The organism is Kitasatospora sp. NPDC088391 (genome assembly GCF_044753345.1).
Taxonomy (GTDB): Bacteria; Actinomycetota; Actinomycetes; order Streptomycetales; family Streptomycetaceae; genus Kitasatospora.
This window is the reverse complement of sequence record NZ_JBIVNB010000001.1, coordinates 344,426-399,389: the sequence shown is the minus strand read 5'-3', so window position 1 is coordinate 399,389 and position 54,964 is coordinate 344,426. Positions and strand designations below refer to the sequence as shown.

Sequence of the window (54,964 nt, the reverse complement as noted above, 5' to 3'; positions counted from 1 at the left end):
GGGCCGCGGGGGAGGGTGAGGTCAGCCGGTGGCCTTGGTGGTGAATTCGGTGGTGTAGGTCTTGGCGAGGTCGATGGTGGATTCCTTGCCCTGGACGTCGGGGTGGAAGGCGGCGAGGACGGCGAGGACGGTCTTCGGGCCGTCGGGGGGCATCACGCCGTCGGTGGTGAACATCGGGAGGGTGGCCTTGATGGCGGCGGCGTAGTCGGCGGCGCTGCCCTGCGAGTAGTCGGCGGGCATCTGGGCGGCGATCTCCTCGGGGGTGTGGGTGTTCATCCACTTGAGGGTCTTCACGAAGGCGTTGGTGAGCTTCTGGACGGTGTCCTTGTTGCCGTTCACCCAGGCCGTGTTCATGTAGAGCGAGGAGGAGGGGTAGAGGCCGCCGAGCGCGGCCCGGGAGCCCTCGGGGGTGCGCATGTCGTAGAGGACGGTGCCGAGTTGCTTGGAGAGCAGGGTCGCCACCGTGGGGTCGGTGGTCATGCCGGCGTCGATCGAGCCCTGCTGCATCGCGGCGATGAAGGTCTGGCCGGCGCCGACCGCGACCGGGCTGAACTCGTTGACGGCGACGCCGTTCTTGACGGCCAGGTACTTGGTGAGGAAGTCGGTGGAGGAGCCGATGCTGGTGACGCCCAGCTTGCGGCCCTTGAAGTCCGCGCCGGACCTGATCGCGTCGGCCTGCTTGGCGGAGACCACCTCGACCTCGCCGGGGGCCTGCGAGAACTGGACGACCGACTCGACGCTCTTGCCCTTGGCCTGCAGGTCGATGGTGTGGTCGTAGAAGCCGACGGCGCCCTGCACGTCGCCCGCCAGCAGCGCGGTGGTGGCGTTGACGCCCGCCGGTTCGCTGAGCAGTTCGACGTTGACCCCGGCGTCGGCGAAGTGGCCGAGCCGCTGGGTCAGCATCGCGGGCAGGTAGATGACCTTGTCCAGGCCGCCGACCATGATCTTGACGGTGGGCCCGTCGACCTTCTTCCCGGCGGGGGCCGCGCCGGTGCGGGCGGAGGAGGCGGCGTCGTTGGCACAGGCGGCCAGCGGCAGCAGGAGGACGGCGGCGAGGGCGGCGGCAGCGGTTCTGCGCATGGTGGGGGAGCCTCTCAACGGGCGGGTGGGGGAGGGGGGTTCAGCGGCCGTCGCCGGCGTCGGCCGGCTTCCAGCGGAACAGGCGCTTCTCGGCGAAGGTCAGCAGGCCCTCGGTGAGCAGCGCGACCACCGCCAGGATGGCCATCGCGGCGTACACGCCCGCCGCGTTGAAGGTGCCCTGGGCGGCGGCGACCAGCAGGCCCAGGCCCTTGGTGGCGCCGATGTACTCGCCGACGATCGCGCCGATCAGCGCGAAGCCGAAGCTGACGTGCAGGCTGGTGAAGATCCAGGTGGTGGCGGCGGGCACCACCACCTGCAGGGTGACCTTCCGGCCGTCCGCGCCCAGGATGCGGGCGTTGGCGACCAGGTTGCGGTCCACCTCGCGGGCGCCCTGGAAGGCGTTGAAGAACACCGGGAAGAACACCAGCACCACCGCGGAGGCGACCTTCGACGCCGGGCCGAGGCCGAACCAGATCAGGAAGATCGGGGCCAGCACGATCCGCGGGATCGCGTTCAGCACCTTGACGTACGGGCCGAACACGTCGGCCAGGAAGCGGACCCGGCCCAGCGCGATGCCCAGCAGCACGCCGCCGACCACGCCGATCACCCAGCCGGTCAGCGCCTCGTACAGGGTGTAGCCGATCTGCTCGCCGAGCGAGCCCTGCGCGGTGCCGTGGGTGACCCACTGCCAGATCTGCGCCCAGATCTTCGAGGGCCGGGAGAAGTTGAACGGGTCGATCACCCCGGTCGCGGCAGCGGCCTCCCACAGGCCGAGCACCCCGGTCAGCACCGCGGCCCGGGCCGTGTACACGCCCAACTTCCGCTGGCGGGCCGCCCGTTCGCGCACCTCGGTGCGGGAGGCGGCGGGGGCGGCAGGGGCAGGGGCGGCGGTCTCAAGCGGCACGGTCCGCTCCTCTCTCACGGGTGATGCGGACCTCTTCGCCGAGCGAGGCCCAGATCTCTCGGTACAGCTCCACGAAGCGCGGCTGCAGGCGCACCGCCTCGACGGTGCGCGGGCGCGGCAGGTCGACCGGGAAGACCTCCTTCACGGTGGCCGGGCCGGCCGTCATCACCACCACCCGGTCGGCCAGCGCGATCGCCTCGTCCAGGTCGTGCGTCACGAAGACGACCGAGGAGCCGGTGTCGGCCCACAGGTCGAGCAGCTGGTCCGACATCAGCGCCCGGGTCTGCACGTCCAGCGCCGAGAACGGCTCGTCCATCAGCAGGATGCGCGGGTCGTTGACGAAGGTCTGCGCCAGCGCGACCCGCTTGCGCATGCCGCCGGACAGCTGGTGCGGGTAGCGGTCCTCGAACGCCGACAGGCCGACCCGGGCCAGCCAGTCGCGGGCCTTCGCCCGGGCCTCGTCCGCCGGGACGCCCCGGAACCGCGGCCCCGCCATCACGTTCGACAGCACGGTGCGCCACGGGAACACCGCGTCCTGCTGGAAGACGAAGCCGACGTGCCGGTTGATGCCGGACACCGGCTCCCCGTACACCCGCACCTCGCCCTCGGTCGGCTCCTCCAGCCCGCTGACCAGCGTCAGCGTGGTGGACTTGCCGCAGCCCGTCGGGCCGACCACGGCGACGAACTCGCCCGGCGCGACCGTCAGGTCCAGCTCCCGGACGGCGGTGTGCAGGGCCCCCGACGGGGTCCGGAAGCGTTTGGTCGCCCCGGTCAACTCGATCGCCGGGACGGCCCCGGCCTTGTGCGGGTCCACGTGAACCACCTACCTCCTCGGCCGGCTCCCTCGCCGGCCCGCTGCTGTGGACCGGGACGCTACGAGGCCGACCGGCCGCCGCGGGAGCCTTCCGGGCGTAACGCGGGTTTGCGGCACAGAGGGCTGTTCTGCTCGTTTTGCTTCCGCTACAACAAACCGGACGGGGGCTGACAGAAACACCGCGGAAACATAGGGTGGCCCCCGCCCGGACCCCCGCTGAGCTGGAAGGAGACACCGATGGGACGGCTGCACTGGCCCCGCCGGGTCTTCGCCCAACTGCTGCTCGGCCAGACCGTGGTGACCGTCGGCGTCACCGCCGTCACCGCCGGACTGTTCCTCGCCCCCGTCAGCCGCGAACTCGACCGCGACGCCATGCAGCGCGCCCTCGCCATCGCCCAGGTCACCGCCACCGACCCGGACGTCGCCCGGGCCGCCGCCGACCGCGACCCCGACGCCGCGCAGACCATCGCCGAACGCGTCCGGCTCGCCAGCCGCGCCGAATTCGTCGTCATCACCGACGACACCGGCATCCGGCTCTCGCACACCGACCCCGCCCGGATCGGCCTGCGGGTCTCCACCGACCCCGAACCCGCGCTGCGCGGCGAGAGCGTCACCGCCATCCAGGACGGCACCCTCGGCCGCACCGCCCGCGGCAAGGTCCCGCTCCGCACCGCCGACGGCCGGATCGTCGGCGAGGTCTCGGTCGGCCTCAGCGACGACTCGATCCGCCGCCGACTGGTCTCGATGGCCGGCGGCATCCTGCTCTGCGCCGGCGCGGGCCTCGCCGCCGGGACCGCCGCCACCCTGCTGCTCGCCCGCCGCCTCAAGCGCCGCACCCACAACATCGCCGTCGCCGACATCGCCGCCCTGCTGATCGAGCGCGAGGCCATGCTGCACGGCATCCGCGAAGGCATGGTCGCCCTCGACCCGGCCGGACGGATCAGGCTCGCCAACGACGAGGCGCTGCGCCTGCTCGCCCTCCCCGACGACTGCGCCGGCCGCACCGTCGACCAGCTGCTGCCGCCCGGCCGGCTCGCCGACGTCCTCACCGGCCGGGTCGAGGGCGCCGACCTGCCCGCCGTCCGGGACGACCGGGTCCTGGTCGTCAACCGGATGGCCACCGCCGACGGCGGCGCCGTCACCACCCTCCGCGATCGCACCGAACTGGAGTCCCTGGTAAGGGAGTTGGACCACACCCGGGGCCTCACCGAGGCACTCCGGGCCCAGGACCACGAGCACGCCAACCGGATGCACACCCTGCTCGGCCTGCTCGAACTCGGCCGCCACGACCAGGCCGCCGACTTCCTCGCCGAACAGTCCGGCACCCAGGCCGCCCGCGCCGCCCGGATCGGCCACCACGTCCAGGACCCGCACACCGCCGCCCTGCTCACCGGCAAGGCCGCCGTCGCCGAGGAACGCGGCATCCGCCTCACCGTCACCCCCGACAGCCACCTGCCCGACGCCCTGCACGACCCCCGCGCCCTGCTCACCGTGGTCGGCAACCTGGTCGACAACGCGATGGACGCCGCCTCCGCACCCGCGGCCGGCACCGTCGAGGTCAGGTTCCGCACCGCCGGCACCACCCTGCTGGTCGAGGTCGCCGACAGCGGCCCCGGCATCCCCGCCGACCTGCGCGAACGCGTCTTCGAGGAGGGCTGGAGCAGCAAGACCGCCCCCGCCCACCGCCCGCGCGGCCTCGGCCTCGCCCTGGTCCGCCGCCTGGTCGAACGCGGCGGCGGCCGGCTCGCCGTCGGCACCGGCCCGCTCGGCGGCGCCCGCTTCACCGTCGAACTCCCCGAGGCCCTGCGCGCCACCGACCCCCTCCTGGAGCACGCATGATCGACGTCCTCGTGGTCGACGACGACTTCCGGGTCGCCGACGTGCACGCCGCGTACGTCGCCAAGGTCCCCGGCTTCCGGGTCACCGGCACCGCGCACAGCGCCGCCCAGGCGTACGCCGCCCTCGAACGCGCCCCCGTCCACCTCGTCCTGCTCGACCACCACCTGCCCGACGAGACCGGACTCGTCCTGGTCCGGCGGCTGCGCGAGGCCGGCATCCGCACCGACGTCATGATGGTCACCGCCGCCCGCGACGTCTCCACCGTCCACGAGGCCATGCAGCACGGCGCCCTGCAGTACCTGGTCAAACCGTTCAGCTACGCCGGGCTGCGCGACAAGCTCACCGCCTACGCCGACCTCCGGCACGCCCTCGCCGGACCGGCCGCCCGCGAGACCTCCCAGGACGAGGTCGACCGGATGTTCGCCGCGCTGCGCACCGCGAGCGCCCCCACCGCGACCCTCCCCAAGGGCCACAGCGCCCCCACCACCGACCTCGTCCTCGCCGCCCTGCGCCGGGCCGGCCACGCCCTCTCCGCCCAGGAGGTCGCCGACGCCACCGGCCTCTCCCGCTCCACCGCCCAGCGCTACCTGCGCCAACTCGCCCAGGACCACCGCCTGCGCCTGACGCTCCGCTACGGGGACACAGGACGGCCGGAACACCGGTACGGGCCCGCCGAGCGCTGAGCGCTGCGCGGGCGAGCAGAGGGAAAAGGGGAGGGGGAGGACGGCAGTACGGGGCGGCCGGAACACCGGTACGGGCCCGCGGAACGCCGAGCGCTGCGCGCCGGCGGGCGGGCAGGGGAGAAGAGGGAGAGGGCGGCGACACGGGGCGGCCGGAGCATCGGTACGGGTCGGCGGAACGCCGAGCGCTGCACGAACGCTGCGGGTGGTGCCCCCGGCGGGGGAGCGCCGACAGTAGTGGGCCGGGTGGGTCGGGAGGTGCGGCACGGTGACGGACCGTCGGGAAACGGTGGCGGAATGGGTGTTCGGGGACCAGCTCGGACCGCACTTCGTCGGGGCGGACGGGCCCGTGGTGATGGTCGAGGCCGCTTCGGTGCTCCGGCGGCGGCGCTTCCACCGGGCCAAGGCGCACCTGGTGCTCTCCGCGATGCGGCACCGGGCCGCCGAGCTCGGCGACCGGGTCCGGTACGTGCGGGCCGACACCTACCGGGAGGGGCTGCGGCGGGCCGTCGGCTCCGCCCCCGTCGCGGTCCGCCATCCCACATCCCGGGCCGCGCTCGCCCTGGTCCGGAGCCTGCCGCAGGTGGAGGTGCGCGAGCCGCGCGGGTTCCTGGTCCCGTTCGCGGACTTCCGCCGCTGGGCCGGCGGCCGCGGCGGCCGCCGTCTGCTGCTGGAGGACTTCTACCACCGGGTCCGGCGCGCCGAGCACCTGCTGCTGGAACCCGACGGCGAACCCGTCGGCGGCCGCTGGAACCTCGACCACGACAACCGCGAACCCCCGCCGCGCGGCGCCCGGAAGCTCCCGGTGCCCGAGCCGTGGTGGCCCGAGGAGGACGAGATCGACCAGCAGGTCCGCGCGGACCTGGACCGCTGGGAGCGTACGGGCGAGGTGCGCTTCCTCGGCCGGGACGGCCCGCGCCGCTTCGCCGCCACCCGCACCGAGGCGCTCGCCGCCCTGGAGCACTTCGTCACCGCCCGGCTGCCGCACTTCGGCCGCTGGGAGGACGCCATGCTGCACGACGACCCGTGGATGGCGCACAGCCTGCTCTCCGTCCCGCTCAACCTCGGGCTGCTCGACCCCGGCGAGTGCGTCCGCCGCGCCGAGCGCGCCCACCGCGAGGGCGCGGCCCCGCTCAACGCCGTCGAGGGCTTCGTCCGGCAGGTCGCCGGCTGGCGCGAGTACGTGTGGCAGCTCTACTGGCACCTCGGCGAGCCCCACCGGCACCGCAACGCGCTGCGCCACCACGCGCCGCTGCCGGACTGGTTCGCCGAACTGGACGCCGACGCGGTGGAGGCCCGCTGCCTGTCCCGGACGCTCGCCCAGGTGCGGGACACCGGATGGGTCCACCACATCCCGCGCCTGATGGTGCTAGGCAACTGGGCCCTGCAGCGCGGCTACCACCCGGCCGCCGTCACCGACTGGTTCCACCGGGCCTTCGTGGACGGCTACGACTGGGTGATGGTGCCCAACGTGGTCGGCATGTCGCAGTACGCCGACGGCGGCACCGTCACCACCAAGCCCTACGCGGCCGGCGGGGCCTACCTGCACCGGATGGGCGACTTCTGCGGGCTCTGCCGCTACCGCCCGACCGCCCGGACGGGGGAGGACGCCTGCCCCTTCACCACCGGCTACTGGGCGTTCGTGCACCGCCACCGCGACCTGCTCGCGGCCAACCACCGGACGGCGCGGGCCGCGGCCGGCCTCGGACGGCTGGGCGACCTGGCGGAGGTGCTGGCGCTCGACGCCGGGCGCGGGGCGGACCCGCCGTGAGCCGGACCGGGCGGGCCGGGCGCGCCGCGTTCCCGGGCGCCCGGCGGCGTGGCACGGTGGGGCCGACAGTCCGTCGTCCCGGGAAGCAGGAAGCAGTCATGATCTTCATCGCGGTCAAGTTCACCGTCCGGCCCGAGCGCAGCGACACCTGGCTCGACCTGGTCGCGGACTTCACGGCGGCGACCAGGGCCGAGCCGGGCAACCTGTTCTTCGAGTGGTCGCGCAGCGTCGACGACCCGCACTGCTTCGTGCTGCTGGAGGCCTTCGCCGACGGCGCGGCGGGCGCCCGGCACGTGGAGTCGGCGCACTTCGGCGCGGCGATGGAGGCCATGGCGGGCGCGATCGCCACCGTCCCGGAGATCGTCAACGTCGAGGCCCCCGGCACCGGCTGGTCCGCGATGGCCGAGCTGCGCCCCGCTCCCTGAGCGGCCGCGGCCCGGCCCCGTTCCGTCGGGTCTACTTGGTGACGACGGCGGCGGCGAGCTTGGAGAGGGGTTCGCCGAGGGAGTTGACGGCGTCGGAGAAGGTCTTGCGCTGGTCCTCGGTGATCTTGTCGTAGGGGGTGAAGGTGCCGTCGGCGGTGCGGTACTTGGCGAGGAGGGCGGTGATCTTCTCGAACTCGGTGTCGAGGGTCTTGGACAGGGCGGGGTCGTTGTCGGCGGCGACGGGCTTGAGGAGTTCGTAGGCCTGGCGGGCGCCCTCGACGTTGGCGGCGAAGTCGGACAGGTCGGTGTGGCTGTAGCGGTCCTCCTCGCCGGTGATCTTGTTCTTGGCGACCTCGTCGAGGAGTTCCTTGGCGCCGTTGGCCATGCCGGTGGGGGTGATCTCGGCGCTCGGGATGCGCTTCTGCCAGTCCTTGAGGTCGGTGACGAGCTGGGCGGCGAGGGCCTTGTCCTCGTCGGTGATCCTCCCGTCGGCCCAGAGGGACTTCTCGATGCGGTGCCAGCCGGTCCACTGCTGGCCGTCCTCGAGGGCGTCCTCGCGGGTGTCGGTCTTGGGGTCGATGTCGCCGAAGCTCTCCGCGACGGGCTCGGTGCGCTCCCAGCCGGTGCGGGAGGGGGCGAACAGGGCCTTGGCCTTCTCGAGGTCGCCGGCACCGACGGCGGCGGCGAACTGCTCGGCGACGGGGATCGTGGCGTCGGCCTGTTCCTGGGCGTAGGCGCGGTAGTCGGCCACGGCGCGGGTCAGGCGCTCGTCGGCCGCGGGGGCGGTGGCGCCGGCGGCGGTGACGGTGATCTTCCGGCGGATGCCGTCGCCGGTCATGCCGGGCTTGCAGGCGACCTCGTAGCTGCCGGCCTTGATCTCGGCGTTGACGGTGACCTTGGTGCCGGGGCCGATGTTCTCCCGCTCGGTGACGATCCTGTCGCCCTCGCCGTAGACGTAGACCTCGGTGGTCTTGCCGCCCTTGTTGGCGACCGCGAACTCGACGTGCCCGGCGGGGAACGAGGTCCGCGACAGCTCGCACTTGTCGTCGGTCGCGGTGACCTGCACCGGCCCGGACGCCGCGTCCGCCGAGCCCTTGCCGTCGTCCTTCTTCGAACAGCCCACCAGCCCCGCCCCCGCCACGGCGAGGACCAGGAACGCGGCAGCGACAGAACGACGACGGGCAGACATGGGAACTCCGGGGGTGCAGAGGGGAAGTGACGCGCGGTCGAGCGGTCGGACGGTCCGGTCGCGCGCCAAGGCGAGGCATACCTTATTAAGGTTTGCCTAACCTGTCTACTTGCCTTGTAGTCCCGGCCCCGGCCGCGGCACCCCCGGCCGGGGCGCCCCCACCAGCAGTGCTCCCAGCGCCAGCCAGCCCGCGGCCAGCAGCCACCCGCCCAGCACATCCAGCGGCCAGTGCACGCCCAGGTAGATCCGGCTCAGCCCGATCGCCCCCGCGAACAGCACCGCCCCGACCCGCGCGCCGACCCGGACCGCCCGCCGCCCCGCCCCCGCCAGGGCCAGCGCGACCAGCCCCGCCGACACCGCCGAGGTGAAGGAGTGCCCGGACGGGAACGAGAACCCGGACGCGTCGAACGCCCACCCCGAGGCCGGGGGACGGGGCCGCCCGAAGCCGTGCATCAGCGCCTGCCGCAGCAGCTGACCCGCGATCAGCCACCCCACCGGGAGCAGCAGCCACCGCACCCCGGCGGCCGTCCGGTACCCGTACGGGCGGGCCGCGCACGCCCCGGCGGCCAGCGCCAGCAGGTACGGGAACACGTCCGTGCCCAGCGAGGTCAGCCACTCGGCGGCCGTCTCCGCCCCGGCCGGACGGTGCGTCACCGACCAGTCCACCGCCGCCCGTTCGAAGCCGAACGGCCGCCACCCGTGCCCGGCCAGCACCACCGCCAGCACCGCGAACAGCGCCCAGCACACCGCCAGGACGGTGCGCGGCCGGGGCGCGCTCACGCCGCCGCCAGCCAGGGCCGCAGCCGGCCCGCCCGGGCCCGCTCCACCAGCGGCGCCCCGGACCGGGCGAGCAGGCCCAGCAGGTACCCGGCCGCCGTGCCGACCAGCGCGCCCAGCAGCACGTCGTGCGGGTAGTGCACCCCGACCAGCACCCGGGACAGCCCCATCGCCACGGCCAGCAGCCCGGCCAGCGCGCCCAGCCGCCGGTCCGCGTGCCACAGCACCGCCGCGCCCGCGAACACGATCACCGTGTGGTTGCTCGGCAGCGACCAGTCCCCGACGCCCGGGCAGGTCTCCAGGGTCCGCCCCGCGTCCAGCACCCGGCAGGGCCGCGGCTCGCGCAGCACCGACTTCAGCGCGGTGTCCGCCGCGAACGCCAGCACCACCGCGAACGGGGCGGCCAGCACCCGCGCCATCACCACCCCGTCCGTCCGGCGGGCCCGCCACCAGGCCACCAGCATCAGCACCGCGAGCAGCCCCAGGCCGTACGCGGAGAACCAGGCGACCAGGTGCTGCACCGGCCCCGGCAGCTGCTGGGCCCAGTGGTCCACCCGCAGGTACAGGCCGCCGTCGATCGGCCGGCCGTCCAGGGCGAGCGGCGCACCGCCCGGCGCGGCGCTCACCGAGCCCCGGCCCGGCGCGAGCGCAGCAGCTCCAGCCCGATCGGCAGCAGCGACAGCGCCACCACCAGGGCGACGATCGGCAGCAGGTAGCGGTCCACGTTCGGCACCGACGACCCCAGCCCGTACCCGGCCAGCACCAGCCCCACCGTCCACACCAGGCCGCCCGCCACCTGCCAGAGCGTGAAGGTGCGGGCGCCCACGCCCAGCGCCCCCGCCAGCGGGTTCAGCACCGTCCGGACGATCGGGACGAAGCGCGCCAGCACCACCGCACGGCCGTGCCCGTACCGGGACAGGAACTCCTCGGCCCGCAGCGCGCCCTCGTGCAGCCGCCTGTTCCGGGACTTCGCCAGCAGCGCCCGGCCGCCGCGCCGCCCCAGCAGGAAACCGACCTGCGCGCCCGCCAGCGCGCCCGCCACGGCCGCCGCCAGCACCTGCCACAGCACCAGGTGCGGCCCGCCGTGCGCACCGGTGGTGCACAGCAGTCCCGCCGTGAACAGCAGCGAGTCGCCCGGCAGGAAGAACCCGACCAGCAGGCCGGTCTCGGCGAACAGGACCGCGGCGATGCCCAGCGCGCCGAACGCGCCGAGCAGCGAGCCCGCGTCCAGCGGGTTGACGGCCAGCTGGGCCGAGAGGGCGTGCAGAGCGGACATCGCGGGGGCGCCTTTCCGATTTCCGGCTTCCGGTTTTCAGGTTTCCGGGTTCCGGGTTCCGTGGGCGGCAGCGGCCGGAGCCGTCCGCCGCCCTGTGATCAGCATCGCCGATCGGGACTGAAGGGTTGCTGAAGACCTGAAGGCGTCCTCAGGAAGCGCGGCCCGACCGGGCCCGCCGCTCCACGAGCACCGCCCGCAGCACGGCGCCGGCCACCACCGCACCCAGCACCAGGCTCACCGGGCCGGTCCCCAGCCCGAGGCCGCCGCGGGCCGGACCGACCCCGGCCCAGTCCGCGAACGAGGCGCCCAGCGGGCGGGTCAGCACGTACGCCCACCAGAAGGCGGGCACCGGCGGCAGCCCGAAGGCCCGGTGGCCCAGCGCGGGCACCGCGATCAGCGCCGCGAACAGCCCGCCCGAGGCCAGGTAGCCCCAGCCCAGGGTGGCCGCCGTCAGGTCGCCCACCGCCGTGCCGAGCGCGAAGGTCGTCAGCACCGCCGCCCAGTACCAGACCTCCCGGCGCCCGCCGCGCACCTCCGCGACGGCGAGCGTCCCCCCGGTGCGCCGCCAGAGCGCGAACACGGCGGCCAGGACCAGCGCGAACACGGCGGCCGAGACGGCGTACGGCACGCCCAGCGCGACGTGCGCGACATCGGCGGCCATCGTGCCGAACACGCTGACCAGCACCACCGCCGTCCAGTACACGGCCGGCCGGTAGCGGTCGGCCCGGGCCTGCGCCAGCAGCGCCGCCGCCAGCAGCACGGCCGCGCCCGCCACCGCCGGGACCGGCCCGAGCGTGCGGGCCAGCCAGTCCGAGGCGGTCTCGCCCAGACCGGTGGTGAGGACCTTGACCGTCCAGAACCCGGCGGTCACCTCCGGCACCTTGCTCCACGGCCGGACCGGCGCCCCGTCAGGACGCCGTTCGGTGACGGTCGTTGTGGTGGCGCTCACGGCGCAGCGGCTCCTCTCCCGGTCCGCACCGCGCGGACGACCGGCCCAGCATGGCCGGGGCGCGCTGAAGAGTTGCTGAAGACCTGAAGGCTTCTTCAGGATTCCGGCCCGGCGGCCTGCGACCCTGGGGGCATGCGCGTACTGGTGGTGGAGGACGAACGGCGGCTGGCCCTGGCCATCAAGCACGGGCTGGAGGCCGAGGGGTTCGTCGTCGACATCGTCCACGACGGCCTGTCCGGCCTGGCCCGGGCCACCGACCACGCCTACGACGTGGTCGTCCTCGACATCATGCTGCCCGGGCTGAACGGCTACCGGGTCTGCTCCCGGCTGCGGGCCGCCGGGAGCGACGCCGGCATCCTGATGCTGACCGCCAAGGACGGCGAGTGGGACGAGGCCGAGGCGCTGGACACCGGCGCCGACGACTACCTGTCCAAGCCGTTCTCGTTCGTGGTGCTGGTGGCCCGGCTCAGGGCGCTGGCCCGGCGGATCGGCTCCCGCGCGCCCCGCCGCACCGTGCTGGGCGACCTGGTGGTCGACTCCGCCGCCCGCACCTGCACCCGGGCCGGGGAGCCCGTCGCCCTGACGCCCCGCGAGTTCGCCGTCCTCGACCACCTGGCCCGGCGGGCCGGGGAGGCCGTCTCCAAGCGGGAGATCCTGGAGGAGGTCTGGGACAGCGGGCCCGACAGCGACCCCAACACCGTCGAGGTCCACATCAGCGCGCTCCGCCGCAAGATCGACACCCCGTTCGGGCGGGCCGCCGTGCAGACCGTGCGCGGCGCCGGGTACCGGCTGGCGGCCGACGGTGGCTGAGCGCGAGCCTGCGGCGGCCGGGCGGGCGGCGCGGGCCCGGGCGGCGTTGCGGGGGTTCCTGGCCCGGCCCCGGGTCGCCGCCGCCGTCGACCGGCTCGCGCCGCGCTCGGTCCGCACCCGTACCACGCTCGCCGCCTGCGCCAGCGTCGCCGTCGTGCTGCTGGCCGCCTCCGCCGCCGTCCTGCTGCTGCTCCGGGTCAACCTGCAGCGCACCGTCGAGGACGGGGCCCGCGAGCAGGCCCGGGTGGTGGCCCGGCTCGCCGCCGACGACCGGCTGCCCGACCCGATCCCGCTCGACCACGGCACCGACTTCGTCCAGGTCACCGACCGGAACGGGGCGGTCCTCGCCGCCAGCCAGAACCTGGCCGGCCGCCCCGCGCTGACCCCCGCCGGCACCGACGACGGCCACGACACCTTCGACCTGGGCGTCCTCGGCGACCAGCACCACCAGCGCGTCAGCACCCTCACCGCCGACACCCCCGCCGGGCCCGTCACCGTCCGGGTCGGCGCCTCCCTGCACACCGCCGACACCGCCGAGGACCTCACCACCGCCGCGCTCGCCGCACTCAGCGCCCTGCTGGTCGCCACCGTCGGCGTCCTCACCTGGCGCACCACCGGTCGGGCGCTGCGCCCGGTCGAGGCGATCCGCTCCCGGGTGGCGGCCATCGGCGACCGCGAACTCGACCGCCGCGTCCCCGAACCCGCCGGCGACGACGAGATCGCCCGCCTCGCCCGCACCATGAACGCGATGCTGGACCGGCTGGAGGCCGCCGGGGTCCGCCAGCGCCGCTTCATCGCCGACGCCTCGCACGAACTGCGCAGCCCGCTCGCCGTGCTGCGCACCCAGCTCGACGTCGCCCACACCCACCCCGACCCGGAGGTCCGCGCCGCCATGGTCGAGGGCGCCCGGCAGGACACCGAGCGCCTCCAGTCGCTGGCCGCCGACCTGCTCCTGCTGGTCCGGCTCGACGTCACCGGCGACGACGGGCCGCGCACCGCCGTCGACCTGGCCGAACTGGCCCGCACCGCCGCCGGGGCCCGCGGCCCGCTGCCGGTGGCCGTGACCGGTCCGGCCGCGCTCACCGTCACCGGCAACCCGCTCCGGCTGGGCCGGCTGCTCACCAACCTGCTCGACAACGCCCGCCGGCACGCCCGCTCCCGGATCGAGGTCCGGTTCGCCGCCGAGGACGGCCGGGCCGTCCTGGAGGTCGCCGACGACGGCCCCGGCATCGCCCCCGCCGACCGCGAGCGGATCTTCGAACGGTTCACCCGGCTCGACGACGCCCGCAGCCGCGACGACGGCGGCACCGGGCTCGGCCTCCCGATCGCCCGCGACATCGCCGCCCTGCACGGCGGCACCCTCACCGTCGAGGACGTCCCCGGCGGGCCGGGCGGCGCGACCTTCCGGCTGGTGCTGCCGCTCGCTGCCCCCGAAGGGCCGTCGGGCGGTGGTCAGTCCTCCGGGCGGTAGTCGGCCATGTCGCCGGTCGCCGGGACGCCGTCGGCGATCGCGTAGCGCAGGAAGACCGCCCCGCGCGGGCCGGCGGCGGGCGGCTCCAGCAGCCGGAGGTTGGTGGGGACGGCCCCCTCCGCGAACACCTTCTTGCCGGTGCCGAGCACGATCGGGTGCACCAGCAGGTCCAGCCGGTCGAACAGCTTCTCGCGCAGCAGGGTCTGCACCAGGTCCAGGCTGCCGACCACCTTCACGTGCTCGTGCTTCTCCCGGATCTCCCGCACCGCCGCGGGCAGGTCCGGCCCCAGCTGCACCGAGCCGGCCCAGGGCAGCTCGATCCGGCTGCGCGACGCCACGTACTTCGGCACCCGGTTGAACAGCTCCGCGAACGGGTTGTCCCCGGCCTGCGGCCAGTAGGCGGCGAAGATGTCGTACGTCCGCCGCCCCAGCAGCAGGGCGTCCGTCCCCACGTACGACTCGTCGATCTGCGCCCCGGCGACCTCGTCCATCAGCGGGACCTGCCAGCCGCCGAACGCGAAGCCCTCCGGGTCCTCGTCCGGCCCGCCCGGCGCCTGGCCGACCAGGTCCAGGGTGGTGAACAGCTCGATGTGGATCAGGCCCATGGTGTGCTCCCAGCGCGTCGGATCGTCCGACCGGTCACTCCGGTCCCCTGTGCGGACGGACCGGGGCGCGCGAACTCATCGGTCCGCGACGGACCGGTCCGTCCCGGCCCCGTGCAGGCGGGTCAGCAGGGAGAGCAGCTGCTCGCGCTCGGCCGGGGAGAGCGGGGCGAGCAGTTCGGCGTTGGCGGCCTCGGCGAGGGCCGCGCAGCGGGCCAGCACGGCGGCGCCCTCGGGGGTGACGGTGACGGCGTTCTTGCGGCGGTCGGAGGGGTGCGGGCTGCGCAGGACCAGACCGGCCCGCTGAAGGTGGTTGAGCAGCCCGACCACGTCCTTCGGGTCGACGGCCAGCCGACGGCCCAGCTCGGCCTGGGTGACCGGCCCGTACTCGGCGGTGGCGGCCAGCACCGCGTGCTGCATCAGCTTCAGGCCCTCGGCGGCGATCGCGTCGGCGACCAGGCTCCGGCCCCGGGCCGCGACCCGGCCGACGAGCCACGAGGGCAGGCTCTGGATGTGCTGGAGGTCCGAGGTCATGCGGGCAGTCTAGCGAAAGTCGTTGGACTTCCCCACGACTTCGCCCTATCGTTGGGACATCCAATGAATTTCGACCGGGGGAGGTCCCTGTGCTGCGCATCCGTCACCAGGCCGACGGCGGGGCCGGGTTGCTGCGCGCCGAGCGGGTCCGGCGGCCCGAGCCGGGCGCCGGGGAACTGCTGGTCCGGGTCCGGGCGATCGGGGTCACGCTGCCCGTCGTGCGCCGACTGCGCGGCAGCGCCGGGCCGGTGCCGCTCGGCGGCGAGGTCGCGGGCGAGGTCGCCGCGCTCGGCCCCGGCGTCACCGGCTTCGCCGTCGGGGAGCGCGTCACCGGGCTCTGCTTCGCCGACGCCTACGCCGAGTACGCCGTCCTGGGCGCCACCATGGCCTCCCGGATTCCCGACCGCGCCACCGAGGTCGAGGCCGTCGCCCTGGTCCGCAGCGGCCTGGTCGCGGGCGGCGCCCACGCGGCGGCCCGCCCCGAGCCGCACGAATCGGTCCTGGTCACGGCGGCGGCCGGCGGCGTGGGCACGCTGGCCCTCCAGTACGCCCGGGCCGCCGGGGCGTCGCGCGTGGTCGCGGCCGTCGGCAGCGCCGACAAGGCCGGTTTCGTCCGGGCCCTGGGCGCCGACGCGGTCGTCCACTACGGGGACGCCGACTGGGGCGGCCCGTACGACGTGATCCTCGACGGCGTCGGCGGCGACCTGCTCACCCCCGCCGTCCGCGCCCTCGCCCCCGGCGGCCGACTGGTCGCCTTCAGCTCCGGCGGCGGCACCGTCGAGGCGTACGAACTCCTGCTCCGCGGCGCCTCGGTGATCGGCTTCCAGATCCGCGCCCTCGTCACCGGCCACCCCGAACTCCACGCCCGCCGGCTCCGCGAACTCTGGCACCTGCACGCCACGGGAGCCCTCCGCCCCGCCGTCCACGCCGAGATCCCGCTCACCGGTGCGGCCCGCGCGCACGCCCTCCTCGAAGAGCGCCGCAACCTCGGCAAGGTCGTCCTCGTCCCCTGACCCGGAGTTCCGCCGACCCCCGCGGTCGGCCCGTGCCCGCCTTCCGGTCCGGCGCCGATTCCCGGCAGTCCCCGGGAGTTTCCCGCCGGGCTCTCCCGGCAGTTCGGGGGCGGGGCCTGACGGGGCGTCGGGAAGCGGCGGAAATGCGAATGCGGGGGGTGGGCGGGGCTTCCGGAATTCGTCGGAAATGCGTGCGGGCGGAAATGGCGGGACACATCCGCGGAGGGGAAGTCAACATTTACTTTCCCGGGGGCGCTCTGCATAGTGGTGGGTCGAATCGAGAGGGGGGCTCTTCCTTGTCGGAGATCCACGGCGACGCCGGGCAGCAGGTGGAGCTGGAGCGGGTGCAGGTGGCCGCGATCGGCGAGCTGTTCGACGAGCGGCTGGTCGGGGCGCGGGCGCGGTTGCGGGAGGTGCTCGCGGCGACGGCGGACGGCGCGGGCGCGGTGTACGAGCGGGAGGTGGCGGCCGGGCGGCTGGCGGGGGAGGTGCGGCGGCTGGAGGGGGCCGAGGGCGGGCTGGTGTTCGGCCGGATCGACCTCGCGGACGGGACGGCGCTGCGGATCGGGCGGCTCGGCCTGCAGCGCGACGGGGACGAACTGCCGGTCCTGGTGGACTGGCGGGCGGAGGCGGCCCGCTCCTTCTACGAGGCGACCCCGGTGCACCCGATGGGGCTGCGCCGCCGCCGCCACCTGAGCGTGGCGGGCCGCACCGTGGTCGGGGTGAGCGACGAACTGCTCGACGGCTCGGCCCCGGAGGACGGGGACGTCCTCGGCGACGGCCCGCTCGCGGCGGCGCTGCAGGCCCGCCGCACCGGCCGGATGGGTACGGCGGTCGCCACCCTCCAGGTCGAGCAGGACGCGATCGTCCGCTCCCCGCACCGCGGGGTGACGGTCGTGCAGGGCGGCCCGGGCACCGGCAAGACCGTGGTGGCGCTGCACCGCGCCGCGTACGTGCTGTACGCGTTCCCGAAGGCCGCCGAGCGCGGCGTGCTGGTGCTGGGGCCGAACGCCCGCTTCCTGGACTACGTCTCCCAGGTGCTGCCCTCGCTCGGCGAGAACGACGTCGTCCTGGCGACCTGCGAGGAACTGGCCGGGGTCCGGCCCGGCGCCGCCGACGGGCCCGCGGCGGCCCGCCTCAAGGGCGGCGCCGGACTGGCGGAGGCGCTGGCCGCCGTCGTCCGGGCCCGGCAGGCGCCCGACGGGAGGTTCGCGGTCCGGATCGGGCAGGAGTGGGTCCGGCTGGACGCGACGGAGGTCGCCGGCGCGCGCGAGGCGGCCCGGATCGGCGGGGCCGCCCACAACCGGGCGCGCGGACTGTTCCTGGAACTGCTGGTCGACGCCCTGGTCGACACACTGGCCCGCGACACGGCCCGGACGCTGGAGCGGCTGGACGCCGAGGTCGCCCAACTCACCGGGATCGACCTGGACAAGATGGCCGCCCGGGACCTGCACCACCTCGGCCTGGACCCCGAACCCGCCGGCGGCGGCGAGGAGTTCGACGCCGACGCGGTCCGGGACGCGCTGCTGGACGACGCCCACCTCGACCGGGCCGTCGAGGAGCTCTGGCCCCGGCTGACCCCCGGCGGGGTGGTCGACGCGCTGCTCGCCGACCCCGCCGCACTCGCCGCCCACCTGCCCGGACTCACCGACGCCGAACGGGAGTCGCTGCTGCGCACCCCCGGCGCGCCGTGGACCGGGGCGGACGTGGCGCTGCTCGACGAGGCGGCGGCCCTGGTCGACGGCCCGCCCGCCCGGGACTACGGGCACGTCGTCGTCGACGAGGCCCAGGAACTGACGGCCATGCAGTGGCGGACGGTGGTGCGCCGCTGCCCGTCCCGGTCGATGACGCTGGTCGGCGACTTCGCCCAGGCGGGCCCGGCGGCGACCGCCCGGGACTGGGACGAGGCGCTCGCCCCGCACCTCGGCCGGCGCTACGACCTGCGCACCCTGACCGTCAGCTACCGCACCACGCGGCAGATCCTGGCCACCACCGCGGAACTGCTCCGCCGGATCGCCCCCGGGCAGCCGCCGGTCCGGTCGATCCGGCAGGGCGACGAGCCGCGGACCGTCGCGGCGGACCGGGAGCGGCTGGTCGACGTGCTCCTCGACGAGCTCCGGGCCCAGGCCGCCGCCCACCCGGGCGACCTGCTCGGCGTGGTCTGCGCCGACGACCGGGTGCCGGAACTGGCCGCCGCCGGCGTCGAACGGCACGCCCGCCTGGTCCCGGCCTCCGAGGCGCGCGGCCTGGAGTTCGACGAGGCCGTGGTCGTCGACCCGGACGGCATCGCCACGGCCCGCCCGGCCGGCGAACGCGACCTCTACGTCGCCCTGACCCGCGCCACCAAGCGCCTGTGCACCCTCCGCCCGGACGCGAACGCCTAGTCGGCGGGCCCCGGTCGGGCGGGGCGGGCGGTGGGGCGGGCGGCCGGGGCGCGGCCGCGGACCTTGCGGGAGACGGAGGCGGAGCTGCCGAAGTTGCCGTCCTGGCCGAGCGAGGCGTGCATCCGGCGCAGCAGGGAGCCGAGTTGGGCGCGTTCGCCGCGGCTGAGCGCGACCATCAGGCCGTCCTGCACGGCCTCGGCGTCGGTGTGCAGCGCGGCCAGCGCGGCCTCCCCGGCCGGGGCCAGCAGCAGCACTTCCTGGCGCCCGCCCCCCAGCTGCACGGCCATCGTCCGGACCAGCCCCAGGGCGAGCAGGTCGTCCAGCACCGCGGCCGGGGCGGCCAGGTCGGCCCGGCCGTGCGGGCCCGCCCGGTGGAGCACCGTCAGCACCTCGCGGTGCGCCCGGCTGCTGCCGCGGGCGGCCAGCCGCTCGTCCATCCGGGCCTCGGCCTCCCGGGCCAGCGCGGAGAGCAGGTGGACGGGCTGCTCGAAGGGATCGGACGACTCTCTCCTGCTGTCGAACAAGCCGGGTCCAATCGCGGGAACGGGGCGGCGCGCTCCCGGCGCTGACGGCCGGACAGGGCACGGCGGCAGGCCGGAACCGCGGCGGGGCGGGGCCGGTGAGGTGAAGGTGCCCTCACTCTAGTGAGCGGGAGGGCCGCCGGTCTACATCGATGTCGTCCGACCGCCGCCGGGCCCGCCGGGGCGCGGGGCCGTCAGGAGGCCCGGTCCGCCTCGTCGAGCAGGGCGCGCAGGGCGCGCTCGTCCTCGGCGGAGAGGGCGGAGACGAAGCGGCGCAGCACCAGGCCGCGGTCCTGCTCCTTCTCCAGTTCGCGGCGCATCCGGCCGGCCGCCAGGCCCGCCGCGTCGGCGACCGGGGCGTAGGCGAAGGAGCGGCCGGGGCGGGTGCGGGTGAGCCGCCCGCTGTCGTGCAGGCGGGCCAGCGTGGTGGCGACGGTGGTGCGGGCCAGCGGCCGGCCGAGCGCGGCCTTCACCTCCTGGGCGGTGAGCGGGCGCCCCGCCGCCCACAGCGCCGCCAGCACGTCGGCGACCAGTTCGCCGTGCGGCCGCCTGCCGTCCAGGCCGTCGATCGACATGCTTCTCCCGTCCCGCGTCCCGCTCCCCGACAGGTACCGGAGCCCCATGATACTTAGGTTTGCCTCATCTAACCTCATGCTCCGTCGGAAGCGCTGCGGCGGCGGCCAGTTCGGCGGCGGTCGGCGGATTGGCCCCCGCCCGGGACACCGTGACCGCGGCCGCCGCCGCGGCCGTCCGCAGTGCCGCCGCCAGCTCCGCCGGGCCGGGGCGGCCCGGGGCGAGCGAGGCCAGCAGCGCCGACATGAAGGAGTCCCCGGCGCCGACGGTGTCCACCACGGTGGTCGGCGGGGCCGCCACCCGGACCTCCCCGTCGGCGCTCAGCGCGAACGCCCCCGCGCCGCCCAGCGTCACCACCACCGCGGCCGGGCCGAGCGCCAGCCAGCGGGCCGCGCTCTCCCGCACCGGCACGCCCGGGTACAGCCAGGCCAGGTCCTCGTCACTGGCCTTCACCAGGTCGCTCAGCGCCACGCACTCCTCCACCGCCGCGACGCCCGCCGCGTGTTCGCCGAACAGCGCGGGCCGCACGTTCGGGTCGTAGGAGGTGCCGGCCCCGCCCGCCCGCGCCGTCCGCAGCAGTTGCCGCGCCACCGCCGCGCCGGGCGCCCGCACCGAGGCCAGCGACCCCAGGTGCACGTGCCGGGCCGCCGGCACCGCCACCGGGGCCAGGCTCCACTCCACCGCGAACGCGTACGCGGCCCGCCCCTCGCCGTCCAGCGTGACGACCGCCGTCGGCGTCGCCACCTGCTGCCCGTCCGTCCGCACCACGACCCCGCCCGCCGCCAGGTGACGGCGGATCAGCTCGCCGTACGGGTCCGCACCGAGCTGGGTCAGCAGGGTCACCGACCGGCCCAGCCGGGCCAGCCCGTAGGCGACGTTGGCCGGGCTGCCGCCCGGGTACGGGTGGTCGGGACGGCCGGGGACGCGGACGATGTCGGCGACGCACTCGCCGATGACGAGGAACTCGGTCTCCGTCGGGGTGGGCTCTGCCATGGCGCTCGGCTGCTCCTGGATCGCTGGTGGAAGGTGAGTGTCGAGAATGGGGGGCGGGCGGCGGGTCCGGCAACCGGACGCGCCGCCCGGGGTGCTGACCGGCCGTCAGTCGCTCAGCACCACCTGGTCGACCATCAGGTGCCCCCACCCGCCGGTCGCGTCGTCCCGGACCTGCAACTGCGCGGTGCGCCCCCGCAGGTCCGTCAGGTCCCAGTCGACGGGGCGCAGCGCCCCGCCGTCGGCGCCGGTGGCGGTGCGCACGGGCTGCCCGTCGACCAGCAGGCTGACGGCGGTCGCGCCGGGCCCGCCCAGCGGATGGTTCCCGCCGGCCACCAGCAGGTGCAGGTGGTCGCGGTCGAGGGTGAACGGCGGCGAGGTCAGGGTGCCGGTGGCGGCGTCCCGGCCGGCGAAGGTGTCCAGGACGGCCGCGCCGACCGAGCCGGGCAGCCGCTCGGCGGTGGGGGCGGTCCCGGCCAGGTCGCCGGTGCCGGTCCAGCCGGGGGCGTACCCGCCGCCCTCGAAGTCGGCGAGCAGCCGGGCCGGGCGCTGGGCGAGGTCCTGGTACTCGGTGACGGTGAGGTGCGCGAAGGTGGCGGGGCCGCCGGCGGTGAACAGCTTCAGCCCGTCGTCGGCGGGGTCGGCGAACACCTCGTCGGAGTGGACGTAGCGGCCGTCGTCGACGAAGTACTCGACGCTGGTGCGGTCGACCAGCACCGTCAGGTGCGCGGTGGTGCGGGCCGGGTCCCACGGGGCGTGCGACTCCAGGTGCGCGCCGTCCGGCGACGGGTTGCCGGTCCCGCCCCGGTTCAGGTAGCTGACGTCGTGGTAGATCCCGGCGTCGGCGTGCCGGGCGCCGTCGGCGGAGACCCGCAGCTGGACGCCGAGGTTGTCCAGGGCGCTCCAGCTGACGTCGGCGTCCAGCCGGTACGCGGTGCCCCGGTAGGGCAGCGTGCTGAGGCCGTTCACCTGCACGGTGCCCAGGTCGAGGGTCCGGGCGGCGTGCCCGGCGAGGGCCGGGACCGGGCGGGAGGCCAGCGCGTAGCCGTCGGGGTAGTGCTTCAGGTCGAGCTGCCGGGTGATCGCGTCGGTGCCGTTGAAGCCGTCGGCGGCCCAGGTCGGAGTGGTGTACGGGTAGGTCCAGTTGTTCAGCCAGGCGGTGGCGTACCGGTGGTCGAGCGGGGCGGCCGGGTCCTCCCAGGTGACGCCCGCGTACCAGTCGAAGCCGTGGTCGAGCCACTGCGGGGCGGCGGTGTCGGGGGTGAAGGAGGTGCCGTCGAAGCCGCCGGTCCAGTAGGCGTAGGTGTTGGGGGCGCCGGTCAGGTAGCCGTTGGCGCTGGCGCCCAGCACCCAGTGCGTGGTGCCGTCGTCGGCCCGCATCCGGAACAGGTCGGGGCACTCCAGGGTGCCGAGGCCGGGGTGGACGGAGTCGGAGGCCCAGGTCCAGTTCTTCAGGTCGGGCGAGGTCCAGAGGCCGATCCGGTCGCCCTCGGCGAGCAGCGCGACCCAGCGCTGGCGGTCGCCGTCCCAGACCAGCTTGGGGTCGCGGAAGTCCTTGCGGCCGCCGTTGGGCAGCACCGGGGCGTCGCCGTAGGGGCGGAAGTTCCGGCCGCCGTCGGTGGAGTACCAGAGGAACTGGGCCTGCGGGCCGGAGGCGTCGGCGATCTGCGCCGGGGTGGGGTGGTCCATCTGGGTGACCAGCATGACCACCGCCCCGGCGCCGAACCCGGCGGTGTTGCCGGTGTCGACGACCGCGGAGCCGGACCACAGGTCGTAGTTGGCGTTGGTCTGCTTCGGCGCGGCCACGCCCTGGTCGTGGAAGGCCACGCCGTCGGTGCTGGTGGCCTGCCGCCAGGCGGTGCCGATCGCCCGCCCGTAGTCGGCGTTGTAGAGGTAGTAGGAGTGGAAGGCGCCGTCGAACCAGACCGGCCGCTGCGGGTCGTTCTTCCAGTGGTCGGGGACGGTGAAGTGGTAGACGGACCGGTAGCTGTCCGCGGCCCGGGCCGGAGTGGGGGCGGCCCGGCCCGGGGCGGCCACGGCGGCGGCCGTCAGCAGCAGTCCGCACAGGGCGGCGAGGCCGGGCCGCAGGGCGCGGCGGGGCCGGTGGAGCGAGGAGCGCGGGGTCATGCTCGACTCCTGGGTGGGGGAGGAGTGGTGACGGATCGTCAGTTGGCGTGCGAGGAAGCGGGGTTCAGGGTTTCGGCGGTCAGGTGGCGCCCGTCCCAGGACACCGGCATCGGGTCGCTCACCCCGCCGGCGAAGCCGCCGTCGGGGCCGGTGTGGTGGAAGGCCAGCAGGGCCCAGGACCCGTCGCGGCGGCGGACCAGCTTGCCGCTGTAGTAGCGGTCGTCGGTGACCTGCCGGGCGGCGTCGAGGTCGAACGGGCCGAGCAGGCTCTCCGCGGGGGCGGCCCAGACGCCGCCGCGGGTGCCGGTGGCGCGGCGGCGGTCGGAGGCGTGCTCGGCCAGGCAGGAGAACAGCAGCAGCGGCCGGCCGTCGACGATCTCGGTCTGGGTGACCTCCAGTTGGCCGAAACCGTGCGCGGTGGGCGCGGACAGCGGCGGCCGCAGCTCCCAGTGCCGCAGGTCGGGCGAGACGGCGTGGCCGACGACGCCGCGTTCGAAGGCCGGGCCGGCGGTGGCCCGGGCGGTGATCAGCATGTGCCAGCCGTCGCCGTCCGGGTCGGGGAAGACCCACGGGTCGCGGAACGCCTCGTCGTGCCACTGGCCGCTGTCGAGGGTCTCGTAGTGGGCGGGGTCGGCGCTCAGCACCGGGTTGGCGCCGTACTTGTGCCAGGTCGTCAGGTCGTCGGAGGTGGCGTAGCCGATCCGCTGGACGTTCTTCCCGCCGGGCGCGCGGGTCGAGCCGGTGTAGAACAGGAACCAGGTCCCGTCCGGGTGCCGGACCACCGAGCCGGTCCAGGTGGCGAGGTCGTCGAAGGCGGGGGCGTCGGCGCGGACCAGCGCGTCCGGGACGCGGGTCCAGTGCGTCAGGTCGGTGGAGACGGCGTGCCCGATCGAGGCCCGGTAGTGCCGGGCCTCCGGGTCGTGCAGGGCGCGCGAGGCGTACAGGAAGAACAGGTGGTGCCGCTCGCCGTCGTCGGCGAACCAGAAGTCCCAGACCCAGGAGTCGGGCAGCGAGAACATGGGGGCCTTTCGGGCAGGCCGCGCGGACCCTCGGCCGCGGCGGGGCGGCGGGGCGACGGGGCGGCGGGGTCGGCGCGGGGGAGAGGGAGAGGGGAAGGAGGGCGTCAGCCCTTGACACCGCTCGCGGCGACGCTGCTGACGAAGGCCCGCTGGAAGGCCAGGAAGACCACCAGCACCGGCAGCGTGATCATCGACGTGTACGCCATGACCTCGCCCCAGGCCGGGTTGTCCTGGAAGAAGTACTGCATGCCTACCATGACGGGGCGCAGCTTCTCGTCCTGGACCACCATGGTCGGCCACAGGTACTGGTTCCAGGCGGGCAGGAAGGTCAGGATCGCCACGGTGGCGAAGGCCGGGCCGGACAGCGGCACGACGATCCGCCGGTAGACGGTGAACCAGCCGGCGCCGTCGATCCGGGCCGCCTCGTCCAGCGAGGTCGGGATGGTCGAGAAGTACTGGCTGAACAGGAAGACGGAGAAGGAGTTCGCCACGAACGGCAGGATCTGCACCTGGTAGCCGTCCAGCCAGCCGATGTCCCAGACCACCGCGCCGTCCTGGAGGAACACGATCGGCAGGTGCGCGACCCAGTACACCAGCGGCACCGCGATGGTCTCGAACGGGACGATCAGGGTGGCGATGACGACGGCCGTCACCAGGCCCCGGCCGCGCCAGCGCAGCCGGGACAGCGCGAAGCCCGCCATCGAGTTGACGACCAGTCCGAGGCCGACGATCGCCACCGTCACGAACAGCGAGTTCAGCAGGAACCGGCCCACCGGCACCCGGTCGAAGACCGCCCGGTAGTTGTCGACGCCGATGTCGCCGACCGGCAGGAAGGCCCGCCAGCCGCCGATGTCGGACAGCAGCTGCCCGTCCGGCTTGAGGCTGGAGACGAACATGAACACCAGTGGGAACAGGAAGAACACCGCCAGCCCGACCAGCACCAGGTAGGACCACACCCGGCGCCGGCGGCGCAGCTGCCGCTCGGTCGCCCCGGTGCGCGCCCGCGGCGCGCGTGCGTTCTCGGCCATGGGTCAGTCCTTGTCGCGGGTGAGGTGGCGCTGGATCAGCGCGACGGCGAGCACGATCACGAAGAAGACCAGGGACAGCGCGGAGCCGTACCCGATCTGCTGCTGGCGGTAGCCGGTCAGCACCGCGTGGTGGACCAGCGTGGTGGTGGAGTCGACCGGGCCGCCCTGGGTCATCACGTCGATCTGCACGAACAGGCCGAGCGCGGCGATGGTGATGGTGATCAGGACGAAGATCCTGGTCGGGCGCAGGCACGGCCAGGTCACGTCCCGGAACTGCCGCCAGGTCCCGGCCCCGTCCATCCGGGCCGCCTCGTACAGCTCGGCCGGGACGGTCTGCAGGCCGGACAGCCAGATCAGCATGTGGAAGCCGACGGCCTGCCAGATCGACAGCACGATGATCGCGAACAGCGCGGTGTCCGGGTTGTTCAGCCACGCGGTGCCCTGCCAGGCGCCGAAGGTGACCGAGTCGATGAAGGAGTTCACCACGCCGTTCGGCTGGTACATGAACTTCCACAGGATCGACACCACGACGATCGAGGTCACCACCGGGACGAAGAAGATCACCCGGAACGCGGTGACGCCGCGGATCTTCTGGTTGACCAGCAGCGCCAGCAGCAGGCCGAACCCGGCCTGCACCGGCACCACCACCGCCGCGAAGGCGAAGGTGTTGAACAGCGAGCGGAAGAACGCCGGGTCGACGGTGAACGCCCGGACGAAGTTGTCCAGGCCGACGAAGCGCAGCGGCTCCGGGGAGACCAGCCGGGCGTTGGTGAAGGACAGGGCGAAGCCCAGCAGCACCGGCACGATCAGGAACGCCAGCAGCAGCAGGACCGCGGGCGACACCATCGCCAGGCCGGCGCCGGTCTCGCCGCGCCGGGCGGAGCGCCGGGAGGGGCTGCGAGCGGGGGCCACAGGGGGTACGGGGGTCATGGGGGTGAGGCCTTTCCGGCGGCGGGGTCCGGCGGCCGGGCGGGGGGTACGGGCCGCCCGGCCGCCGTCCGCCGCCGCGTCAGTTGCCGTAGCCGTTGTTCGACTTGATGTCGCTGTCGATCGCCTGCACGGCGGTGTCCAGGGCCGGCTTGACGGGGGCGCCGTTCATGATGTCCTTCGCCGCCTTCTCGAAGCCGGTCGAGACCACCGGGTAGCCGGGGGTGGCGGGGCGGGCCAGCGCGAACTTCTGCGACAGGACGGCGAACTGGCGCAGCGCGCCGTTCGGGCCGAAGTACTTCGAGGCCGCGGTGGCGCCCGCGGTGGCCGGGATGACCACCTGGCTGTCCGCGAACTCGGTCAGGTACTTGTCCTGGAAGCTGAACTCCAGGTACTTGCGGGCGCCCTCGGACTGCTCCTTGCCGCAGCCCGCCGAGATGCCCCACTGCCAGGAGCCGCCGCCGATCCGCGCGCCCTTGCCGAAGTCGACCGGCGGGAGGATCAGCAGGTCGGAGCCGACCTTGTCGAGGGCGTCCTTGGCGTTCCAGACGCCGGTGTAGCTGAGCGCGACCTTGTCGTCGATGAAGTTCTGGTTGCCGACCGGGCCGTCGCTGTTGGCCCAGCCGTTCTTGAACGCCTGCTGGAACCAGGTGAAGAAGGACACCGCCTCCGGCCCGTTCAGCACGCCGTCGGCGGACTTCATGGTGCCGCGGTCGATCTCGTCGCCGCCCGCGCTCCGCAGCATCGGCGAGTAGGCGTAGCTCCACCACTCGCCCTTGTCGGCGGCCCCCAGGTCGAGCGGGGTGCGGTAGCCGGAGTCCTTCAGCCTGCCGACCGCGGTGTCGAACTCGGCCAGCGTCCACGGCTGTTCGACGGTCGGGATGCGGATGCCGTTCTTCTCCAGCACCGACTTCCGGGCGAAGACCGACAGCGCGGCGTCCCAGTAGCCCGCCGAGTAGACGGTGCCCTTGTACCGGCCGACGGCGGTGGGCAGCAGCGAGTCGGTCAGCCCGCCGGGCAGCCCGAGCGGCTGCAGGTAGCCGGCCCAGGCCCAGTTGGGCATGATCGGGCCGTCCATGTCGATCAGGCAGGGCAGCTTGTGGGCGGCGGCCGCGGCGGTGATCGCGTCGTTGTACGAGCCCTGCGGGAAGTTCTGCTGGACGACCTGGTACGTGCTCTGCGAGCCGTTGAAGTCCTCGATGATCTTCTTGTAGACGGCCAGCTCGCCGGGGTTGCCCGCCGAGTGGGTCCACATGGTGATCCGGGTCGGCCCGCCGTCGGCGGCCGCGCCGTCGTGTCCGGCCCGGGCACAGCCGGTGAGCGCGACCGTACCGAGCAGGCTCGCCGCTGCTACCATCGCGAGGGGATTGCGCACAGGTGGTCCCTTTCCGGGGGCCGACCGCCAAGCCGGTCCCCGAGTGAACGGCAGCGCCAACTGCCGTGCGGTTGTTCGGTGATGGCCGACAGCGCCAACTGTCGGCCCGGCACGGCAGCGCCAACTGCCGTGCACCGGGCGGCGGCGCCGACCGCCGCCCGTGGTTCTCGATCCACGGCAGGGCCAACTGCCGTGGTAATGCGAGGAGTTCGCCGCCGCTGTCAGCCCTCCGGCGGAGGCGGCGGCGGACCCACCGAGCTCCGGCGGATCACCGGGCACGGCATCCGGTGCGGCACGGCCGGGTCGGCCTCCCGCTCGCCCAGCGCGACCTCCATCGCCCAGCGCCCCATCTCGTAGTGCGGCAGCGCGACGGTGGTCAGCGGCGGGTCCAGCTCGGCGGCGATCAGCTGCTGGTCGTCGTAGCCGACGATCGACAGGTCCTCCGGGACGCGCAGGCCGCGGTGGTGGGCGGCGGTGTACGCGCCCATCGCCATCCGGTCGTTGAAGCAGAACAGCGCGGTCGGCCGGCGGTCGGCCGGCAGGTCGAGCAGTTCCCCGGCGGCGGCCCGGCCGCCCCCCGCGTCGGTCTCGCCGTGCGCGTGCAGCGCGGGGTCGGCGGCGAGGCCCGCCTCGGCCAGCACCTGCAGGTAGCCCTGGTGCCGGAGCCCGGAGGCGACCACGCCCGCGCCGAGCGGCGCGTCCAGGTAGCCGATCCGCCGGTGCCCGGCCGCCACCAGCTCCCGGGTCGCGGCCACCCCGCCCGCCCGGTCGTCCGGCACCACGGCCGGCCAACTCCCGTGCGCGGGACGGCAGTCCAGGAAGACGCTGCCCTCGGCCAGCCCGGCCGGGGCGTCCACCACCTGGTGCCACATCCGGGCGTACACCATCGCGTCCACCCGCTGCCCGGTCAGCGCCTCGATCGCCTGCCGCTCCTGCGCCGGATCGCCGTCGGTGTCCACCAGCACCACCAGGTGGCCGTGCGCGCGGGCCGCGTCGTTCGCGCCCGCCAGCATCCGCCCGGCGAACGGGGTGGTGGCGATGGTGTCGGAGATCAGCCCGATCATCCTGGTCCGCCTGGTCCGTAGGCTGCGGGCCACCGAGTTGGGCGCGTAGCCGATCGCCTCGGCCGCCTCCCGGACCTTCGCCTGGGTCTGCGCCGAGATGCGGTCGCTGCCCGCCCCGCTCAGCACCATCGACACCGTCGCCGTCGACACCCCCGCCGCCGCGGCGACGTCCGACATCCGCACCCGGGCCATCGCCGACCTCACCCCGTCCCGTCCCTGTTCGCGCTCTGTTTAATCGATTAACCGTCGGGAAGCGAGTATGCAACCGCGCCGAAACCCGGGTCAAGGGGCGGGCCCGGCAGCGTTACCGCACCGCAACGCGGGCCGCGGCCCGGCCGTGGGCGTGCCCGGACGCGCGCGGACGTGCCCGGACGTGCCGACGGCGCCGCCCTCCGTGGGAGGAACGGCGCCGTTCGTGTCCGCAGCGGACGCCTCGGGGCCTCGACGTCTCAGAGGATGTCGCGGTGGTGGTGGTCCTCGACCACCACCTCGTCCACGGCCCGGCCCAGGTACCGGCGGCGGCCCAGCACCCGGGCGTACACCACGACGCCGACCAGCCCCGCTGCCATCAGGACCACGCCGACCACCGTCAGATTGACGCCCGCCAGGTGCCAGTCCACGCCGAACGCCAGGATCGCCCCGACCGCCAGCAGGATGATGCAGCCACCGATCCCCATGATCGCCTCCGTCGTCCACTCGCTCCGGCCCCGGACGGGACCGCCCGGCGTCTACCCCCGCCGCGCCGGGCGATGCCCCCGCTCCGGAAGGCTTCTGACGCCCCGTCGGCCCGCGGGGGTCCGTGAGTATGAGCAGCGTGCATGGGAACGGTCGAAAACATGCCTTGGACCTATGGGGCGGGCCCGGGGGAGGGTCGAGGAGCGGCCGGGGAGCCCCGCCGCCGACCCCTTCCGAAGGAGACCCCGTGCGTTCCCGCACCACCACCACCGCGCTCCGCGCCGCCCTCGCCCTCGCCGCCGCGGCCGCCCTGGCCGCCGGCACCACCGCCGCCGCGCAGGCCCGCGACACCGACCCCCGCGCCGACCGGCACCGCGCCGACCGGGCCTGGCCGCAGCGCCTGGTCGACCGCTCGCCCGACCTGGTCCGACCCGGTTCGCTGACCGTCGACCGGACGCTCGGCGAACACCGCGCCGCCGAACTGGTCCGGCTGACCCAGCAGCTCTACACCTTCTGGAACACCGGCCGCACCACCTACCTGGACGCCGCCGTCGACCCCGCCTTCCGCGACCGCACCCTCCCCCCGGGCCGCCCGCAGGGCCCGACCGGCCCCGCCGCCGCCTCCCGGGCCTTCCGCGCCGCCGTCCCGGACCTGACCTGCGAACTCGCCGACGTGATGATCAGCGGCGACCGGATCACCGCCCGCCTGGTCTTCCGCGGCCACTTCACCGGCACCTTCGACGGCCACCACGGCCAGGGCCAGCCCGTCGAATTCAACGCCATCGACATCCAGCACGCCCCGGGCCCCCGGATCACCGAGGACTGGCACATCGAGGACAACCAGACCCTGCTCCGCCAACTCGGCACCACCTCCTGACACCCACCCCCGCAGCCCCGGGACCGGACGCCCCGCCCCTCCCCGGGCCGGTAGCACCGGCGGCCGGTGGCGGCAGGGTGGTGGCAGTTCGTGGGCGGCCGGTGCGGGGGCTACTCCGCTTCGGCGGCGACCACGGTCCAGGTGTCGGCGGAGGCGTCGTCCATCCGGAGGTCGAACGCGAAGGCGATCGGCCGGCGGTCGTGGGCGTTGCCGCGGAGGACCTGCTCGCTGCGCCGGTCGACCTCGTAGTAGACGCCCTCGGCGGCGACCGCGACCCGGAAGACGATCGGGTCGCGGGAGAGCAGCGAGCGCACCGTGACCGACCGGACGACGGCGTTGCGCATGACGGTCCGGTTCGGCGTGCGCACGGACGTGAAGTCCAGGCTGCCGTCGTTCATGACCCACTCCTCGAGGAAGCGCTCGACCGCGACCTCCAGCACCGCCCGGTCGAACCGGCCGTCGAGCACACTCAGGTCGCCGGCGGCGGCGTCGGCGTCCGTGCTCCACGAGATGTTGGTGAGCGAGAGGAGGTCGCCCGCGCCCTTGACCGCGGTCTTGCCCGCCACCTCCAGCACCGCCTCGCGGGCCACCTCCCGCTGGTCCCAGCCGTCGGTCTCGATGGCGCCGGTCAGGTGGTGCGCGCCCTCGGCGGCCTGCTCGATCGAGGAGACGATCCACTCCCCGGCCGGGTTCTTGCGCAGCGTCCAGTACTCGACCGGGCGGGTCGAGCCGTCCTTGCGCCCGGCGTCCGAGCCGTCCCCGCGCCGCACGTAGTCGTTGAGCGTGGCGGTGATCCGGAAGGTCACGGTGTCGTTCACCTCGCCCGCGCGGTTCGCGACGTCGACCAGCTCGACCACCGGACCCGAGACGATCTCCACGACGTTGACCTCGCCGCGCGACGCGTAGTCGTGCAGCTCGTCGGCCCACTTGCCGTAGAGCACCGGGGACAGGATCTGCCGCAGCACGTCGTGGTCGTTCCGGGTCCACGCCTGCTGGGCGGTCGTGTACAGCTGGACGGCCCGCTGTTCCAGCGCGGCGCGGTCGAAGGTCGCGTCCGTGTCGGCGAGGGCGTCGACCCGCGCCCCGACCTGGGCGGCGCGCTCCCGCGCCTGCTCGTCCGCGCGGTGCGCCGTACGGTCCGACACCGTGTTCAGCCCGGCCGCCCGCTGCGCCTTCCGGCGCCGGTGACCGATCCACAGCACCAGCAGGACGATCGCCAGGAGCACCAGCAGCACGACGAACCCGCCACCGCTCCCGGCCCCGAAACCGTGGACGAAGCCGACCCCGCCACCGGTCGTCCCGTGGAAGCCGCCCCCGTGACTGCCCCCGCCGCCGCCACCGCCCCCGCTGCCGCTGAACCCGTGGCTGCCGCCCCCGCCGCGGGCGTACGCGAGCGTCGGGCCGCTCAGCAGCAGGATTCCAGCGACCACCGTTGTCCAGCGACGGGCTTGCACCGGGCCCCCTCCAGGAATCGAAACCGTTCCCCACGAGCCTACAAGCCGACCCGCCCGGGATACCCCGGGGAGGCCCGTCGCCCCCGTCCCCGCGGACCGCCGGGGTCCGCCCCCGGGGCGGTCAGGGGGTGGCGGGGGCGGATTCCAGGGCGGTGCGGAGGGTGGCGAGGGTGGTGGCGAGGTGGGCCAGGTCGGCGGCGGGGACGGGGGAGGTGAGGGTGCGGAGGGTGTCTTCGACCACGGGGCGGCCGGCGGTGAGGCGGGCGGCGCCCTCGGGGGTGAGGCGGAGGAGGGAGGAGCGCCGGTCCTGGGGGTGGGCTTCGCGGCGGCACCAGCCGGCCTCGACCAGGCGGTCGACGGCCTTGCTGACGGCGCCGACGGTGATGGCGAGTTCGGCGACGATGTCCAGCACGCGGCAGTCCGGGACGCGGTCGATGACCTCCAGGAACTCGAACTGGCCCAGGGACAGGCCGAGTTCCTCGCGCAGTCGGGCGCCGACCGCGGTGTAGAGCCGGGTCTCGACCCGGACCAGGTCGACGAAGAGGGGAGTGAGGTGGGTCACAGCGTCTCCAATGGATTCCTAGGAATCATCTTCCGTGGAATGTGGTTAGATCGAGCAGAAGGATTCCACGGAATCAAGTTTCGCATCCCGAGCCCCTGGAGGCCGCCATGTCCCGTCAGCAGCGCGAGCAGTTGGACGCCACGCTCCGTTCCCACCCGCGGCCCGCGGTCCCGCCCACGGTCGAGGAGCAGCGGGCCGGCTTCACGGCGGGCCTCACCCGCCCCGCGCCGGAGGACGTGGCGGTCCGGCGGACCGTCCTCGGCGGGCGCCCCGCCCTGGAGCTGGCGCCCGCGGGGACCGTCGGGCCCGGTCGGCTGCTGTACCTGCACGGTGGCGGGTACGTGGTGGGCTCGCCCGACACGCACGCCGGTCTGGCCGGTGAACTCGCCCGCCGCGCCGGGCTGGACGCGGTCTCGCCGGACTACCGGCTCGCCCCCGAGCACGTCTTCCCGGCGGCCGTGGACGACGGCCTGGCCGCCTACCGCGAACTGCTGGAGACCGGTGTCGATCCGCGTTCCCTGGTGCTGGCCGGCGACTCCGCCGGGGGCGGCCTGGTCCTGGCGACGCTGCTCGCGGCCCGCGCGGCGGGCCTGCCGCAGCCGGCCGCCGCGGCGCTGTTCTCGCCGTGGGTCGACCTCACCCTCGGCGGCGGGAGCCTGCGCGGCAAGGCGGACGCCGACCCGATCTTCGCCGAGGAGGACCTCCGCGCCTACGCCGCGCACTACCTCGGCGACGCCGACCCGGAGGACCCGCTGGCCAGCCCGGCCCTCGCCGACCTCACCGGCCTGCCCCCGCTGCTGATCCAGGTCGGCGCCAACGAACTCCTGCTCGACGACGCCGTCCGGCTGGCCGCCCGCGCGGGCGCCGACGACGTGGACGTCACCCTGGAGATCGGCGGCAACCTCCCGCACGTCTTCCAGCACCACTACGGCCGCCTGCCGGAGGCCGACGCCGCCCTCGACCGCGCCGCGGGCTTCCTCGCCGCCCACGTCGCGGCCCGCCTCGCCACCACCTTCGCAGGCTAGGGCGCTGCGGCTCAGGAGGGGGCCGAACCGTGCAGTTTGTAGACGTCGCCGACCCGCAGGTCCGACGGGGTGCGGTACTCGCCGTGGGCGGCGAGGACGGTGATCGAGACCTGCGAGCGCGGCTGCCGGAAGGTGCGGAAGTACGGGGTGTTGGCCGGGAGTTCGGGCACCTCGACGAGCGGGACGCCGCGCCGTTCCAGCAGGCGGCGCAGCTTGTCGAAGCGGAGCCGGGGCGCGAAGCGGCCGTAGCGGGCGCGCAGGGCGGGGTCGGCGGCGTTGCGGTCGACCCGGGCCAGGCGGTGCACCTGGAGCGAGAAGTGGTGCCCCGACCAAGGGAGTTCGGGACGGGCGCGGTCCCAGTAGAACTCGGTCAGGCCGTAGTCGCGGATCATGTGGTGCGGGTCGAAGGAGTACTCGGCGAAGTCCGCCCCGAGCAGTTCGGCGACCCGCCCGGGCGAGTCCTCCGGGCGGGCGCCCAGCACGGCGCCGGTGGTGACGACGTCCAGGTAGAACGCGAGCGAGTACGGGGTCAACGGGGCTTCCTCGGCGGGGCGTCGGCGCGGGGCAGTCGACCACGAGTCTGCCGCACCCGGCCGAGCCCCCGGCGGACGGGCGTCAGAACCGGCGCCAGCGGGCCGAGGCGAACGAGAAGGCGCCGTACAGCACCAGCCCGGCCGCGACCGCGACCAGCAGCCACGGGCCCGCCGCGGTCTGCGCGAAGCTGCGCAGGGTGTCGTCCATGCCCTTGGCCCGCCCCGGGTCGAAGTGGACGGCCGCCACGACCACGAAGGCCCCGGCGGCGGCGTAGACCGTCCCGCGGGCGAGGTTGCCCGCCACGCCGACGCCGGTGACGCCGGTCCGGACCGGCGGGCGCATCGCGCCGGTGTCGAGCTTGCGCAGGAAGCGCCGCCGGACCGCGCGGACGCCGATCGCCACGCCGACGCCCGCCAGCACCAGCCCCGCCGCGCCGACCAGCCAGCGGCCGCCCGGCCACCCCAGCGCGGTCGCGGTCCAGTCCCGGGAGGAGGCGTCACCGCCCGAGCCGCCGCCCGAGCCCGCCGCGTACGCGCCGGTGCCCCAGGCCACCGAGGCGTAGAACACCGCCCGTCCGGCCGAGAGCAGCCGGGAGCCGGTCTTCTTCTCCCCGGCCTCGCCGAACACCGCCGTCGAGGCCCGCCACAGCGCCATGCCGGCGAAGCCGGCCGCCAGCGCCCAGAGCAGCGCCGTGCCGAACGGCTGCTCCGCGACCTGGTGCAGCGCCCCCTGCCGGTCGGCCTCCTCGCCTCCCGAGCCGAAGGCGATCCGCAACGCCAGCACCCCCAGCAGGGTGTAGAGCACGCCCCGGGCCGTGAAGCCCGTGCGTCCGGCCGCCGTCGCGGCCCGGTCCACCCGGTCCGCCCGGTCCGCCCGGGTGCCGCCGGACTGCTGCGCGTGTGTCATCGTCGCCTCCTCCGTGTCCGTTGACCGTGTCCGTGTCCGTGCCGCGCGTTCAGTCGAGGGTCCGGCCGCGGGTGGCCAGGTTGCCGAGGACGACGTAGACCACGGCCGGAATGCCGTAGTCGAGCAGGATCTGCCCGGTGCGGTCGGAGACCGTGAACAGGCCGCGCGACCACGCGGACAGCCAGTCGGCGGCGCGGTGGAACCAACTCACCAGCGGGTTGGACCCGTTGGCTTCGAAGAGGTCCAGCAGGATCCAGATCACCAGGACGGCGGCGAGCACGTGCGCCACCACGGAAATGATCGAAGTCGTTCGTCTCATGGGCGCCGCTTTGCCCCGGCGCGCCGTCCCAAACCCGGTGCGGACAAGGGGAGTTCGGCAGGGTTGGGCAGATCGGGAGATTTCCGGAGGAATCTGCCGAAACCCGTGCATGGATCGTCCGGCGGCGGGCAGGCGGCGGGGCGTCAGAGACCTGACGCACCGTCGAACCGGTGCACCGTCGAAGCCGACCCCCGGAGGCCCACCGTGGTACCCCTGCTGCTCGTCCTGCTGCTCGCTCTGCTCCTGTTCGGCGCCGGTTTCGCCCTCAAGGCCCTGTGGTGGGTCGCCGTGGTGGTCCTGGTGGTCTGGCTGCTCGGCTTCGTCTCGCGCGGCACCACCGCCGCCGGCGGCCGGGGCCGCTGGTACCGCTGGTAGCCGACCCACCCCCCCCGGAACGGCGGGCTCCCCTCGGGGCGCCCGCCGTTCGGCGTTCCCGGACCCGCGCCGCCGGGCGGCGACGGGTACCCCGAGGGGTCGGGGCCGACGTCAGAGGAAGTGCCGGATCGGCGCGGTGGCCGCCTCCAGGGCGCGGCGGGCGGGGCCGCGGCGGTGCCAGCGGGACGGGGCCAGGGCCTCGCTGCGGGTCAGATCGTGGTCGAAGTCGCGGTCCAGGCGGGCGGTGAACTCCTCGTCGACCACAGCGAGCACCACCTCCTCGTCGTGGTCCAGCGAGCGGCGGTTGAAGTTCGCCGAGCCGACCACCGACACCGCCCCGTCCACGGTCAGCACCTTGGCGTGCATCATCGTGGGCCCGTACTGCCACACCGTCGCCCCGCAGGCCGTCAGCCGCCCGAAGTGGCGCTCGCCGGCCAACTGGCAGACCCGCTTGTCGGTGTGCCGCCCCGGCACCAGCAGCTCGACGGCCACGCCGCGCCGGGCCGTCTCGCACAGCAGGTCCACGAAGTAGTCGTCCGGCGCGAAGTAGGCGGTGGCCAGGCGCAGCCGGTGCTCGGCGGAGGAGATCACCACCCGCATCAGGGTCTGCAGGTCCTGCCAGCCGACGGCGGCCGACCCCCGCACCACCTGGACCACCGCGCCGCCCGGCTGCTCGTGCTCCTCGAAGCGGTCGGCCTCGTCGTACAGCGTGCCGGGGGCGCACTCCGCCCAGTTCTGGGCGAAGGCCGCCGCGATGCCGTCCACCGCCGGGCCGACCACCCGCACGTGGGTGTCGCGCCACTCGCCGGGGTGCCGGGCGTCGCCGCACCACTCCTCGGCGATGCCGACGCCGCCGGTGAACGCGGTCCGGCCGTCCACCACCAGCACCTTCCGGTGGCAGCGGTGGTTCTGCTTGAACGGCGACAGCCGCACCGGACGGCGGAACCAGGAGATCCGCACCCCCGCCGCCGCCATCAGGTCGAGCAGCTCCGGCTCGATCAGCCGGCTGCCGAACCCGTCCAGCAGCAGCCGCACCCGCACGCCCTGCTCGGCCTTGCGGGCCAGCGCCCGGGCGAACTTCCGGGCGATCTCGCCGCGCCAGTAGACGAAGGTCATCAGGTCGACGGTCCGCCGCGCGTCCTCCACGGCGGCCAGCATCGCGGGGAAGATCTCGTCGCCGTTGCGCAGCGGCGTGAGCAGGTTGCCCTCGGTCGCGGCGATCCCGATCAGTGCCTCCAGGCGGCGGCGCAGCACCTGGCCGCGCCCCGCCGCCGACTGTGCCGGCGGTGCCGGTGGTGCCGCCGACGGTGCCGGTGACGCCGCCGACGCGGGCAGGGGCTCGGTCGCGGGCGCGGTCTCGGTGGTCATGGGTCTCGCTCCGTCCGGGGGTCTCGCAGATCGCAGTGGCGGGCGCTCGGCTACCCGTTCCCGGCCGGTCGACGCCTCCGGGCGGGACGGGAGGGGGGAACGGGAAGGGATGAGAACCGCGGATCGGGGGACACGGCGTCCATGACGAGGACTCGGGGGCCCGCCGCGCGGGCCGGCGCACTGGCAGTGACGGCGGCCGGACAGGGAACACTGCTGGTCGCGGCGGGCATGCTGATCACCGATCCGCCGGCCGGCTGGTGGGACCCCGGCGAGAACGGCGCGACCTCCTGGCTGGCCGCGCACCGCACCCCCGCCCTGACCGCCGCCAGCGACTGGTTCTCCGCACTGGCCTTCACCCCGGCGATCGTCACGGTCACCGCGCTCGCCGCCGCCGTGCTGCTGCTCCTGCGCCGCCCGCGCCCGGCGGCGCTGCTCGCGGGCGCGGTCGCGCTGCAGGCGGCGCTGTTCGTGACCGCCGCCCACCTGGTCGACCGGGCCCGGCCGGACGTGGACCGGCTGGACGGGGCGCTGCCCACCTCCAGCTTCCCGTCCGGGCACGTCGGCGCCGCCACCGCGCTGTACGGCGGCCTCGGCCTGCTGGTGCTGCGCTCGGCCCGCGGCCGGTGGCGCGTCGTGGTGGCCGCGCTGCTCTGGACGGTGCCGGTGCTGGTCGCCGCCAGCCGCCTCTACCGGGGCATGCACCACCCCACCGACGTGGTGGCGGGCGCGCTGAACGGCGCGGCCGCGCTCTGGGCGGTGTCCCGGGCGGTGGCCGCCCCCGAGCGGTCCCCGCTGCGGCCCGGCGCACCGCTGCGCGGGCCCGTCGCGCTGGTCCACAACCCGGTCGGCGTGGACGACGCCCTGCTGGCGCGGCTGTCCGCCGCCGTCACCGCGCACGGCCACCGCCCGCCCCGGCTGCTGCCCGGCGCCGCCGAGGACTGCGGGCGGGCCGCCGCCGCGCGGGCCGTCGCCGACGGGGCCCGGCTGGTCGCGGCCTGCGGCGGCGACGGCACCGTGACGGCCTGCGCCGAGGCGCTCGCCGGGACGGACGCCGTCCTCCTGGTCGTCCCCTGCGGCACCGGCAACCTGCTGGCCCGCAACCTCGGCCTGCCCGCCGACCCGGTCGAGGCGCTCACCGCCGCCCTCGCGGGCCGCCCCCGCCGGATCGACCTGATGCGCGCCGAGGGCGACGGCCTGCCCGCCCGGGCCGCCGCCACCATGGCCGGGATGGGGCTGGACGCCGCCGTGATGGCCGCCACCGACCAGGGCCTCAAGCGCCGCCTGGGCTGGCCCGCGTACCTGCTCGGCGCCGCGAAGCACCTGACGGACCGGCACTTCGGGCTGACCGTCACGGTGGACGGCGCCGCCCCGGTCCGCCGCCAGGTCCGGACGGCGGTGGTCGGCAACGTCGGCGCCCTCCAGGGCGGGGTGCGCCTGCTGCCCGGGGCGCGGCCCGACGACGGGCTGCTCGACCTCGTCCTGGTCCGGCCGCACGGCCCGCGCGGCTGGGCGGGCGCGGTCCTCGCCCTGCTCACCGGCGCCCGACGCTCCGGCCCGGACGCCCCGCTGGAGCACTTCCGCGGCCGCCGGATCGAACTCACCGCCGACCGGCCCCGCCCGCGCGAGTGCGACGGCGACCCCGTCGGCGACGGCCGCACCCTCACCCTGACGGTCCGCCCGGACGCCCTGCTGGTCCAACTCCCGCTCCGGGCAGGGGAGCGGGCGCCGGAACGGAGCGGAGCCGCGGCTCCGGCCGAACCGCGCGACACGGACCGGGAGACGGACCGCGACACGGACCGGGCGACGGCTCCGGGCGGCCGCCGGGGCGCCGAGCAGGAGGTGGCCTGATGGGAACCGCCAGCCGGGTCGGGGCCGGGGGACCGGAGCACCTGTCCGCCGACGAGGCCGTCCTGACGCTGCGTCGGCGGCCCTGGTGGCCGCTGGCCCGCGACGCCTTCCTCCGGTTCCGCTACGCCGACGGGTTCAGCCACGCCCGGGCGCTCGCCTTCCAGGTGGTGCTGGCCCTGGTGCCGTTCGCGCTCGCCGTGGTCGGCCTGGCCTCCACGCTGCACGGCGGCCCGGTCGGGCAGCTGGTCGCGGCCGGCATCGAACGGATGGTGCCCGCGTCCAGCGCCGACCTGGTCCGCGAGGTCCTGGACCGCAGCCGGCACCGCACCGGCGGCACCGTCGCGCTCTGGTTCGGCGCCCTGTTCGCGCTCGCCAACCTGGTCACCGCGATGTCCCAGATCGAGCGCGGCGCCAACCGGATCTACGGCATCGAGCGGGACCGCCCGTTCGACCGCAAGTACGGGCGCAGCCTGCTGATGGCCGCCGGGGCGGGACTGCCGCTCGGCACGGGCTTCCTGGTGCTGGTGGCGGGGCCGGAGGTCGCCGCGGCCGCCGAGGAGGTGTTCGGCCTCGGCCCGGGCACCGCCGCCGCCTGGACGCTGCTGCGCTGGCCGGTCGGCCTGCTGCTCACCCTCACCTCCTCCGCGGTGATCTTCCGGCGGGCCCCGCGCCGCCGCCAGCCCGGCTACAGCTGGCTGGCGTTCGGGGCCGGCGTCCACCTGGTGCTCTGGCTGGCCGCGACCTGGCTGCTGACCCTCTACCTGCGGCTCAGCGGCTCCTTCGACGCCGTCTACGGGCCGCTCAGCGTGGTCTTCTCCTTCCTGGTGTGGGCCTACCTGACGGCGATCGCGCTCTTCCTCGGCCTGTCCTTCGCCGCCCAACTGGAGGCCGACCGCACCGGACGGCCCGGCCCCGTCCTCCCCGACCCGGAACGCCCCGACCCGGAACGGAGCACCCGATGATCCGCCCCGCCCTGCGCGCCGCCCGCCGCCCCGTCCGCCGCCCCGCGCTGCGCACCGCCGACCTGCGGCTCGGCGAGCGGCTGCTCGCCGCCGTTGCGGCGTTCGGCGTCGCGGCCGTCCCGGCCGCCCTGCTGCTGGTCCTGATCGAGGCCAACTGGCCGCCGCTGCACCGGCTGGACGCCGGGACCGCCGGGCACCTGCACGCGCTGGTGCGCGAGCACCCCGGCGCGCTCGCCGTGCTGCGGGTGCTCAGCGACGTGGTGTGGGACCCGCTGACGATGCGGCTGCTGGTCGCGGCCGTCGTCGTCCTGCTGCTCCGCCGGGCCTGGCGGCTGGCGCTGTGGGCGGCCGCGACCGCCACCGCCTCCGGCCTGATCGGCTGGGGGGTGAAGGCCGCCGTCGCCCGGGCCCGGCCCGCGCTGCCCGACCCGGTCGCGCACGCCCCCGGGTTCTCCTTCCCGTCCGGGCACGCCATGACGGCGGCGACCTGCTGCGCGGTGCTGCTGCTGGTGTCCGCGCCGGTGCTCGGCCCGCGCGTGCGGCGGGCGGCGTGGGCGGCGGCGCTGGTCAGCGTGCTGGGCGTCGGGTTCACCCGGGTCGCGCTGGGCGTGCACTGGGTCAGCGACGTGCTCGGCGGCTGGCTGCTCGGTACGGCGCTGGTCGCGGCCACCGCCTGGGCGTTCCGGGGCTGGCGGCGCGACACCGGCCGGGACGTCCCGGCCCCGCTCGCCGAGGGGCTGGAGCCGGAACTGGCCGGCCCCGCGCCCGAGCGGGGCTGACGGCCCGTCAGGCGGGCGGCCGGAACACCTCGACCGCCTCCGCCACGGTGGTGCGGCGGTGCAGCAGCCGGTCCACGCCGGTGAGGGCCAGCAGGTGGGCCAGGTCCGGGGCGACGGCGACCAGCACGAGGACGGAGCCGGCCTGCTCGGTGCGGCGGAAGGCGTAGAGCAGTTCGGCGACGCCCACGGAGTCGCAGAAGCCCAGTCCGGCCAGGTCGAGCACCACCGGGAGGGGCGCCGGGAGCCGTTCGAGCACCCGGTGCAGGCGCGGCGCGGTGTGGTGGTCCAGTTCCCCCGCGAGCACGACGACGGTCGCCCCCGCGGGATGGGGGCGGACCTCGATGGTCAGGTCGTACTCGGGCACACGGGCTCCGTACGGTGCGGGGCGGGCGGAGAAAAGGGGGAGGGAAGGCGGAGGGAAGGGGGAGAGGTCAGTGCAGGCGGGCGACCAGCAGCGCGACGTCGTCGGCCTGGCGGCCCGTGAACGCGGCCAGCAGCCGGTCACCGGCCCCGTCCGGGTCGGGCGGGGCGGCCGCGAAGGCGTCCCGCAGCGCCGACAGGCCGGTCTCCAGGTGCTCGCCCGGTACCTCGACCAGGCCGTCGGTGACCAGCAGCAGGTCACTGCCGGGCGGGGCGTCGAACGCGACGGCCGGGGGCTGCGGCACGTTCAGGCCCAGCAGGATGCCGTGCTCGGTCAGGTACCGGGTCGAGCCGTCGGGCAGCCGCAGCAGCGGCGGCAGGTGCCCGGCGTTGGCGACCAGCAGGCGGCGGCGGTCCGGCGAGATCAGCACCAGGCAGACGGTGGCGGTCAGTCCGGGGCGCAGCCGGGTCAGCAGGGTGTCCAGCCGGTGCAGCAGGGTCTGCGGGTCGTGGCCCTCGATGGCGTAGGCGCGCAGCGCGTGCCGCAGTTCGCCCATCGCCATCGCGGCCGTCAGCGAGTGCCCGGCGACGTCGCCGATCGCCAGCAGCAGCCCGTCGGGGGTGTCGATGGCCTCGTAGAAGTCGCCGCCGATCTCGCTGCGGGCCGAGGCCGGCTCGTAGCGGACCGCCAGCTCGACGCCGGGGACGGCGGGCAGCCGGTCCGGCAGGAAGCTGCGCTGCAGGGTGAGCGCGAGGGCGTGTTCCTCGGCCTGGCTGCGCTGCGCCTCCAGGGCGAGCGCGGCGGCCTGGGTGAGCTGGGAGAGCAGGCTGCGGCCGTCGGCGTCGGCGGCGGCGTCCGGGTCGACGGCGAGCGCGAGCAGCGGCCGGCCCGGTTTGGTGCGCGCCACCACCAGGGCGGTCGGCCCGGTCGGCAGGTCCGCCGCGCCCAGCCCGTGGTCGGCGAGCACGTCGCGCCAGGCGTCGGCGTCCAGCAGGGTGCTGTCGGTGCCGGTGGCGTCGCCCAGGGTGTGGTGGGCCAGCACGTCCAGCAGCACCGGCGGGGCCTGCAGCAGCCGCACCGGCGGGTCGCTGGGGCGGCCGGGGTCGTGCTGGGCCAGGTACAGGGTGTCGCGGTCCGGGCCGAGCGCGATCGCGGTGGCCCGGGCCGCGCCCAGCCGGACCGCGCCCAGCGCGGCGGCCGTGACCAGGGCGTCCGCGTCGTCCGCCCCGTACAGGGCGAGGGTGGCGCGGTGCAGCGCGGCGACCCGGGCGGCGAGCCGCTCGGCGCGCCGCCGGGCCCGGGTGTAGCGCAGCACGGCGGTGACGGTGGCCTGGAGCTCGGCCGCGTCGATCGGCTCGGTCAGGTAGGCGTCGGCGCCGCGGTGCAGGCCCTGGGTGCGGTCGCTGGCCTCGATCGCGGTGGCGGAGATGTGCACCACCGGCAGCGCGGCGGTGCGCGGGCGGCCCTTGATCCGCTCGCACACCTCGAAGCCGGTCATGTCGGGCAGGCTGATGTCGACCACGGCGAGCTCGGGCAGCTCGGCCGCCGGGGTGCGGTCGAGCAGCGCCAGCGCCTGGGTGCCGTCGACCGCCTCGACCACGGTGTGGCCGGAGCGGCGCAGCCAACTGCCCACGATGTAGCGGGTGGTGTCGTTGTCGTCGAGGACCAGCACGGTCGCGGGTCCGGCGTCGGGGGCGGCCACGGTCACGCTCCGTCCTCGGGGGCCTCGGGGGCCTCGGGGTGCGCGGGCGGTCGGGCGGCGGCGGGGCGCGGCGTCGCCAGGGCGGCGGCGATCCGGGCACCGGTCAGGCCGGACTTCGGCAGCACGGCGCGGGCGTGCGCCAGCCGTTCCCGGTCGGCGGCGGTCAGCGTCGCCGAGGTCAGCACCACCACGGGGACGTCCACCAGCTCCGGGTCCGCGCGCAGCTCGGCGAGCACCTGGTGGCCGTCCACCTCCCCGAGGTGCAGGTCCAGGACCACCGCGTCGGGCCGGTGCGCGCGGACGGCCGCCAGCCCGGACGGGCCGTCGACGGCCTCCACCACCCGGTCGGCGAGGCCGTGCAGCAGCGGGCGCAGCACCTCCCGGAACACCGGGTCGTCGTCGACGGCGACCAGCAGGTCCCACCGGGCGCCGGCCGGCCCGGCGGGGTGCGCGGGCAGCCGGACGGTGATCACGGTGCCCCGGCCGGGCTCGCTCGCCAGCCGCAGGCCGCCGCCGAGGATGCCGGCCAGCCGGCGCGCGTACGGCAGGCCCAGGCCGGTGCCCCGGCGGCCGCGCTGGTGCGTGCCCTTGACCTGGTAGAACTCCTCGAACACTCGCTCCTGCTGGTCGGCGGGGATGCCGACCCCGGTGTCGGACACCGTCAGCACCAGCTCCGGCGGGGCGTCCGGGCCGTCGCCGGCGGGTTCGATCCGGGCGTCCAGCGCGACCGACCCGTGCTCGGTGAACTTCAGCGCGTTCGACAGCAGGTTGCGCAGGATGCGCACCAGCATCGTCTCGTCGCCGAGCAGCATCCCGGCCCCGGCCGGGGCCGCGCCGATCCGCAGCGCCACCCCCGGGCGGGCCAGGCCGCGCAGGGTGCCGTCCAGGTGGGCGAGCACGGCGCGCAGGTCCAGCGGCGCCCACTGCGGCTCCAGGGTGCCGGACTCCGCCTTGGCGACGTCCAGCAGCTCGTCCACCAGGGACAGCAGGGTGCGGCCGGAGTCGGTGATCAGGGACAGCTGCCGGGCCCGCTCGGCGGGCGGGGCGTCCGGGTCGGTGCGCAGCAGCTCGGCCAGGCCGACCACCGCGTTGACGGGGGTGCGCAGTTCGTGGCTGACGTTCGCCCAGAACCGGCTCTTCGCCTCGCTGGCCTCGCGCAGCTGCCGGGACTTCTCGTCCAGCTCGGCGTAGAGCGCGACCACGCCCCGGTTGGTCTCCTCCAGTTCCTCCGACAGCTCGGCGTACAGCGCCAGCACGCCCTGGTTGGTCTCCTCCAGCTCCTGGTTCAGCCGCCGCAGTTCCTCGCGCTGGGCGCGGGTGTGCTCCAGGGCGGCGATCAGGTCGCGGGTCTGTGCCCGGGAGTCCTCCAGGGCGCTCGGACCGGTGTGCTCGGCGAGCAGCCGGCGGGCCCGGTCGACCAGCCCGGTCCCCGGGGCCGTGTCCGGGCCGAGCCGCTGTTCGACCCGGACACGCCCGCCCGCGGCGTCCTGCGCGTGCTCGACGGCCAGCAGCCGGCCCGCCGCGTCCAGCGCCTCGGCGGGCAGCCGGTGGCCGCCCCGCCAGGCCAGCGTCACCCGCAGCACCGGCACCGGCTCCGCGCACAGGTCGAAGGCGGCGCCGAGCCCGTCCGCGCCGAGCAGGCCCCGGCCCAGCTCGCTCAGCGCGGTGGCGAGCCGGACGGCGTCCTGCCCGTCCGCGCCGAGCAGGTCGGCCAGGGCGTGGGCGCTGCGGCGCAGCGCGAAGGTGTCCTGGACGGTGGCCACCGGCATCGCGTCCAGCGACACCGGGGCGGTCCGTTCGGGCCGACGGTCCGTCAGGTCCGCGGCGGGGTCGGTCGGTTCCGCGTTCACCAGGAGCCCTTCGCCACGACCACGCCCGCGTCGTCCCGGCGCACGCCCGCCTCGCGCAGCAGCAGCGCGGCGGCGGTGACGGGCAGGTGGGCGAACAGGCCCGGCACGTCCGGGCCGCGCCAGCGGTCGGTCAGCCCGTCCGAGTGCAGCACGACCGCGCTGCCGGGGGGCAGTTCCTGCCGCACGGTGTGCGGGGTCGGCAGCTGGTGCCCGACGATGCCCGGCGCGGACGGCAGCGAGCGCCGGGTGCCGGTGGCGGGGTCGACCACGAAGGCGCTGACGTTGCCGACGCCGCAGAAGGTCAGCCGGGCGGCGGCCGGTTCGACCAGGGCCACGGCGACCGCGCCGCCCCGGCCGGAGCGCAGCGCCCGGTGCAGTGCGGCGAGCACCTGGTCGGGCCGGTCGGCGGCGCAGCGGTGGAAGGCCGCGACGGCGTCCGAGGCGGCCCGGGCGGCGAGCGGGCCGTGGCCCAGCCCGTCGCAGAGCATCAGCACGAAGCCGCCGGACGGGTCGCGGGGCACGGGGGAGAGGGCGTACCGGGGCGCCCGGTCGGTCAGCACCGACCAGTCGAAGCGGCCGCCCGGCACCGCGGGGGCGGGGGCGGGCGCGGGCGCGGATGCGGGCGCGGCGGCGAGCACCGGGCGGACCGCCCAGGCGTCGCCGCACATGTCCTGCCCGCTCATCGGGCGGGTCAGCCCGGCGGCGACGGGCTCGCCCGCGGCGGCCGCGGCCCGGCCGGCCGGGGTGCGGTTCCAGAACCGGGCGGTCAGCACGGTGCCCCGCCCGGGCAGCGAGTGCAGGTCGAAGGCGTCGGCGAGCCGGGCCACCGCGCCCAGGCCGATGCCCAGGGTGGGGCCGGAGGAGTAGCCGTCGGCGAGCGCCGCCGGGACGTCCGCCATGCCGGGACCGCTGTCGACGGTGACGAACTCCAGCGCCGCCTCGGCGTCGGTCCGCACCACGCGCAGCACCATCGCCCCGTCGACGGCGTGCCGCCGCAGGTTGGTGGCGGCCTCGCTGACGGCCAGCGCGACCTCGGCCGCCCGCTCCGGCAGCAGGCCGATCCGGTGGGCGAGCTGGCGGGCCGCGCCGCGCGCGGCGGCGGGCAGCGAGTCGGAGTGCCGGAACCAGACGGTGTCCTCGCACTCGGTCAGGGAGGGGCTCAGCGGGACCACTTGGTCACCGACACCTTCGTCCCCGCACCGGGCTCGCTGCGCAGTTCGAACTCGTCGACCAGCCGGCGGGCCCCGCTCAGGCCCAGGCCCATGCCGTTGCCGGAGGTCCAGCCGTCGGTGAGCGCGAGGTCCAGGTCGGGGATGCCGGGGCCGCTGTCCTCGAACACGGCGTGCACGCCGGTCCGGTGGCCCTTGCGGACGGTGGTGCAGTGCATCCGGCCGCCCCCGCCGTAGACCAGCGTGTTGCGGGCCAGCTCGCTGGCGGCAGTGACCAGCTTGGTCTGGTCGACCAGCGAGAGGCCGCACTGCTGGGCGAAGGTCCGGACGGTCTGCCGGGCCCGCACCACGTCGTCGTTGGAGCCGATCGGCACGGTCTGCCCGTCCTCCGGCCGGGGCCCGGTCACGGACGGGCCGTACGCGCGGTACGGTCGCGTTCGAGCAGGGCGAGGCCCTTCTCCAGGGTGAGCGCGGTGCGCACCCCGCCCAGCGACAGCCCCAGCTCGACCAGGGTGATGGCGACGGCGGGGCGCATCCCCACCACCACCGTCCCGGCGTCCAGCAGGCGGGAGATCGCGGCAGTGTTGGCGAGCATCCGGCCGACGAAGGAGTCGACGATCTCCAGCGCCGTGATGTCGATGACCACGCCGGTCGCGCCGGTGGCGACGATCCGCTCGGCCAGGTCGTCCTGGAGGTCCATCACGATCTGGTCCTCCAGGTCGACCTGGATCGACACCAGCAGCACCTGGCCGATCTTCAGGATCGGTACGCGCTCGCTCACCGCTCGCCGCCGGTGGCCGGACGGGCGCCGCCGAGCTGCAGGACGTGCCGCAGCGCGTCCGCCAGGGTGGCCTTGGTGACGATGTCGCCGAACTGCACGCCGAGCGCGACCAGGGTCTGCGCGATCTGCGGCCGGATGCCGGAGATGGTGCACTCGGCGCCCATCAGCCGGGCCGCGACCACGGTCTTCAGCAGGTGCTGGGCGACCTCGGTGTCCACCGCGGGCACGCCGGTGATGTCGATGATGGCGTGCTCGGACTCCCACTCCACCAGGCTCTGCAGCAGCTTCTCCATCACCACCTGGGTGCGCGCCGAGTCCAGCGTGCCGACCAGCGGGACGGCGACCACGCCCTCCCACAGCTTGACCACCGGCGTGGACAGTTCGAGCAGCTGCTCGGCCTGGGCGCTGATGATCTCCTCCCGGGTGCGGGCGTACGCCTCGATGGTGAACAGGCCGAGCGCGTCGAACAGCCGGGCCAGCTGGAGGTAGGCGGTGATGTCCTCCGGGCTGCTGCCCGCGGTCGGTTCCAGGACGTCCTTGCAGGCGAACACGCTGACCGCGGTCTCGGTCGGGGTGAAGCCGTGCCGGGCCCGATTGCGGGACAGCTCCACCAGCAGGGCGCGCACCTCCGAGTACGCCTCGTCCCGCCAGTCCAGCCCGCCCTTGCCGAGCGCCTGCCGCAGCGCCTGGTAGAGCTCGGTCAGCTCGCGCTCCAGCTCGGCCCGGCTGATCCGGCCGCCGAGGGACGCCGCCACGGCCGACACCCACTGGTCCTGCACCGCGTCGTCCCGCTCCAGCAGCTCCACGAGCCGTTCCGACGCACGCTCCACCGCCATCAGGCGTTCTCCTCGCTCGCACGGCCCCCGGGGTGCGGGAGGCCCGGCGGTCGTCCGACCGCACCGGCGGCCCCGGCCGGTCGGCCGGGGCACCGGGCCGCGTCTGCCCCGTCCGGGGAGGGGCATGCGCCCGCGCGGAAAGTTTTTCCCCGCGCCCGCCCGCCGCGCCCGCCCACCCGTCCTGCCGCGCTCGCCCACCTGCTGCGACCGGGTGAACCTCGGTAACGGTTCGGCAAAGCCGATGGTGGATCGTCGGCGGACGGGTAGCCGCGCCGACACCGGTCGGGGCGCGTCGCCCCCACGTTCCCAGGGGGTCCCCCACATGCCCGTCGCCGTCTCCGTCGCGGTTCCCGCCACCCTTCCCGAGAGCCCGTTCCCGCAGGTCGTGATCGCCGCCGAACTCCGCTTCGACCCCGCCCTCCCGTACGGCGTCGCGCTGGCCTTCCCGCCGCAGGCCACCGGGGAGGAGATTGTCTGGTGGTTCGGGCGGGACCTGCTCGACGCCGGCTGCCGGGCCCCCGCCGGCGAGGGCGACGTCCGGGTCGAACCGGGCCGTCACGGCCGGGTCCTGGTCACCCTGGGCAGCCGGCGCGACCGCGCCGTCGTCAGCCTCCCGTCCGGGACCGTCGCGGACTTCCTCACCGGCGCCTACCGGGCCGTCCCCGTCGGCGCCGAGTCCGAGCACCTCGACCTGGCCCCGGTGCTGGCCCGGCTGCTCGCCTGACGCGCCCTCAGGGGGCGGTGCCCGGCCGGCCGACCGGGGCGAGGGTGACCCGGATGCGCTTGCCGCCCCCCGGCAGCGGGTGGATCTCCCAACTGCTGCTGAGCAGTTGGACCAGCGGCCAGCCGCGGCCGCCCGGCCGGGCGGGGTCGCGGAGCAGGTCGGTGCCGCCGTGCGGGTGGGCCGCGGCGGAGTCCTCGACCTCGATGACCAGCGGCCCGCCGTCCCGGTCGCTGCGGACGGCGAAGCCGGTGACGCCCCCGGCGTGCCGGATCGCGTTGGTGACCAGCTCGGTGACGGCCAGGCAGGCGTCGCCGCGCAGCCGCTCGTCGGCCGCGGGGTGCTCCCCGAGCGCGGCGGCGACGGCCGCCCTGGCCTGCGCGGCCGTCCGCACCGGGGAATCCGGCGCCCCCGGGGCCGGGGCGCGGCACCGCGTCGGGTCGGTCTCGGCACGGGACATCTGGTGACCTCGAATCGGACGGAACGGACGTTCAGTGGTCCGGATGCCCGGACGGGGCGGCCTCACACGGCCCGGTCCGGCCCGGGAGTGTCGGCGAGCGCCGCCGCGGTGTCCGGGGCGAGATGCAGGTAGCCGACGGCGGAGGACAGTTCGAGTAGCCGCCGGACGGGCTCGCGCAGCGGCCCGGCCAGCACCAGCCGCCCGCCGGCGTCCGCCGTCCGGCGGTGCGCCAGCAGCAGGCCGTGCAGCACCGAGGAGTCCGCGAACGTCACCCCGGCGAGGTCCACCACCAGCAGCCGGGGCGCGCGCTCCGCCGCCGCCGACAGCCGCCGGACGAACTCCTGCCCGTCCTCCCAGTCGAGCTCGCCCGCGGCCCGCAGCGTCTCGACGTCCTCCGGCTCCGCCCCGGAGCCGCTCCGCACGTGATCGGTCATGCCCGGCATGCTAACGCCGCCCCGAGCCGTCCCGTGCCTGTCCCGTGCTCGTCCCGTGCCCGCCCCGGGCCCGTCCCGAGCCCGCCCTGTGCGGCCCCCGCCGTCGGTCCGGGCGGGGCGCGCGACCAAGGTTTGGCAAAATTGGGCTGACAGATTTTGAAATCTGTCAGCCCAACCCTGTACGGTGGAGGCATGAAGAACACCGACCTCGGCACCACCGGCCCCACCGTCTCCCGCCTCGGCCTCGGCCTGATGGGCATGTCCGGCATGTACGGCCCCGCCGACCGCGCGGAGGCCGTCGCCACCGTGCACGCCGCCCTCGACCGGGGCGTCACCCTGCTCGACACCGGCGACTTCTACGGGATGGGGCACAACGAACTGCTGCTCCGGGAGGCGCTGCACGGCCGCGACCGCGAGAAGGCCGTGATCAGCGTCAAGTTCGGCGTGCTGCGCGACCCCGACGGGGCGTTCCTCGGCGTCGACCTGCGCCCCGCCGCGATCAAGAACTCGGTGGCGTACAGCCTGCAGCGGCTCGGCACCGACCACATCGACGTCTACCGTCCGGCCCGGATCAGCCCCGAGATCCCGATCGAGGAGGTCGTCGGCACCCTCGCCGAACTCGTCGAGAAGGGCTGGATCCGGCACATCGGCCTCTCCGAGGTCGGCGCGGAGACGCTGCGCCGCGCCCACGCCGTGCACCCGATCACCGACGTCCAGATCGAGTACTCGCTGATCTCGCGCGGCATCGAGCGGGACGTCCTCCCGACCGCGAACGAACTCGGCGTCGCCGTCACCGCCTACGGCGTGCTCTCCCGCGGCCTGATCAGCGGCCACTGGAAGCCGCAGGCCGCCGCCGGGGACTTCCGGGCCCACCTGCCGCGGTTCACCGGCGACGCGCTCGACCACAACCTGGCCCTGGTCGAGGCGCTGCGGAAGATCGCCGACGACAAGGGCGTCACCGTCGCCCAGCTCGCCATCGCCTGGGTGCTCGGCCGCGGCGAGGACATCGTCCCGCTGATCGGCGCCCGCCGCCGCGACCGCCTCGACGAGGCCCTCGGCGCCCTGGACGTCACCCTGGACGCCGACGAGCTCGCCGCGATCGAGGCCGCGGTCCCCGCCGGCGCCGCCGCCGGCGAACGCTACGACGCCGCCCAGATGCGGATGCTGGACAGCGAGCGGTGAAGCGGGCAGTGAAGCGAGCGGTGAGCGGCCGTCCGGCACTGCGCGGACGGCGGCCCGGGCGGCGGCCCGGCCGCCCCGGCGGGCGATAACCTCGGGACCATGACCGAACAGCTGACGGCCGAGCGCGTGCTCGACACCGCCGAGGACGTCCTGCGCCGCTACGGCCCCGCCAAGGCCACCGTGGTCGACGTCGCCCGCGCGCTCGGCGTCAGCCACGGCACGGTCTACCGGCACTTCGGCACCAAGGCGGCGCTCCGCGAGGCCGTCGCCGAGCGCTGGCTGCGCCGCACCTCGGTCCCGATGGCCGCGCTCGCCGACGACCCCGCCCTCCCGGCCCCCGAACGGCTCCGGCACTGGGTCCGCACCCTCCACGCGACCAAACGCCGCTACGCCACCGAGGACCCCGAACTCCAGCGCACCTTCCGCGCGCTGGTCGCCGAGACCACCGACGTGGTCACCGCCCACGAGAACGAACTCGCCGCCCAGCTCGGCCGGATCGTCGCCGCGGGCGTCGCCGCCGGGGACTTCGCCGCCCCCGACCCCGCCGCGGCCGGCCGCACGGTCTTCCTCGCCACCGCCCGTTTCCACCACCCCGCCCACGCCGCCGACTGGACGTCCCCCGGCAACGAGGCCGACCTCGACGCCGTCGTCGACCTCCTGCTCGCGGGCCTGGCCGGCCCCGCCCCGCGCTGACGCGCCGCCGGCACAGCACCGCCACACCGCCGGCACATCGTCGACACCCGGGGCGGCGCTAGCATGGCGGTTCGGGTGCGGCCCGTCCGCCCCGGTGCACGGAGGCGGCGGCGCGGCACCGAGGACGTCGGCCGCCCCGGTCCCGCTGGTCCGGGCGGACGGCGGAGCACGGATGCGAGGTGAGGGCCCGTCAGGGCCCGGACGATGGCGTTTTCGACTTCCCCCGCGGCGGCCACGGACTGGGAGTTCCTGGCCGACGCCCCGGTGCCGGTCGCGCTCCTGGGGCCCGACGGCGGGCTGAGGCACGCCAGCGACAGCGCCCGGCGGCTGCTGGCCGGGACCGACGGCGGCTCCCCGCCGTGGCTGCGCCGCGCGCACCTGCGGCTGCGGCTGCGCAACGGCGCGGACGCCGCGGGCGGCGGCCCGGCCGGCGCGGTGCGGTACACCGACCCGGTGGCGGGCACCGTCGAGGCCCACCCCTCGCCGCTGCCCGACGGCGGCGCCGTCTGGTGGTTCGTCGTCCCCGAGGGCTGCGCCGGACTGCTGCCGTCGTCGGCGGCGGGCGGCCCGTGCGACTGGGAGCTGCTGACCCGGCTGTCCGGCCTGCTGCTGTCCTCGCTGAACGCGGACCGGATCATGGAGACCGCGGTCCGCCAGGCCGCCGAGCACCTCGCCGACGCCGCCGTGCTGGTCGCCCCCGGCTCCGGCCGCACCCTGCGCTTCGTGACCTGCCTGCGCGCGGGCGACCCGGCCCGGGGCCAGGCCCGGGCCGACCCGGCCGACGTCCCCGGCCTCGCCGAGGCGCTGCGCGGCTTCCCGCCGGTGCCCTCGCGCTGGATCGACCCGGCCGCCACCCCGTCCTGGCTGGTCCCGGACGGCTTCGGCCCGGTCGGCTCGGTGCTGGTCACCCCGCTGCCCGGCCACGGCGTCCCGGCCGGGGCGCTGGTGCTGCTCCGGGCGGTCGGCGGCGCACCCTTCGCCACCGACGAGGAGGTCTTCGCCCGGATGTTCGCGGCCCGGGCCGGCGCGGCGCTCTCCGCCGCCGTCATGTACTCCGAGCAGGCCGCCGTCACCGACCTGCTGATGCGCGAACTGCTCCCGCCCCGGCTCGCGCACCTCGACGGCGTGGACTTCGCCGGCGGCTACCGGGCCTCGGTCGACCGCGACCGGGTCGGCGGCGACTTCTACGACGTCCACCCCGCCGCCGACCCGGACGGCGAGACCCTCGCCCTGCTCGGCGACGTCAGCGGCAAGGGACTGGAAGCCGCCGTGATGACCGGCAAGGTCCGCAACACCCTGCACGCGCTGCTGCCGCTCGCCGACGACCACGGCCGGGTCCTGCACCTGCTCAACCGGGCGCTGCTGACGTCCCGTCACACCCGCTTCGCCACCCTGGTGCTGGCCTCGGTGCGACGCGAGGGGGAGCGGGTCCGGGTCCGGCTGTCGGCCGCCGGGCACCCCGCGCCGATGGTGGTGCGGGCCGACGGCCGGGTCACCGAGTCCGACACGCTCGGCAGCATCGTCGGGGTCCTGCCGGAGGCCACCACCCGCACCGACACCGTGCTCCTCGAACCCGGGGAGGCCTGCGTCCTGTACAGCGACGGCATCACCGAGGCCAGGGGCGGGCCCACCGGCCACGAGCAGTTCGGCCCCCAGCGGCTCAGCCGGGCGCTCGCCGAGTGCGCGGGCCTGCCCGCCGAGGCGGTCGTCGAACGGGTCCAGATGCTCGCCGCGCAGTGGCTGCGCGACGGGCGGCACGACGACATGGCGGTGATGGTGATCGCCGCGCCCGCGCGCGGCGCCCGGCCCGCCGACCGCGAAGGGCAGGCACGCACCGCATGACCGGCACCACGACCACCCGGCCCGTCCGCCCCGACGGTGCGGAACGGCCCCTCCCCGACGAGGAGCTGTGGGAGGCCGTCCTCGACGGCGACCAGGCCCGGGCCATCGCCCTCGCCACCGCCGCCCTCGACGGCGGCCTGCCCCCCGAGACGCTGCTGCTCGACGTCATCGGCGCGCTGCAGGCCCGGATCGGCCGCGCCTGGGCGGCCGACCGGATCAGCGTCGTCCAGGAACACGCCGCCACCGCCGTCAACGAACGCGTGGTCGGCGCCGTCGCCGCCCACCCCGCGTCCGCCGCGGCGGCCCGGCAGCGCCGCCGCGGCCGGATCGCGGTCGCCTGCGTGGGCGGCGAGTGGCACGCCTTCCCGGCCCGGCTGCTCGCCGAGGTGCTGACGCTGCGCGGCTGGCAGGTCGACTACCTGGGCGCCCAGTGCCCCACCCCGCACCTGATCGCGCACCTGCACCGCACCGCCCCCGACGCGCTCGCCCTGTCCGCCTCGCTGGCCACCCGGCTGCCCGCCGCGCACACCGCGCTCACCGCCGCCCAGGCCGCCGGCGTGCCCGTCATGGTCGGCGGCGCGGCCTTCGGGCCGGACGGCCGGCACGCCCGGCTGCTCGGCGCCGACGCCTGGGCCCCCGGCGCCCGGGAGGCCGCCGACCTGCTCGCCCGCGGCATCCCGGAACCGGCCCGGCCGCACCTGCCCGTCGACGACCTGCCGCACCTCGCCGACCAGGAGTACACCCTGGTCAGCCGCAGTTCCCGGGAACTGGTCGGCGCCGTGATGGCCGCCCTGGAGGCGGAGTTCGCCCCCGTCCGGGCCTACACCGAACTCCAGCGCGAGCACACCCTGGACGACCTCGGCCACGTCCTCGACCACCTCGCCGTCGCCCTCTACACCGGAGACCCCGACCTGTTCACCGCGTTCACCGGCTGGACCAGGGAGGTCCTGCTCGCCCGCGCCGTCCCCGACACCTTCCTCGTCTTCGCCCTCACCGCCCTGCGCCACCAGTTGCGCGACCTGCCGCGCAGCGTCGCCGTCCTGACCGCCGCGGCCGCCCGCCCCGCCGGGACGCCCGCATGAACGGCCGTCCCGTCCCCGCGCCGCACCCCGCCACCGCCATCGCCGACGTCACCGTCCGGATCGACGGCGAACTCGACCACGAGAGCTGCGAGGACCTGCTGCGGGCCGTCGCCGACCACCTCGCCGCGGCCCCCGCCGCCCGGGCGGTCCGGCTCGACTGCGGCGGCATGACGCTCTGCGACTCCATGGGCCTGTCCGCCCTGCTCCAGATCCGCCGCGACACCGCCGCCGCCGGCCTGCGCCTGCTCCTCGACCACCGCCCCGCCCACCTCGACCGCCTGCTCCGCCTCACCGGCACCACCGCCCACCTGCTCGGCGACACCCCGGACGCCGCCCCCGACGCCGCCCCCGGCGACCGGTAGGACCCGCGAAAGCGGGCAGACGGCGGAGAGGGGGGCCGAGGAGCGCCACAGCGGCGGACGCCGGGACGAGGAGACGTGATGACCGAGTACGGGTACTTCCTGTCCTGCGAGGAGTTCACCCCGCAGGAACTGATCGCCCAGGCCGAACGGGCGCGGGACGCCGGGTTCACCCGGCTGGCGATCTCCGACCACTTCCACCCGTGGAACGAGGCGCAGGGCAACAGCCCCTTCGTCTGGTCGGTGATCGGCGCCCTCTCGCAGACCGTGGACCTGCCCGTCACCACCTTGGTGACCTGCCCCACCGTCCGCCTGCACCCCGCGATCACCGCCCAGGCCGCGGCCACCTCCAGCGTGCTGCTGGACGGCCGGTTCACCCTCGGCGTCGGCACCGGCGAGGCGCTCAACGAGCACGTCCTCGGCGACCGCTGGCCCTCGTTCGAGGAGCGCGCCGAGATGCTGGAGGAGGCGGTGGAGGTGATGCGCGAACTCTTCACCGGCAGCCGGGTCAGCCACCGGGGCCCGCACTACACCGTCGACAACGCCCGCCTCTACACCGCGCCCCGGGGCCGGCTGCCGATCCTGGTCTCCGGCTTCGGCCCGAAGGCCGCCGCGACCGCGGGCCGGATCGGCGACGGCTTCGTCACCATGGCGCCCGACGCCGACCTGGTCGCGGTCTTCCGCGCGTGCGGCGGCGCCGGCAAGCCCGTCGTCGGCGGGCTCAAGGTCTGCTGGGGCGCGGACCGGGAGAAGGCCGTGGACGAGGTGCACCGCCGCTGGCCGACCCAACTGCTCCCCGGCGAACTGGCCCAACTCCTGCCCACACCGGCGCACTTCGAGCAGGCCAGCGAACTCGTCACCCGTGAAATGGTGGCCGGGGCCGTCCCCTGCGGCGACGACGTGGACGCGCACGCGGCCGCCGTCCGGGCCTACGCCGAGGCCGGGTTCGACGAGGTGTACGTCGGCCAGATCGGCCCCGACCAGGACGCCTTCTTCGCGGCCTACCGGGACCACGTGCTGCCCGCCCTGCGGGGGAAATCCACCGGGCCCGGCCCGGTGGAGACGCCCGAGGCCCGGATGACGGGGGAAGGGGCGCCCGCGCCGGACGAGCGCGCCAAGGGCCCCGCGGACGGGCCCGAGTTCGCGCCCACCGGCTGAGCGGAACGTGGAGATCGTGCGAAGAGCCGACCGGAGGCGCATGGTTCACGGCGGACCGGTCAGACGTGGAGTGATCACCCCACCCCCTACGGAAGGCACCGTCGTGGCCAAGGTCTCCCGTCTCCCCGGCGCTCAGGCTCACCACTGGGACTGGCAGCTGGAGGGCTCCTGCCGCACCGTCGGCGGGGCCGTCTTCTTCCGCCCCGCGAACGAGGGCCGCGCCGAGGCGCGGGAGCGCGAGGAGGCCGCCAAGCAGGTCTGCGCGGGCTGCCCGGTCCGCCTGGAGTGCCGGCGCCACGCGCTGGCCACCGCCGAACCCTACGGCGTCTGGGGCGGGCTCACCGAGGACGAGCGGCACGCCCTGCTGGTCCACCGCGAACCGGCCCGGGCGGCCTGAGCGGCCCGCACCCGCACGGCGTGGGGGGCCCCCCCCCGCCCCCCGGCGCCGCCCCCCCCCCCCGCGGCGGCCCCGCCCCCCCCCCGCCGGCAGGCCCCGCGCCCACGCGCG

The 54,964-nt window shown here is 75.6% G+C and carries 57 protein-coding genes; 22 read left to right on the top strand and 35 right to left on the bottom strand.

Annotated elements, in window-relative coordinates; all coding sequences use genetic code 11:
• Positions 1-21 precede the first annotated feature (21 nt).
• The 3 genes from ACIQBJ_RS01700 to ACIQBJ_RS01690 are packed head-to-tail and all read right to left on the bottom strand — an operon-like array spanning position 22 to position 2,798.
• A complete protein-coding gene (locus tag ACIQBJ_RS01700) occupies positions 22-1,080 on the bottom strand; it encodes an ABC transporter substrate-binding protein (RefSeq protein ID WP_400701697.1) in 1,059 nt (352 codons plus the stop codon).
• 40 nt (positions 1,081-1,120) lie between these two features.
• A complete protein-coding gene (locus ACIQBJ_RS01695) occupies positions 1,121-1,984 on the bottom strand; it encodes an ABC transporter permease (protein ID WP_400701694.1) in 864 nt (287 codons plus the stop codon).
• On the bottom strand, positions 1,974-2,798 hold the full coding sequence (locus ACIQBJ_RS01690; protein WP_400703442.1) for an ABC transporter ATP-binding protein: 825 nt from the start codon (positions 2,796-2,798) through the stop codon (positions 1,974-1,976). Before ACIQBJ_RS01690 ends, ACIQBJ_RS01695 begins: the two co-directional genes overlap by 11 nt.
• A 237-nt stretch (positions 2,799-3,035) precedes the next feature.
• Between ACIQBJ_RS01690 and ACIQBJ_RS01685 the strand changes: the two genes are divergently transcribed.
• The 4 genes from ACIQBJ_RS01685 to ACIQBJ_RS01670 all read left to right on the top strand — a co-directional run bounded on the left by ACIQBJ_RS01685 (position 3,036) and on the right by ACIQBJ_RS01670 (position 7,513).
• Positions 3,036-4,637: an ATP-binding protein gene (locus tag ACIQBJ_RS01685; protein WP_400701691.1), complete on the top strand. Its 1,602-nt coding sequence runs from the start codon at positions 3,036-3,038 to the stop codon at positions 4,635-4,637.
• The gene (locus ACIQBJ_RS01680; protein ID WP_400701688.1) at positions 4,634-5,320 is read left to right on the top strand and encodes a response regulator; all 687 of its coding nucleotides are present in this window, start codon (positions 4,634-4,636) and stop codon (positions 5,318-5,320) included. Before ACIQBJ_RS01685 ends, ACIQBJ_RS01680 begins: the two co-directional genes overlap by 4 nt.
• A 265-nt stretch (positions 5,321-5,585) precedes the next feature.
• Positions 5,586-7,088 carry a cryptochrome/photolyase family protein gene (locus ACIQBJ_RS01675; RefSeq protein ID WP_400701685.1) on the top strand — a complete coding sequence of 501 codons (1,503 nt, stop codon included), beginning with the start codon at positions 5,586-5,588 and terminating at the stop codon, positions 7,086-7,088.
• 98 nt (positions 7,089-7,186) lie between these two features.
• A complete protein-coding gene (locus tag ACIQBJ_RS01670) occupies positions 7,187-7,513 on the top strand; it encodes a putative quinol monooxygenase (protein WP_400701678.1) in 327 nt (108 codons plus the stop codon).
• A gap of 31 nt (positions 7,514-7,544) precedes the next feature.
• Here ACIQBJ_RS01670 and efeO read toward each other — a convergent pair whose 3' ends face one another.
• From efeO to ACIQBJ_RS01645, 5 genes are all read right to left on the bottom strand, one after another.
• Positions 7,545-8,702, bottom strand: a complete 1,158-nt coding sequence (gene efeO, locus ACIQBJ_RS01665) for an iron uptake system protein EfeO (RefSeq protein WP_400701675.1) — start codon at positions 8,700-8,702, stop codon at positions 7,545-7,547.
• Between the two features lie 105 nt (positions 8,703-8,807).
• Positions 8,808-9,482, bottom strand: a complete 675-nt coding sequence (locus ACIQBJ_RS01660; protein WP_400701672.1) for a phosphatase PAP2 family protein — start codon at positions 9,480-9,482, stop codon at positions 8,808-8,810.
• Positions 9,479-10,105, bottom strand: coding sequence for a phosphatase PAP2 family protein (locus tag ACIQBJ_RS01655; RefSeq protein WP_400701669.1), 627 nt, complete (start codon positions 10,103-10,105; stop codon positions 9,479-9,481). The genes ACIQBJ_RS01660 and ACIQBJ_RS01655 overlap by 4 nt, the downstream gene beginning before the upstream one ends.
• Positions 10,102-10,755, bottom strand: coding sequence for a DedA family protein (locus tag ACIQBJ_RS01650; protein WP_400701666.1), 654 nt, complete (start codon positions 10,753-10,755; stop codon positions 10,102-10,104). The genes ACIQBJ_RS01655 and ACIQBJ_RS01650 overlap by 4 nt, the downstream gene beginning before the upstream one ends.
• 148 nt (positions 10,756-10,903) lie before the next feature.
• Positions 10,904-11,704, bottom strand: coding sequence for a hypothetical protein (locus ACIQBJ_RS01645; protein ID WP_400701663.1), 801 nt, complete (start codon positions 11,702-11,704; stop codon positions 10,904-10,906).
• 132 nt (positions 11,705-11,836) lie between these two features.
• Between ACIQBJ_RS01645 and ACIQBJ_RS01640 the strand changes: the two genes are divergently transcribed.
• Both ACIQBJ_RS01640 and ACIQBJ_RS01635 read left to right on the top strand, forming a co-directional pair.
• Complete coding sequence (locus ACIQBJ_RS01640; RefSeq protein WP_400701660.1) at positions 11,837-12,514, top strand: response regulator transcription factor; 678 nt, start codon at positions 11,837-11,839, stop codon at positions 12,512-12,514.
• The gene (locus ACIQBJ_RS01635) at positions 12,507-13,985 is read left to right on the top strand and encodes an ATP-binding protein (protein WP_400701657.1); all 1,479 of its coding nucleotides are present in this window, start codon (positions 12,507-12,509) and stop codon (positions 13,983-13,985) included. Before ACIQBJ_RS01640 ends, ACIQBJ_RS01635 begins: the two co-directional genes overlap by 8 nt.
• On the opposite strand, the gene ACIQBJ_RS01630 is transcribed toward ACIQBJ_RS01635, so the two are convergent.
• Together ACIQBJ_RS01630 and ACIQBJ_RS01625 are read right to left on the bottom strand one after the other, a co-directional pair.
• Positions 13,967-14,590, bottom strand: a complete 624-nt coding sequence (locus ACIQBJ_RS01630; protein WP_400701654.1) for a dihydrofolate reductase family protein — start codon at positions 14,588-14,590, stop codon at positions 13,967-13,969. The genes ACIQBJ_RS01635 and ACIQBJ_RS01630 overlap by 19 nt on opposite strands.
• A gap of 75 nt (positions 14,591-14,665) precedes the next feature.
• The gene (locus tag ACIQBJ_RS01625; RefSeq protein ID WP_400701652.1) at positions 14,666-15,121 is read right to left on the bottom strand and encodes a MarR family winged helix-turn-helix transcriptional regulator; all 456 of its coding nucleotides are present in this window, start codon (positions 15,119-15,121) and stop codon (positions 14,666-14,668) included.
• An 89-nt stretch (positions 15,122-15,210) separates the two neighbouring features.
• Between ACIQBJ_RS01625 and ACIQBJ_RS01620 the strand changes: the two genes are divergently transcribed.
• A complete protein-coding gene (locus ACIQBJ_RS01620) occupies positions 15,211-16,134 on the top strand; it encodes a zinc-binding alcohol dehydrogenase family protein (RefSeq protein WP_400701650.1) in 924 nt (307 codons plus the stop codon).
• Positions 16,135-16,430: 296 nt separating this feature from the next.
• Positions 16,431-18,518, top strand: coding sequence for a HelD family protein (locus ACIQBJ_RS01615; protein ID WP_400701648.1), 2,088 nt, complete (start codon positions 16,431-16,433; stop codon positions 18,516-18,518).
• Here ACIQBJ_RS01615 and ACIQBJ_RS01610 read toward each other — a convergent pair.
• The 10 genes from ACIQBJ_RS01610 to ACIQBJ_RS01565 all read right to left on the bottom strand — a co-directional run bounded on the left by ACIQBJ_RS01610 (position 18,515) and on the right by ACIQBJ_RS01565 (position 28,819).
• Positions 18,515-19,042 (bottom strand): hypothetical protein, encoded by a 528-nt coding sequence (locus ACIQBJ_RS01610; protein WP_400701645.1) that lies wholly within the window; start codon positions 19,040-19,042, stop codon positions 18,515-18,517. The two genes, ACIQBJ_RS01615 and ACIQBJ_RS01610, sit on opposite strands and share 4 nt — an antisense overlap.
• A gap of 191 nt (positions 19,043-19,233) precedes the next feature.
• Positions 19,234-19,614: a BlaI/MecI/CopY family transcriptional regulator gene (locus ACIQBJ_RS01605; RefSeq protein WP_400701642.1), complete on the bottom strand. Its 381-nt coding sequence runs from the start codon at positions 19,612-19,614 to the stop codon at positions 19,234-19,236.
• 64 nt (positions 19,615-19,678) lie between these two features.
• Complete coding sequence (locus ACIQBJ_RS01600) at positions 19,679-20,605, bottom strand: carbohydrate kinase (RefSeq protein ID WP_400701639.1); 927 nt, start codon at positions 20,603-20,605, stop codon at positions 19,679-19,681.
• 105 nt (positions 20,606-20,710) lie between these two features.
• Complete coding sequence (locus ACIQBJ_RS01595) at positions 20,711-22,729, bottom strand: glycoside hydrolase family 32 protein (protein WP_400701636.1); 2,019 nt, start codon at positions 22,727-22,729, stop codon at positions 20,711-20,713.
• A gap of 38 nt (positions 22,730-22,767) precedes the next feature.
• Positions 22,768-23,748, bottom strand: coding sequence for a glycosyl hydrolase family 32 (locus ACIQBJ_RS01590; RefSeq protein ID WP_400701633.1), 981 nt, complete (start codon positions 23,746-23,748; stop codon positions 22,768-22,770).
• 104 nt (positions 23,749-23,852) lie between these two features.
• Positions 23,853-24,776: a carbohydrate ABC transporter permease gene (locus ACIQBJ_RS01585; RefSeq protein ID WP_400701630.1), complete on the bottom strand. Its 924-nt coding sequence runs from the start codon at positions 24,774-24,776 to the stop codon at positions 23,853-23,855.
• Positions 24,777-24,779: 3 nt separating this feature from the next.
• Positions 24,780-25,688 (bottom strand): carbohydrate ABC transporter permease, encoded by a 909-nt coding sequence (locus ACIQBJ_RS01580; RefSeq protein ID WP_400701627.1) that lies wholly within the window; start codon positions 25,686-25,688, stop codon positions 24,780-24,782.
• 97 nt (positions 25,689-25,785) lie between these two features.
• Positions 25,786-27,078 (bottom strand): extracellular solute-binding protein, encoded by a 1,293-nt coding sequence (locus tag ACIQBJ_RS01575; protein WP_400701624.1) that lies wholly within the window; start codon positions 27,076-27,078, stop codon positions 25,786-25,788.
• A gap of 221 nt (positions 27,079-27,299) precedes the next feature.
• A complete protein-coding gene (locus ACIQBJ_RS01570) occupies positions 27,300-28,346 on the bottom strand; it encodes a LacI family DNA-binding transcriptional regulator (protein WP_400701621.1) in 1,047 nt (348 codons plus the stop codon).
• Between the two features lie 245 nt (positions 28,347-28,591).
• Positions 28,592-28,819: a DUF6458 family protein gene (locus tag ACIQBJ_RS01565; RefSeq protein ID WP_400701618.1), complete on the bottom strand. Its 228-nt coding sequence runs from the start codon at positions 28,817-28,819 to the stop codon at positions 28,592-28,594.
• A 245-nt stretch (positions 28,820-29,064) separates the two neighbouring features.
• On the opposite strand from ACIQBJ_RS01565, the gene ACIQBJ_RS01560 reads away from it, so the two are divergent.
• Entirely contained in the window at positions 29,065-29,694 is a 630-nt protein-coding gene (locus ACIQBJ_RS01560) for an ester cyclase (protein ID WP_400701615.1), read from the top strand.
• A gap of 110 nt (positions 29,695-29,804) precedes the next feature.
• Here the strand turns inward: ACIQBJ_RS01560 and ACIQBJ_RS01555 are convergent, their stop codons facing one another.
• Positions 29,805-31,124 (bottom strand): TIM44-like domain-containing protein, encoded by a 1,320-nt coding sequence (locus ACIQBJ_RS01555; protein ID WP_400701612.1) that lies wholly within the window; start codon positions 31,122-31,124, stop codon positions 29,805-29,807.
• A 145-nt stretch (positions 31,125-31,269) separates the two neighbouring features.
• Positions 31,270-31,710 (bottom strand): MarR family winged helix-turn-helix transcriptional regulator, encoded by a 441-nt coding sequence (locus tag ACIQBJ_RS01550; RefSeq protein ID WP_400701609.1) that lies wholly within the window; start codon positions 31,708-31,710, stop codon positions 31,270-31,272.
• 107 nt (positions 31,711-31,817) lie between these two features.
• Here ACIQBJ_RS01550 and ACIQBJ_RS01545 point away from each other — a divergent pair, with 107 nt between their 5' ends.
• Complete coding sequence (locus ACIQBJ_RS01545; protein WP_400701606.1) at positions 31,818-32,735, top strand: alpha/beta hydrolase; 918 nt, start codon at positions 31,818-31,820, stop codon at positions 32,733-32,735.
• 11 nt (positions 32,736-32,746) lie between these two features.
• Here ACIQBJ_RS01545 and ACIQBJ_RS01540 read toward each other — a convergent pair whose 3' ends face one another.
• The 3 genes from ACIQBJ_RS01540 to ACIQBJ_RS01530 all read right to left on the bottom strand — a co-directional run bounded on the left by ACIQBJ_RS01540 (position 32,747) and on the right by ACIQBJ_RS01530 (position 34,467).
• The gene (locus ACIQBJ_RS01540; RefSeq protein WP_400701603.1) at positions 32,747-33,268 is read right to left on the bottom strand and encodes a hypothetical protein; all 522 of its coding nucleotides are present in this window, start codon (positions 33,266-33,268) and stop codon (positions 32,747-32,749) included.
• Positions 33,269-33,350: 82 nt separating this feature from the next.
• A complete protein-coding gene (locus ACIQBJ_RS01535; RefSeq protein ID WP_400701600.1) occupies positions 33,351-34,175 on the bottom strand; it encodes a DUF1206 domain-containing protein in 825 nt (274 codons plus the stop codon).
• Between the two features lie 49 nt (positions 34,176-34,224).
• On the bottom strand, positions 34,225-34,467 hold the full coding sequence (locus ACIQBJ_RS01530; protein WP_400701597.1) for a hypothetical protein: 243 nt from the start codon (positions 34,465-34,467) through the stop codon (positions 34,225-34,227).
• 231 nt (positions 34,468-34,698) lie between these two features.
• On the opposite strand from ACIQBJ_RS01530, the gene ACIQBJ_RS01525 reads away from it, so the two are divergent.
• A complete protein-coding gene (locus ACIQBJ_RS01525; RefSeq protein ID WP_400701594.1) occupies positions 34,699-34,869 on the top strand; it encodes a hydrophobic protein in 171 nt (56 codons plus the stop codon).
• Between the two features lie 111 nt (positions 34,870-34,980).
• On the opposite strand, the gene ACIQBJ_RS01520 is transcribed toward ACIQBJ_RS01525, so the two are convergent.
• Positions 34,981-36,237 (bottom strand): phosphatidylserine/phosphatidylglycerophosphate/cardiolipin synthase family protein, encoded by a 1,257-nt coding sequence (locus tag ACIQBJ_RS01520; protein ID WP_400701591.1) that lies wholly within the window; start codon positions 36,235-36,237, stop codon positions 34,981-34,983.
• 141 nt (positions 36,238-36,378) lie between these two features.
• On the opposite strand from ACIQBJ_RS01520, the gene ACIQBJ_RS01515 reads away from it, so the two are divergent.
• The 3 genes from ACIQBJ_RS01515 to ACIQBJ_RS01505 are packed head-to-tail and all read left to right on the top strand — an operon-like array spanning position 36,379 to position 39,826.
• Positions 36,379-38,085, top strand: a complete 1,707-nt coding sequence (locus ACIQBJ_RS01515; RefSeq protein ID WP_400701588.1) for a phosphatase PAP2 family protein — start codon at positions 36,379-36,381, stop codon at positions 38,083-38,085.
• On the top strand, positions 38,085-39,047 hold the full coding sequence (locus ACIQBJ_RS01510) for a YihY/virulence factor BrkB family protein (RefSeq protein WP_400701585.1): 963 nt from the start codon (positions 38,085-38,087) through the stop codon (positions 39,045-39,047). The genes ACIQBJ_RS01515 and ACIQBJ_RS01510 overlap by 1 nt, the downstream gene beginning before the upstream one ends.
• Positions 39,044-39,826, top strand: a complete 783-nt coding sequence (locus ACIQBJ_RS01505; protein ID WP_400701583.1) for a phosphatase PAP2 family protein — start codon at positions 39,044-39,046, stop codon at positions 39,824-39,826. The genes ACIQBJ_RS01510 and ACIQBJ_RS01505 overlap by 4 nt, the downstream gene beginning before the upstream one ends.
• 7 nt (positions 39,827-39,833) lie before the next feature.
• Here the strand turns inward: ACIQBJ_RS01505 and ACIQBJ_RS01500 are convergent, their stop codons facing one another.
• The 7 genes from ACIQBJ_RS01500 to ACIQBJ_RS01470 form a co-directional block, all read right to left on the bottom strand.
• Entirely contained in the window at positions 39,834-40,190 is a 357-nt protein-coding gene (locus ACIQBJ_RS01500) for an anti-sigma factor antagonist (protein ID WP_400701580.1), read from the bottom strand.
• Positions 40,191-40,257: 67 nt separating this feature from the next.
• Entirely contained in the window at positions 40,258-41,895 is a 1,638-nt protein-coding gene (locus ACIQBJ_RS01495) for a SpoIIE family protein phosphatase (RefSeq protein WP_400701577.1), read from the bottom strand.
• Positions 41,892-43,658, bottom strand: a complete 1,767-nt coding sequence (locus ACIQBJ_RS01490) for an ATP-binding protein (protein ID WP_400703439.1) — start codon at positions 43,656-43,658, stop codon at positions 41,892-41,894. The genes ACIQBJ_RS01495 and ACIQBJ_RS01490 overlap by 4 nt, the downstream gene beginning before the upstream one ends.
• Positions 43,659-43,735: 77 nt before the next feature.
• Positions 43,736-44,911, bottom strand: a complete 1,176-nt coding sequence (locus ACIQBJ_RS01485; protein WP_400701574.1) for a SpoIIE family protein phosphatase — start codon at positions 44,909-44,911, stop codon at positions 43,736-43,738.
• Entirely contained in the window at positions 44,899-45,315 is a 417-nt protein-coding gene (locus ACIQBJ_RS01480) for an anti-sigma regulatory factor (RefSeq protein ID WP_400701571.1), read from the bottom strand. The genes ACIQBJ_RS01485 and ACIQBJ_RS01480 overlap by 13 nt, the downstream gene beginning before the upstream one ends.
• On the bottom strand, positions 45,312-45,689 hold the full coding sequence (locus ACIQBJ_RS01475) for an STAS domain-containing protein (RefSeq protein ID WP_400701568.1): 378 nt from the start codon (positions 45,687-45,689) through the stop codon (positions 45,312-45,314). Before ACIQBJ_RS01475 ends, ACIQBJ_RS01480 begins: the two co-directional genes overlap by 4 nt.
• The gene (locus tag ACIQBJ_RS01470; protein WP_400701565.1) at positions 45,686-46,525 is read right to left on the bottom strand and encodes an STAS domain-containing protein; all 840 of its coding nucleotides are present in this window, start codon (positions 46,523-46,525) and stop codon (positions 45,686-45,688) included. Before ACIQBJ_RS01470 ends, ACIQBJ_RS01475 begins: the two co-directional genes overlap by 4 nt.
• Positions 46,526-46,847: 322 nt before the next feature.
• Here ACIQBJ_RS01470 and ACIQBJ_RS01465 point away from each other — a divergent pair, with 322 nt between their 5' ends.
• On the top strand, positions 46,848-47,249 hold the full coding sequence (locus tag ACIQBJ_RS01465; RefSeq protein ID WP_400701562.1) for an SsgA family sporulation/cell division regulator: 402 nt from the start codon (positions 46,848-46,850) through the stop codon (positions 47,247-47,249).
• 7 nt (positions 47,250-47,256) lie between these two features.
• Here the strand turns inward: ACIQBJ_RS01465 and ACIQBJ_RS01460 are convergent, their stop codons facing one another.
• Positions 47,257-47,706, bottom strand: coding sequence for an ATP-binding protein (locus ACIQBJ_RS01460; RefSeq protein WP_400701559.1), 450 nt, complete (start codon positions 47,704-47,706; stop codon positions 47,257-47,259).
• Between the two features lie 62 nt (positions 47,707-47,768).
• Positions 47,769-48,140: an STAS domain-containing protein gene (locus ACIQBJ_RS01455; protein WP_400701556.1), complete on the bottom strand. Its 372-nt coding sequence runs from the start codon at positions 48,138-48,140 to the stop codon at positions 47,769-47,771.
• Positions 48,141-48,332: 192 nt separating this feature from the next.
• On the opposite strand from ACIQBJ_RS01455, the gene ACIQBJ_RS01450 reads away from it, so the two are divergent.
• From ACIQBJ_RS01450 to ACIQBJ_RS01420, 7 genes are all read left to right on the top strand, one after another.
• Positions 48,333-49,322 carry an aldo/keto reductase gene (locus ACIQBJ_RS01450; RefSeq protein ID WP_400701553.1) on the top strand — a complete coding sequence of 330 codons (990 nt, stop codon included), beginning with the start codon at positions 48,333-48,335 and terminating at the stop codon, positions 49,320-49,322.
• 99 nt (positions 49,323-49,421) lie between these two features.
• Positions 49,422-50,015 carry a TetR family transcriptional regulator gene (locus ACIQBJ_RS01445; RefSeq protein WP_400701550.1) on the top strand — a complete coding sequence of 198 codons (594 nt, stop codon included), beginning with the start codon at positions 49,422-49,424 and terminating at the stop codon, positions 50,013-50,015.
• A gap of 204 nt (positions 50,016-50,219) precedes the next feature.
• Positions 50,220-51,857 (top strand): PP2C family protein-serine/threonine phosphatase, encoded by a 1,638-nt coding sequence (locus ACIQBJ_RS01440; RefSeq protein WP_400701547.1) that lies wholly within the window; start codon positions 50,220-50,222, stop codon positions 51,855-51,857.
• Positions 51,854-52,939, top strand: coding sequence for a B12-binding domain-containing protein (locus ACIQBJ_RS01435; protein ID WP_400701544.1), 1,086 nt, complete (start codon positions 51,854-51,856; stop codon positions 52,937-52,939). The genes ACIQBJ_RS01440 and ACIQBJ_RS01435 overlap by 4 nt, the downstream gene beginning before the upstream one ends.
• Positions 52,936-53,301, top strand: coding sequence for an STAS domain-containing protein (locus tag ACIQBJ_RS01430; RefSeq protein ID WP_400701541.1), 366 nt, complete (start codon positions 52,936-52,938; stop codon positions 53,299-53,301). Before ACIQBJ_RS01435 ends, ACIQBJ_RS01430 begins: the two co-directional genes overlap by 4 nt.
• Before the next feature lie 78 nt (positions 53,302-53,379).
• Positions 53,380-54,456 (top strand): TIGR03557 family F420-dependent LLM class oxidoreductase, encoded by a 1,077-nt coding sequence (locus ACIQBJ_RS01425; protein WP_400701538.1) that lies wholly within the window; start codon positions 53,380-53,382, stop codon positions 54,454-54,456.
• A 103-nt stretch (positions 54,457-54,559) separates the two neighbouring features.
• On the top strand, positions 54,560-54,853 hold the full coding sequence (locus tag ACIQBJ_RS01420) for a WhiB family transcriptional regulator (protein ID WP_400701535.1): 294 nt from the start codon (positions 54,560-54,562) through the stop codon (positions 54,851-54,853).
• The last annotated feature ends 111 nt before the right edge of the window (positions 54,854-54,964 follow it).

Bases quoted from the DNA above. Each gene is read 5' to 3' on its own strand.
- ACIQBJ_RS01700 (WP_400701697.1), bottom strand. From the start codon at position 1,080: ATGCGCAGAACCGCTGCCGCCGCCCTCGCCGCCGTCCTCCTGCTGCCG.
- ACIQBJ_RS01685 (WP_400701691.1), top strand. From the start codon at position 3,036: ATGGGACGGCTGCACTGGCCCCGCCGGGTCTTCGCCCAACTGCTGCTC.
- ACIQBJ_RS01680 (WP_400701688.1), top strand. From the start codon at position 4,634: ATGATCGACGTCCTCGTGGTCGACGACGACTTCCGGGTCGCCGACGTG.
- ACIQBJ_RS01670 (WP_400701678.1), top strand. From the start codon at position 7,187: ATGATCTTCATCGCGGTCAAGTTCACCGTCCGGCCCGAGCGCAGCGAC.
- efeO (WP_400701675.1), bottom strand. From the start codon at position 8,702: ATGTCTGCCCGTCGTCGTTCTGTCGCTGCCGCGTTCCTGGTCCTCGCC.
- ACIQBJ_RS01650 (WP_400701666.1), bottom strand. From the start codon at position 10,755: ATGTCCGCTCTGCACGCCCTCTCGGCCCAGCTGGCCGTCAACCCGCTG.
- ACIQBJ_RS01640 (WP_400701660.1), top strand. From the start codon at position 11,837: ATGCGCGTACTGGTGGTGGAGGACGAACGGCGGCTGGCCCTGGCCATC.
- ACIQBJ_RS01630 (WP_400701654.1), bottom strand. From the start codon at position 14,590: ATGGGCCTGATCCACATCGAGCTGTTCACCACCCTGGACCTGGTCGGC.
- ACIQBJ_RS01625 (WP_400701652.1), bottom strand. From the start codon at position 15,121: ATGACCTCGGACCTCCAGCACATCCAGAGCCTGCCCTCGTGGCTCGTC.
- ACIQBJ_RS01605 (WP_400701642.1), bottom strand. From the start codon at position 19,614: ATGTCGATCGACGGCCTGGACGGCAGGCGGCCGCACGGCGAACTGGTC.
- ACIQBJ_RS01600 (WP_400701639.1), bottom strand. From the start codon at position 20,605: ATGGCAGAGCCCACCCCGACGGAGACCGAGTTCCTCGTCATCGGCGAG.
- ACIQBJ_RS01595 (WP_400701636.1), bottom strand. From the start codon at position 22,729: ATGACCCCGCGCTCCTCGCTCCACCGGCCCCGCCGCGCCCTGCGGCCC.
- ACIQBJ_RS01590 (WP_400701633.1), bottom strand. From the start codon at position 23,748: ATGTTCTCGCTGCCCGACTCCTGGGTCTGGGACTTCTGGTTCGCCGAC.
- ACIQBJ_RS01585 (WP_400701630.1), bottom strand. From the start codon at position 24,776: ATGGCCGAGAACGCACGCGCGCCGCGGGCGCGCACCGGGGCGACCGAG.
- ACIQBJ_RS01565 (WP_400701618.1), bottom strand. From the start codon at position 28,819: ATGGGGATCGGTGGCTGCATCATCCTGCTGGCGGTCGGGGCGATCCTG.
- ACIQBJ_RS01545 (WP_400701606.1), top strand. From the start codon at position 31,818: ATGTCCCGTCAGCAGCGCGAGCAGTTGGACGCCACGCTCCGTTCCCAC.
- ACIQBJ_RS01535 (WP_400701600.1), bottom strand. From the start codon at position 34,175: ATGACACACGCGCAGCAGTCCGGCGGCACCCGGGCGGACCGGGCGGAC.
- ACIQBJ_RS01520 (WP_400701591.1), bottom strand. From the start codon at position 36,237: ATGACCACCGAGACCGCGCCCGCGACCGAGCCCCTGCCCGCGTCGGCG.
- ACIQBJ_RS01515 (WP_400701588.1), top strand. From the start codon at position 36,379: ATGACGAGGACTCGGGGGCCCGCCGCGCGGGCCGGCGCACTGGCAGTG.
- ACIQBJ_RS01510 (WP_400701585.1), top strand. From the start codon at position 38,085: ATGGGAACCGCCAGCCGGGTCGGGGCCGGGGGACCGGAGCACCTGTCC.
- ACIQBJ_RS01505 (WP_400701583.1), top strand. From the start codon at position 39,044: ATGATCCGCCCCGCCCTGCGCGCCGCCCGCCGCCCCGTCCGCCGCCCC.
- ACIQBJ_RS01490 (WP_400703439.1), bottom strand. From the start codon at position 43,658: ATGCCGGTGGCCACCGTCCAGGACACCTTCGCGCTGCGCCGCAGCGCC.
- ACIQBJ_RS01470 (WP_400701565.1), bottom strand. From the start codon at position 46,525: ATGGCGGTGGAGCGTGCGTCGGAACGGCTCGTGGAGCTGCTGGAGCGG.
- ACIQBJ_RS01465 (WP_400701562.1), top strand. From the start codon at position 46,848: ATGCCCGTCGCCGTCTCCGTCGCGGTTCCCGCCACCCTTCCCGAGAGC.
- ACIQBJ_RS01460 (WP_400701559.1), bottom strand. From the start codon at position 47,706: ATGTCCCGTGCCGAGACCGACCCGACGCGGTGCCGCGCCCCGGCCCCG.
- ACIQBJ_RS01455 (WP_400701556.1), bottom strand. From the start codon at position 48,140: ATGACCGATCACGTGCGGAGCGGCTCCGGGGCGGAGCCGGAGGACGTC.
- ACIQBJ_RS01450 (WP_400701553.1), top strand. From the start codon at position 48,333: ATGAAGAACACCGACCTCGGCACCACCGGCCCCACCGTCTCCCGCCTC.
- ACIQBJ_RS01445 (WP_400701550.1), top strand. From the start codon at position 49,422: ATGACCGAACAGCTGACGGCCGAGCGCGTGCTCGACACCGCCGAGGAC.
- ACIQBJ_RS01440 (WP_400701547.1), top strand. From the start codon at position 50,220: ATGGCGTTTTCGACTTCCCCCGCGGCGGCCACGGACTGGGAGTTCCTG.
- ACIQBJ_RS01435 (WP_400701544.1), top strand. From the start codon at position 51,854: ATGACCGGCACCACGACCACCCGGCCCGTCCGCCCCGACGGTGCGGAA.
- ACIQBJ_RS01430 (WP_400701541.1), top strand. From the start codon at position 52,936: ATGAACGGCCGTCCCGTCCCCGCGCCGCACCCCGCCACCGCCATCGCC.
- ACIQBJ_RS01425 (WP_400701538.1), top strand. From the start codon at position 53,380: ATGACCGAGTACGGGTACTTCCTGTCCTGCGAGGAGTTCACCCCGCAG.